Source organism: Streptomyces sp. NPDC096339 (genome assembly GCF_044762985.1).
Classification (GTDB): domain Bacteria; phylum Actinomycetota; class Actinomycetes; order Streptomycetales; family Streptomycetaceae; genus Streptomyces.
Genome location: NZ_JBIWFI010000039.1, coordinates 1 through 57671 on the forward strand (window position 1 = coordinate 1; position 57671 = coordinate 57671).

55 protein-coding genes and 2 pseudogenes (1 of these 57 running past the window's edge) are annotated in these 57671 nt (G+C 68.6%); 26 read left to right on the top strand and 31 right to left on the bottom strand.

Translation table 11 applies throughout. The annotated features are described in order from the left end of the window. Window positions 1–148: 148 nt before the first annotated feature. Entirely contained in the window at window positions 149–655 is a 507-nt protein-coding gene (locus tag ACIQ5Y_RS33305) for a hypothetical protein (protein WP_403889083.1), read from the bottom strand. Between the two features lie 512 nt (window positions 656–1167). Here ACIQ5Y_RS33305 and ACIQ5Y_RS33310 point away from each other — a divergent pair. The 10 genes from ACIQ5Y_RS33310 to ACIQ5Y_RS33355 all read left to right on the top strand — a co-directional run bounded on the left by ACIQ5Y_RS33310 (window position 1168) and on the right by ACIQ5Y_RS33355 (window position 10838). Further along, complete coding sequence (locus tag ACIQ5Y_RS33310) at window positions 1168–2271, top strand: tyrosine-type recombinase/integrase (protein WP_403889086.1); 1104 nt, start codon at window positions 1168–1170, stop codon at window positions 2269–2271. Between the two features lie 16 nt (window positions 2272–2287). Beyond that, window positions 2288–2638 (top strand): helix-turn-helix domain-containing protein, encoded by a 351-nt coding sequence (locus ACIQ5Y_RS33315; protein WP_403889089.1) that lies wholly within the window; start codon window positions 2288–2290, stop codon window positions 2636–2638. Then, window positions 2635–5058: a site-specific integrase gene (locus tag ACIQ5Y_RS33320; protein ID WP_403889093.1), complete on the top strand. Its 2424-nt coding sequence runs from the start codon at window positions 2635–2637 to the stop codon at window positions 5056–5058. Before ACIQ5Y_RS33315 ends, ACIQ5Y_RS33320 begins: the two co-directional genes overlap by 4 nt. Before the next feature lie 23 nt (window positions 5059–5081). Beyond that, on the top strand, window positions 5082–5447 hold the full coding sequence (locus tag ACIQ5Y_RS33325) for a hypothetical protein (protein ID WP_403889096.1): 366 nt from the start codon (window positions 5082–5084) through the stop codon (window positions 5445–5447). Then, the gene (locus ACIQ5Y_RS33330) at window positions 5378–6040 is read left to right on the top strand and encodes a hypothetical protein (protein ID WP_403889099.1); all 663 of its coding nucleotides are present in this window, start codon (window positions 5378–5380) and stop codon (window positions 6038–6040) included. The genes ACIQ5Y_RS33325 and ACIQ5Y_RS33330 overlap by 70 nt, the downstream gene beginning before the upstream one ends. Continuing rightward, the gene (locus ACIQ5Y_RS33335; protein ID WP_403889101.1) at window positions 6037–6558 is read left to right on the top strand and encodes a hypothetical protein; all 522 of its coding nucleotides are present in this window, start codon (window positions 6037–6039) and stop codon (window positions 6556–6558) included. The genes ACIQ5Y_RS33330 and ACIQ5Y_RS33335 overlap by 4 nt, the downstream gene beginning before the upstream one ends. Before the next feature lie 185 nt (window positions 6559–6743). Further along, complete coding sequence (locus ACIQ5Y_RS33340; RefSeq protein WP_403889104.1) at window positions 6744–8168, top strand: hypothetical protein; 1425 nt, start codon at window positions 6744–6746, stop codon at window positions 8166–8168. Window positions 8169–8728: 560 nt separating this feature from the next. Continuing rightward, window positions 8729–9445 carry a hypothetical protein gene (locus ACIQ5Y_RS33345; RefSeq protein WP_403889106.1) on the top strand — a complete coding sequence of 239 codons (717 nt, stop codon included), beginning with the start codon at window positions 8729–8731 and terminating at the stop codon, window positions 9443–9445. Window positions 9446–9608: 163 nt separating this feature from the next. Next, window positions 9609–9878: a DUF6233 domain-containing protein gene (locus ACIQ5Y_RS33350; protein ID WP_403889109.1), complete on the top strand. Its 270-nt coding sequence runs from the start codon at window positions 9609–9611 to the stop codon at window positions 9876–9878. Between the two features lie 510 nt (window positions 9879–10388). Then, window positions 10389–10838: a hypothetical protein gene (locus tag ACIQ5Y_RS33355; RefSeq protein ID WP_403889112.1), complete on the top strand. Its 450-nt coding sequence runs from the start codon at window positions 10389–10391 to the stop codon at window positions 10836–10838. Between the two features lie 148 nt (window positions 10839–10986). Here the strand turns inward: ACIQ5Y_RS33355 and ACIQ5Y_RS33360 are convergent, their stop codons facing one another. The 6 genes from ACIQ5Y_RS33360 to ACIQ5Y_RS33385 form a co-directional block, all read right to left on the bottom strand. Next, entirely contained in the window at window positions 10987–12114 is a 1128-nt protein-coding gene (locus ACIQ5Y_RS33360) for a PQQ-binding-like beta-propeller repeat protein (RefSeq protein WP_403889116.1), read from the bottom strand. 343 nt (window positions 12115–12457) lie between these two features. Continuing rightward, window positions 12458–12739, bottom strand: a complete 282-nt coding sequence (locus ACIQ5Y_RS33365) for an NAD(P)H-dependent glycerol-3-phosphate dehydrogenase (RefSeq protein WP_403889119.1) — start codon at window positions 12737–12739, stop codon at window positions 12458–12460. A gap of 543 nt (window positions 12740–13282) precedes the next feature. Then, window positions 13283–13501 (bottom strand): hypothetical protein, encoded by a 219-nt coding sequence (locus ACIQ5Y_RS33370; protein ID WP_403889122.1) that lies wholly within the window; start codon window positions 13499–13501, stop codon window positions 13283–13285. Next, complete coding sequence (locus tag ACIQ5Y_RS33375; RefSeq protein WP_403889125.1) at window positions 13498–13686, bottom strand: hypothetical protein; 189 nt, start codon at window positions 13684–13686, stop codon at window positions 13498–13500. Before ACIQ5Y_RS33375 ends, ACIQ5Y_RS33370 begins: the two co-directional genes overlap by 4 nt. Window positions 13687–13758: 72 nt before the next feature. Continuing rightward, complete coding sequence (locus ACIQ5Y_RS33380) at window positions 13759–13995, bottom strand: hypothetical protein (protein ID WP_403889128.1); 237 nt, start codon at window positions 13993–13995, stop codon at window positions 13759–13761. 241 nt (window positions 13996–14236) lie between these two features. Beyond that, the gene (locus ACIQ5Y_RS33385) at window positions 14237–14599 is read right to left on the bottom strand and encodes a hypothetical protein (protein ID WP_403889131.1); all 363 of its coding nucleotides are present in this window, start codon (window positions 14597–14599) and stop codon (window positions 14237–14239) included. Between the two features lie 287 nt (window positions 14600–14886). On the opposite strand from ACIQ5Y_RS33385, the gene ACIQ5Y_RS33390 reads away from it, so the two are divergent. After that, a complete protein-coding gene (locus ACIQ5Y_RS33390) occupies window positions 14887–15192 on the top strand; it encodes a hypothetical protein (RefSeq protein WP_403889134.1) in 306 nt (101 codons plus the stop codon). Next, window positions 15189–15500 (top strand): hypothetical protein, encoded by a 312-nt coding sequence (locus ACIQ5Y_RS33395; RefSeq protein WP_403889137.1) that lies wholly within the window; start codon window positions 15189–15191, stop codon window positions 15498–15500. The genes ACIQ5Y_RS33390 and ACIQ5Y_RS33395 overlap by 4 nt, the downstream gene beginning before the upstream one ends. Window positions 15501–15927: 427 nt before the next feature. Here ACIQ5Y_RS33395 and ACIQ5Y_RS33400 read toward each other — a convergent pair whose 3' ends face one another. The 4 genes and pseudogenes from ACIQ5Y_RS33400 to ACIQ5Y_RS33415 all read right to left on the bottom strand — a co-directional run. After that, window positions 15928–16305: a DUF6009 family protein gene (locus tag ACIQ5Y_RS33400; protein WP_403889139.1), complete on the bottom strand. Its 378-nt coding sequence runs from the start codon at window positions 16303–16305 to the stop codon at window positions 15928–15930. A gap of 180 nt (window positions 16306–16485) precedes the next feature. Beyond that, window positions 16486–18093: a phage/plasmid primase, P4 family gene (locus ACIQ5Y_RS33405; RefSeq protein WP_403889142.1), complete on the bottom strand. Its 1608-nt coding sequence runs from the start codon at window positions 18091–18093 to the stop codon at window positions 16486–16488. Then, window positions 18090–19103 carry a bifunctional DNA primase/polymerase gene (locus ACIQ5Y_RS33410; protein ID WP_403889298.1) on the bottom strand — a complete coding sequence of 338 codons (1014 nt, stop codon included), beginning with the start codon at window positions 19101–19103 and terminating at the stop codon, window positions 18090–18092. Before ACIQ5Y_RS33410 ends, ACIQ5Y_RS33405 begins: the two co-directional genes overlap by 4 nt. 1011 nt (window positions 19104–20114) lie before the next feature. Next, window positions 20115–20366, bottom strand: a pseudogene (locus tag ACIQ5Y_RS33415) (helix-turn-helix domain-containing protein); the annotation flags it as partial. 105 nt (window positions 20367–20471) lie between these two features. On the opposite strand from ACIQ5Y_RS33415, the gene ACIQ5Y_RS33420 reads away from it, so the two are divergent. After that, window positions 20472–22253, top strand: coding sequence for a zeta toxin family protein (locus tag ACIQ5Y_RS33420; RefSeq protein ID WP_403889145.1), 1782 nt, complete (start codon window positions 20472–20474; stop codon window positions 22251–22253). Here ACIQ5Y_RS33420 and ACIQ5Y_RS33425 read toward each other — a convergent pair. Further along, window positions 22240–22527 carry a hypothetical protein gene (locus tag ACIQ5Y_RS33425; RefSeq protein ID WP_403889148.1) on the bottom strand — a complete coding sequence of 96 codons (288 nt, stop codon included), beginning with the start codon at window positions 22525–22527 and terminating at the stop codon, window positions 22240–22242. The genes ACIQ5Y_RS33420 and ACIQ5Y_RS33425 overlap by 14 nt on opposite strands. Before the next feature lie 117 nt (window positions 22528–22644). Here ACIQ5Y_RS33425 and ACIQ5Y_RS33430 point away from each other — a divergent pair, with 117 nt between their 5' ends. Beyond that, the gene (locus ACIQ5Y_RS33430) at window positions 22645–25311 is read left to right on the top strand and encodes an ATP/GTP-binding protein (protein ID WP_403889151.1); all 2667 of its coding nucleotides are present in this window, start codon (window positions 22645–22647) and stop codon (window positions 25309–25311) included. Between the two features lie 129 nt (window positions 25312–25440). On the opposite strand, the gene ACIQ5Y_RS33435 is transcribed toward ACIQ5Y_RS33430, so the two are convergent. From ACIQ5Y_RS33435 to ACIQ5Y_RS33460, 6 genes and pseudogenes are all read right to left on the bottom strand, one after another. After that, entirely contained in the window at window positions 25441–28155 is a 2715-nt protein-coding gene (locus ACIQ5Y_RS33435) for a phosphotransferase (protein ID WP_403889154.1), read from the bottom strand. 879 nt (window positions 28156–29034) lie between these two features. Beyond that, complete coding sequence (locus tag ACIQ5Y_RS33440; protein WP_403889156.1) at window positions 29035–29475, bottom strand: hypothetical protein; 441 nt, start codon at window positions 29473–29475, stop codon at window positions 29035–29037. Beyond that, window positions 29472–30407: a helix-turn-helix domain-containing protein gene (locus ACIQ5Y_RS33445; RefSeq protein WP_403889159.1), complete on the bottom strand. Its 936-nt coding sequence runs from the start codon at window positions 30405–30407 to the stop codon at window positions 29472–29474. The genes ACIQ5Y_RS33440 and ACIQ5Y_RS33445 overlap by 4 nt, the downstream gene beginning before the upstream one ends. Window positions 30408–31883: 1476 nt before the next feature. Continuing rightward, window positions 31884–32627, bottom strand: a pseudogene (locus tag ACIQ5Y_RS33450) (IclR family transcriptional regulator C-terminal domain-containing protein); the annotation flags it as partial. 653 nt (window positions 32628–33280) lie between these two features. Further along, a complete protein-coding gene (locus ACIQ5Y_RS33455; protein ID WP_403889162.1) occupies window positions 33281–33877 on the bottom strand; it encodes an RNA polymerase sigma factor in 597 nt (198 codons plus the stop codon). Between the two features lie 572 nt (window positions 33878–34449). Beyond that, window positions 34450–35073: a hypothetical protein gene (locus tag ACIQ5Y_RS33460; RefSeq protein WP_403889165.1), complete on the bottom strand. Its 624-nt coding sequence runs from the start codon at window positions 35071–35073 to the stop codon at window positions 34450–34452. A 285-nt stretch (window positions 35074–35358) separates the two neighbouring features. On the opposite strand from ACIQ5Y_RS33460, the gene ACIQ5Y_RS33465 reads away from it, so the two are divergent. Next, a complete protein-coding gene (locus ACIQ5Y_RS33465) occupies window positions 35359–36357 on the top strand; it encodes a phosphotransferase enzyme family protein (RefSeq protein WP_403889168.1) in 999 nt (332 codons plus the stop codon). 74 nt (window positions 36358–36431) lie between these two features. On the opposite strand, the gene ACIQ5Y_RS33470 is transcribed toward ACIQ5Y_RS33465, so the two are convergent. The 13 genes from ACIQ5Y_RS33470 to ACIQ5Y_RS33530 all read right to left on the bottom strand — a co-directional run bounded on the left by ACIQ5Y_RS33470 (window position 36432) and on the right by ACIQ5Y_RS33530 (window position 48039). Then, window positions 36432–37439: a Ku protein gene (locus ACIQ5Y_RS33470; protein ID WP_403889171.1), complete on the bottom strand. Its 1008-nt coding sequence runs from the start codon at window positions 37437–37439 to the stop codon at window positions 36432–36434. Window positions 37440–37522: 83 nt separating this feature from the next. Next, window positions 37523–37882: a DUF6233 domain-containing protein gene (locus tag ACIQ5Y_RS33475; protein ID WP_403889174.1), complete on the bottom strand. Its 360-nt coding sequence runs from the start codon at window positions 37880–37882 to the stop codon at window positions 37523–37525. A gap of 3 nt (window positions 37883–37885) precedes the next feature. Next, a complete protein-coding gene (locus ACIQ5Y_RS33480; RefSeq protein ID WP_403889177.1) occupies window positions 37886–38068 on the bottom strand; it encodes a hypothetical protein in 183 nt (60 codons plus the stop codon). Window positions 38069–38133: 65 nt separating this feature from the next. Further along, a complete protein-coding gene (locus tag ACIQ5Y_RS33485; RefSeq protein ID WP_403889180.1) occupies window positions 38134–38805 on the bottom strand; it encodes a hypothetical protein in 672 nt (223 codons plus the stop codon). A gap of 94 nt (window positions 38806–38899) precedes the next feature. Beyond that, window positions 38900–40243, bottom strand: coding sequence for a replicative DNA helicase (gene dnaB / locus ACIQ5Y_RS33490; RefSeq protein WP_403889183.1), 1344 nt, complete (start codon window positions 40241–40243; stop codon window positions 38900–38902). Window positions 40244–40345: 102 nt separating this feature from the next. After that, window positions 40346–41113, bottom strand: coding sequence for a DciA family protein (locus tag ACIQ5Y_RS33495; protein ID WP_403889186.1), 768 nt, complete (start codon window positions 41111–41113; stop codon window positions 40346–40348). A 10-nt stretch (window positions 41114–41123) separates the two neighbouring features. Beyond that, entirely contained in the window at window positions 41124–41960 is an 837-nt protein-coding gene (locus tag ACIQ5Y_RS33500) for a DUF721 domain-containing protein (protein WP_403889189.1), read from the bottom strand. Between the two features lie 13 nt (window positions 41961–41973). After that, window positions 41974–43443 (bottom strand): transcriptional regulator, encoded by a 1470-nt coding sequence (locus tag ACIQ5Y_RS33505; RefSeq protein ID WP_403889192.1) that lies wholly within the window; start codon window positions 43441–43443, stop codon window positions 41974–41976. A gap of 878 nt (window positions 43444–44321) precedes the next feature. After that, window positions 44322–44594, bottom strand: coding sequence for a helix-turn-helix transcriptional regulator (locus ACIQ5Y_RS33510; RefSeq protein ID WP_403889300.1), 273 nt, complete (start codon window positions 44592–44594; stop codon window positions 44322–44324). A gap of 238 nt (window positions 44595–44832) precedes the next feature. Next, the gene (locus tag ACIQ5Y_RS33515) at window positions 44833–45744 is read right to left on the bottom strand and encodes an FAD-dependent oxidoreductase (protein ID WP_403889194.1); all 912 of its coding nucleotides are present in this window, start codon (window positions 45742–45744) and stop codon (window positions 44833–44835) included. After that, entirely contained in the window at window positions 45741–46325 is a 585-nt protein-coding gene (locus ACIQ5Y_RS33520; RefSeq protein WP_403889197.1) for an isochorismatase family cysteine hydrolase, read from the bottom strand. Before ACIQ5Y_RS33520 ends, ACIQ5Y_RS33515 begins: the two co-directional genes overlap by 4 nt. Further along, entirely contained in the window at window positions 46325–47491 is a 1167-nt protein-coding gene (locus ACIQ5Y_RS33525; protein WP_403889200.1) for an XRE family transcriptional regulator, read from the bottom strand. Before ACIQ5Y_RS33525 ends, ACIQ5Y_RS33520 begins: the two co-directional genes overlap by 1 nt. A gap of 200 nt (window positions 47492–47691) precedes the next feature. Further along, window positions 47692–48039 carry a GntR family transcriptional regulator gene (locus tag ACIQ5Y_RS33530; protein ID WP_403889202.1) on the bottom strand — a complete coding sequence of 116 codons (348 nt, stop codon included), beginning with the start codon at window positions 48037–48039 and terminating at the stop codon, window positions 47692–47694. A gap of 358 nt (window positions 48040–48397) precedes the next feature. Between ACIQ5Y_RS33530 and ACIQ5Y_RS33535 the strand changes: the two genes are divergently transcribed. The 11 genes from ACIQ5Y_RS33535 to ACIQ5Y_RS33585 form a co-directional block, all read left to right on the top strand. Then, window positions 48398–49207 (top strand): hypothetical protein, encoded by an 810-nt coding sequence (locus tag ACIQ5Y_RS33535; RefSeq protein ID WP_403889205.1) that lies wholly within the window; start codon window positions 48398–48400, stop codon window positions 49205–49207. A gap of 106 nt (window positions 49208–49313) precedes the next feature. Further along, on the top strand, window positions 49314–49544 hold the full coding sequence (locus ACIQ5Y_RS33540) for a hypothetical protein (protein WP_403889208.1): 231 nt from the start codon (window positions 49314–49316) through the stop codon (window positions 49542–49544). Between the two features lie 156 nt (window positions 49545–49700). Further along, window positions 49701–50234: a WhiB family transcriptional regulator gene (locus ACIQ5Y_RS33545; RefSeq protein WP_403889211.1), complete on the top strand. Its 534-nt coding sequence runs from the start codon at window positions 49701–49703 to the stop codon at window positions 50232–50234. Further along, complete coding sequence (locus ACIQ5Y_RS33550; protein ID WP_403889214.1) at window positions 50231–50575, top strand: hypothetical protein; 345 nt, start codon at window positions 50231–50233, stop codon at window positions 50573–50575. Before ACIQ5Y_RS33545 ends, ACIQ5Y_RS33550 begins: the two co-directional genes overlap by 4 nt. Before the next feature lie 137 nt (window positions 50576–50712). After that, entirely contained in the window at window positions 50713–50898 is a 186-nt protein-coding gene (locus ACIQ5Y_RS33555; protein WP_403889217.1) for a hypothetical protein, read from the top strand. Window positions 50899–51117: 219 nt separating this feature from the next. Further along, entirely contained in the window at window positions 51118–51309 is a 192-nt protein-coding gene (locus ACIQ5Y_RS33560; RefSeq protein WP_403889303.1) for a DUF5999 family protein, read from the top strand. Window positions 51310–51625: 316 nt separating this feature from the next. Continuing rightward, the gene (locus ACIQ5Y_RS33565) at window positions 51626–53308 is read left to right on the top strand and encodes a DUF2637 domain-containing protein (RefSeq protein ID WP_403889220.1); all 1683 of its coding nucleotides are present in this window, start codon (window positions 51626–51628) and stop codon (window positions 53306–53308) included. Between the two features lie 203 nt (window positions 53309–53511). Next, window positions 53512–54069: a hypothetical protein gene (locus ACIQ5Y_RS33570; RefSeq protein ID WP_403889223.1), complete on the top strand. Its 558-nt coding sequence runs from the start codon at window positions 53512–53514 to the stop codon at window positions 54067–54069. Window positions 54070–54452: 383 nt separating this feature from the next. Next, a complete protein-coding gene (locus ACIQ5Y_RS33575; protein WP_403889226.1) occupies window positions 54453–55961 on the top strand; it encodes a hypothetical protein in 1509 nt (502 codons plus the stop codon). Window positions 55962–55972: 11 nt separating this feature from the next. Next, window positions 55973–56344, top strand: coding sequence for a hypothetical protein (locus tag ACIQ5Y_RS33580; RefSeq protein WP_403889229.1), 372 nt, complete (start codon window positions 55973–55975; stop codon window positions 56342–56344). Between the two features lie 6 nt (window positions 56345–56350). Beyond that, on the top strand, window positions 56351–57671 hold the 5' portion of the coding sequence (locus tag ACIQ5Y_RS33585; protein ID WP_403889231.1) for a hypothetical protein. It continues 887 nt past the right edge of the window; only the first 1321 of its 2208 coding nucleotides appear in the window; the start codon lies at window positions 56351–56353; its stop codon lies beyond the right edge, outside the window.

Sequence of the window (57671 nt, forward strand, 5' to 3'; positions counted from 1 at the left end):
CGTCCGCGGGGGGGTTCTACCGCGCTGTTAAAAACACCCACCTAAAATAAACCCCCCCCCGTTACATCTGCTTCTCGGCCTCCCCCCGCCGGGCGGGGGGGGGGGGGGCGGGCCCCCCCCCCCCCCCCACACCCCCACAGCAGTACCGCTAAGCGACGGCGGCCGTGCGCCATATCTGGATCAGAATGTGCTGATCAATCTCGGTGTCCATCACCGATTCCTCGAAGCCCGCCGACTTGGGCAGCAGTTCGGTTACGTCTGCCACGGGCGAGGTGAACGGTCCGCGCTCCGGGTTGAATATCCAGTGCCATCGCATCCGGAACACACCAGCCCAAGGCAGAACAAGGGAGACAGGCCACTGCCCTGAATCGATGGTGAACAGTGCCAGCTCGCCCTCGGGAAGCTCCACTTCCACCTCCTCGGACCCGGACCACGAGGCATCACTCACCGGAGCACGCGTCGTCCAGCTCTCCAAACGCACCGACGCCCGGACCACCTCGGACGGCACTTGCAAATACACCATGCCGGGCGCGGAAAGCAGCCACTTTCCGGGCTCCGCGTCCAGCAAGCACGTGTCGACACTCGTATCGACCAGTCCCAGCAAGCGATAACTCGGGGAAACCCTGGTCTCGCATACATCCAGCAACCTGCTCAAGGAGCACCTCACATGCCATCGATCGAGTCGCGCGTATAAGTATGACCTCGAACAAACGGACGACCTCATGGCGTCATGCAACAGCCGCGCACAGCCCATCCCAACGTTGCCTCCGGACAGACACGGCCACCAGCACCGGGATACGGCGCACAGCAGGAGGGCCCCGACCGGAGCGCCACTGCTGCCTACAACGGGCGTGCCGCCGCAAACAGGAGGTGAGGGCACGTGTCCGTCAGCGTGGTGATCGCAAGCCACTTGCGGTCGGAGGAAGCCGGTCCGCGCGAACTCGAACGATGCTCACACCTGGCCCGGGTATTCGGAGAGTTGCGATATCCGACTGCACCATAGAACCCTCGGGAGTTGCATCAGACGGGCGAGAAGGTGCAGGTCGCCAGGTCATGTCGAGGGCTTGAAGGACTTCAAGGCTGCTACGAACTAGCTTCCTGACCAGGCCTGTTGCGGAGGTGATCCCGTCTGATGCATGATCTGCCCTCCAGAAGGGATGGTCTGGAGTGGTGCATCAGCGCAAGGTGACCCTGGCCGGGTCAGCTCACTTGGAGCTCGTCTCGGGGGTGGTTCAGCTTCGTCCCGAGGACGCCATGTTCGATGCCATGCTGCGGGGCTGGCGTGCTCAGCAGAAGTCGAGGGGTCTGAAGGACGAGACGGTCGAGGACCGGGAACGGCTCGTTCGCCGGTTCATGGAGTTTGCGAACGAGTACCCGTGGCAGTGGGTACCGGCCCACGTGGACGAGTGGTCGCTCTCCCTGACGGGCGAGAAGCATCTGGCGCCGTCCACGATCCGCAGCTACCAGTGCACTGTGCGGCTGTTCAGCGAGTTCCTCATCGACGGCCGCTACGGCTGGGGGCCGGCCTGCGAGGAGGCCTTCGGCACCTTCCCGGTGGCGGTCTGCCACGAGTGGAACACCATCGCCCACCTCAACGACTACGAGGGCAGCCCGGAGGCGAAGCCGTTCACCCGGGAACAGCTGCAGCTCTTCCTCGACTACGCCGACGACCAGGTCGAGCGGGCGGTGCGGGCCAAGCGCAAGGGCGCCCTGGCGGCCTACCGGGACGCCACCCTCTTCAAGGTCATCTACGGATGGGGTCTGCGGCGGACCGAGACCTCCAAACTCGACCTGGTCGACTTCGGACGCAACCCGCAGGCCCGCCAGTTCGGCCGGTACGGCACGCTCAACGTCCGCTACGGCAAGGCGAAGAAGGGCCAGCCGCCGCGCCGGAGGAACGTGCTGTCGGTGATGGACTGGGCGGTCGATGCGGTTGCGGACTACGTCGAGAACGTCCGCCCGCGCTTCGGGTTCCCCGACCACCCGGCTCTGTGGATCACCGAGCGCGGAGGGCGGCTTCAGCCCGGCTCGATCAACGACCGGTTCGAGGCCTATCGCGACGCGCTCGGGTTGCCGAAGGAGCTGGTCCCGCACTCGCTGCGGCATTCGTACGTCACGCACCTGACCGAGGACGGGGTGGACCGGCGCTTCATCCAGCAGCAGGTCGGCCACGAGTGCGACAGCTCCCTGGCCATCTATACGCACGTCAGCGATGACTTCATGAACACTTCCCTGCACAAGGCACTGGCGCCGGCGTTCGCCGGGGCCTGACAGGAGGGATCCGGCGATGGCCGCCAAGCTCGACTACCAGTGGCACCTGCGCAAGGTCATGGCGGACCGCGGGATGTTCTCCACCACCGACCTCCTGCCGCCGCTCGCCGAACGCGGAATCACCCTGTCGTCGAGCCAGGTCTACCGGCTCGTCGTCGAGCGGCCGGAGCGACTGAGCCTGAAGATCCTCATGGCCCTGCTCGACATCCTGGACTGCACGATGGACGACCTGATCGAGCCCATTGCCGTGGCTGGGGCCGTGAAGAAGCCGAAGAAGGCCGCCGCCAGCGGCGGCGGGGAACCCGCGGAAGGGCTCGGCGGACTGCGGCCGAAGCGGGCCAGGATCAGGGGTGTTGACCGGCCGTGACCACCGCTGACCATCACGGCCGCGCCGTCACCGACCCGATCGGCCTGATGACCGATCTGATCACTGACATCGAGAAGGGACTCGGGCCCGCCGTCATCGCGGCCGTGGTCACCGCGGTCGCGGGCGGCCGTGCGAAGTCACGTCGCCTCGCGCAGGCCCTGGCGATGCGGCCCGCCGTCCTCACGGACGGCCGATCCCCGGCACCGCGGGCCATCGGCGACCTGCTCATCGAACTCCGCAATGCCGGCGCGTCGGCGATCTCGCCACCGGTCTGCGCCGAGTGCGGCAAGAACCTGCGGACCCTCCAGCGCCAGGGCCAGGACTGGTACTGCTCCGTCTGCGGCCAGGAGACCGCGGAATGCGCCGCCTGCGGCAACACCCGGCGCCTGGCCTTCCGGGACCGCAAGGGCCTGCCCCGCTGTTCGATGTGTCCCGACCCCGACGACCGCAATCCCGTTGACGTCGTCCACAAAGTGATCACCGCGATCGCGCCGGACGCCGACCGTGACGTGATTGCCGAGGCCCTCCACCGGTCAGTGCCCACCCGCCCCGGCTACCGGCGGAGGCTGGTCTGGGCTCTGGAGGACAACCCCCGTCTGCTGACCGGCGAGGGCTATCTCGCGCCGCACCGGGCCATCCTGCAGTTCATCGACCTGCTGCACGAGGCGGGCGTCCCCGGGATCGTCCGGCCGGCCTGTCCCCGGTGTCACCGGGTCGTCCGCATCGACAAGCCGCTGGACGGGAAGCGGGTCTGCCGCAACTGCATCGCCAAGTCCCGTGTCGAGGAATGCGCACGCTGCGGTGCCCGGCGCGAACCGGCGACTCGCGACGAGCGCGGGCGTCCGCTGTGTCCGAACTGCCTGGTCACCGACCCCACGAACACCGAGGTCTGCATCAGCTGCGGCGAGCGACGGCGAGTGCAGACCCGCACGGCCGACGGTCCCCTCTGCCCCAACTGCTGTCCGCTGCCCGTTCTGGCCTGTTCGATCTGCGGCCGCACCGCACCCTGCACGCTCTCCAAGCTGACCGGCCTTCCCCGGTGCGGCGGCTGCGACCGGCGCAAGGCCCGCTGCAGCGTCTGCGGACGGCTCCGCGGCATCCACTCCGGCACCGCCGACGTCCCCGTCTGCGGTCCCTGCACCACACCGGACGCCGAACTCTGGCGCCCCTGTCCCACCTGCGGGGAAGCCGAGCGGCTACGAGCTTCCGGGCCCTGCCCTCGCTGCACCCTCAAGCAGCGGCTGCACGATCTCCTGGCCGATGACGCGGGCGCCATCCCGCCGAAGCTGCAGGCCCTCCACGACGCCCTGGCCGGCAGCGAACGCGCGGGCACCGCGATGCGTTGGCTCTCCAAGGGCATCGTCTCCACCGTCCTTTCGGATCTTGCCTCCGGGCGCCGGCCCCTGACCCACGAGGCCCTGGACGAACTCCCGGAAGGCAAGGTCGTCGAGCACATCCGCAGCGTGCTCGTGGCCACCGAGGCCCTTCCACAGCGGGACGAGCAGATGGTCCGCCTCGAACGACTTGTGAAGGATCTCGTCACCTCCCACGCAACCGTCGAGGGGCGCAAGGTCCTGCACCGATACGCGACCTGGCATCTGCTGCGACGCCTTCGCCGCCGCAGCCGCGGCAGGGACATCACGCACACCCAGCTCACCGTCGTCCGCCAGCACCTGCGGGCCGCCGTCCACCTCCTCAACTGGCTCGACGACCAGAACCTGACTCTCGCCACCTGCCGCCAGATCGACCTCGAACGCTGGATGACCAGCGACGACGTCCGCCACTGCCGGGAAGCAGGCAACTTCGTGCGCTGGGCTCTCTCCCAGAAGATCGCCCGAGACCTCAGCTTCCCAGCAGTGAGATGGAACGGCCCCTCCCGGTCGATGGACGACGAGGCCCGCTGGACCACAGCCCGCCGTCTCCTGCACGACGACACCATCCGGACCGAAGACCGCCTCGCCGGCCTGCTGTTGCTCCTCTATGCCCAGTGGCCCGCAGCGATCTCCCGTCTGACCGTCGACGACATCGAGCAGGCTGACGGAGCGGTCCGCATCCGACTCGGCGATGTCCCTGTCGAACTGCCTGAACTCGTCGCCGAGTTGGCTGTTCGGCAGGTCTCGGTTCGACGCAGTCACGCCGTCCTCGCGCGCACGGATTCGCCCTGGCTGTTCCCCGGCGGCCAGCCCGGCCGCCCGATCAGCGTCTGGGCCATGGGCGAACGTCTCCGCAAACTCGGCATCCGACTCGCCGAGACCCGCTCGACCGCCCTGTTCCAGCTCGCCACCGAGCTGCCCGCCGCGGTCCTCGCCCGGACCCTCGGCATCGACATCACCGTCGCCGTCAAATGGCAGCGAGCCGCAGCCGGCGACTGGGGAACCTACGCGGCCGACGTCAGCCGACGGCTCTCACACCAGGACTGACAACGACAGAAAGGACATACAAGATGGGCGTTTACGTGTCGATCAGAGGATGGCTGGAGTGCGACGAGAAACAACTCGCCAGCATCCAGGAGATCATCTCGTCCCACGCCGACGATCACTACTCCGGCGGATGGAGCACGCCGCGACAGCAGATCAACTGGACCCACTACATCTTCTACGGCGCCGACATCCGCGCATCGGCCCTGGACTGGTTTACGAGCCAGCTCCAAGAGATCGCCCGGGTCCCAGCCTCCGACGACGACGGAGATCTCATCCGGGGCCTGTTCCTTGCCAGCCATGAAGTCGACGGGACGACTGAGTGGCAGGTCCGCGAAGGCCAGCTCGTCATCTCGCCCGCCGACACCAGACACCAGTACCTCGACGAATAGCCCACCCATTCCGAGGGTTCCAATACCCGACTCCACCATTACGCGTCGGCGCAGAACGGCGCCGCGAAGCCGTCGACCGGGTCACCGCCCTCCAGTTCGACCGGCACGGCAACCGGGTCTGGCGGACCGCACAGAGCCTGCTGGACTCCGAGCACGTCCGCCGCGCCATCGGCGAAGTCGCCACCCCCTACGGCGTCTGCCGCGAACCGTCCAACGTCGCCGCCGGCGGACACGCCTGCCCGCTGCGCTTCCGCTGCCTGGGCTGCGAACACTTCTCCACCGACGTCTCCTACCTCCCCGACCTCCAAGCCCACCTCGCCGACCTGCTGCGCAGCCGGGAACGGCTGATGTCCGCGTTCGAAGCCGACGAGTGGGCCCGCACCCAGGCCATGCCCAGCAACGAGGAGATCGGCCGGGTGCGCCGACTCATCGACCGTGTCACCACCGACCTCGACCAGCTCACCGCCGAAGACCGCGCACAGATCGAACAGGCCGTCACCCTCGTGCGCCGATCCCGCACCGTCCACCTCGGCATGCCCCGCGTCGGCCAACCCCTGCCCGACGTCCGACCCTCAAGGACCCACCAGTCATGACCACGGCCACCCACGATGGCCGCCAGGCCGCCACCGAACGCCGCCGCGCCCGCGTGCAGGTAGCCATCACTGCCGCCCGACACGCGGGTACACCACTGACCGCCTCGGCCATCGCCCGCACCGCCCGAGTCGACCGCACCTTCCTCTACCGCCACCGCGACCTTCTCGACTCCCTCCACACCACCTCCGCCAGGCTGGCCGAACCGACAATGAGCGGCCCGGCTGTCACACAGGCATCTCTGCAAGCGGATCTGGCCAACGCAAACGCCCGCAGCGCCCGCCTAGCCGCCCGCGTCCATCAGCTTGAACAACGTCTGTCGAGAGCACTCGGCGAAGAAGTCTGGAAGGCATCCGGACTCGGGGCGCAGTCCGATGTCGCTGAGCTGAACAGCCAGGTCACCCGGCTCGAACAGCGCAACGTCGAACTGACCCGGGTACTGGAGGAACGTGATGCCGAACTCGACGCCGCACGAGCCGCCAACCGCGAGCTCACACGCGCTCTAAACCAACGCGGATGACCGTCACCGAGTACGGAATTTGTTCACGAACGGATCTACGCGGAGGCCAGCCGATGGCTTGAAAGCGACCGGAACTGCTGCTCAACGAAGTGGGGGGTCAGCGAACGGGGAAGTGCATGCTCGTTGGCCTTCTGCGGTGTGGGGGAGATGCAAGCACTGCTCGTATCGGGTGGAACACTGCGACCGTGATCGACGAGACATCCGCAGACCGCCCAGACGCTTCAGCCAGTTCCCTGCCGCCCACAGCACAAGCAGAACTCGCCAGCACCGCCTGGGAGGAGCTGCCACACTGCTGTACGGGTCGGCACGGTGTGCCTGACACCCCGGACATCCTCGGGGCTGTGCTCGCCGCCGACCCCGCGCTCCGCGTGCGGGCAGTGGGGGATCTGTACCGGCTGCTCCTCAATCAGGAGCAGGTGTTCCCGGCGAGCGCCCCGGCGGCCTTGGTCCTCGCTCGTCTTCTTCATGATCCGCGCACCCTTGCCGAGACCGTGTGGGAGCACCGGGCGGGCCAGCGATCGCTGCGTGCCGAACTGCTGAACTGGCTCGCTTCGTTCGCCGACATCGCCCGTCTAGCCGGCGAGGACGGCGTAGGCACAGCGCAGGCTCTGGCAGCCGCCCGTGCAGCCCGGCCGGTGCTACACGTGCGCATCGCGGATTTCTGCGACGACGACGATCTGCGCGTGCGCGAGGCCGCGCTCGCGACCACCGCCCTGCTCCTGGCCGACCCCGCCCTCGCCCCGTCCATCCCCAGGTACGCGCCCGCTGTGCGCAAGATCCTCGCCGTGAGCGTGGATTCGTACTACAGGTGGATCGCCCGGGAGCGTCTGGCGGCCTGGGGCGAGGACGTCACCGGTCTCGTCGCTGCGGAGAGGGACCGCCGCGAGGCTCTCGATCGGGCTTGGGCTCTGGCAGAAGACCCGTGGGGGGAGGGCCAGGAGCAGGTGATCCGCTGGTTGAAGGAGCAACCCGAAGACACTGCGGCCGCGGAGCGAATGGGCCGTCAGCGTGAAAAGTGGACCGGACCCATACCGGCAGCCCCATACGAGCCGGCACCCGAGCCGCCCGTGGCCGCCCCGGGGAGCGAGGCGGGGTACTGCGGCCCGTGGCGGATCGCCCGGGAAGAGGAGCGCGCCGAGTGGACGTTCACGCCCTACGTCGGAGTCGGCCCCGTGCACTTCGGAATGACCTGGGAAGAGATCACCAGTGTTCTCGGCGAACGACCGGCCTTCTCATCCTACTCCGATCACGGCGAAGACCGGCAGCTCAACTACGCTGACTTCGCCGAAAACGGGATCAGGGCCTTGTTTCGTGACGGCCGCCTGGGGTGTGTCGCCGTGAACGCCCTCACCGGCCCCCAGGTGAGACTGGACGCAGTCCCGCTTACTGGCTGCGCGCCCGCCCGTGTGGAGGACTGGCTCGTCCACCGCACGGTCCGACCCAGCAGCCTGAGGTACAGCGTCGCTGGCGATCCGGTCTTCGCCGACCTGGGCCTAGCGATCCGGTCCCAGCGGGCTGGCGACACCGCCCTGACTCGACCGCTTTTTCTGCTCCACAGCTGGCTTGACCTGTGGCATTCGCTGCCCAGCGGCGAATGGGACTTCGTCTGAGACGCCGTTCACCGTCGACCTCGCACGCAGGCGAGGTCGACGGGAACGACACACCATCCGCTGGGAACTGGGTCCATGTGTCGCTAACGGGGCAGGGAATCAACGCGAGCAACTCTGAGGCCCGCCCAGCAGACGGTGACCCCTCTCCAAAAGCCCCATATGCGCAAGGTCACCCGTATCAGCGATAGCGCCACACCTGTTGCACTGGCTAGCGTTCAGCACACTACCGCTGAGCTGCATAAACTCTCCGTCTTCTGCCTCGCGCCACACATGTAGCCCCAGAGAACCCCTTGTGCACATCGTGCAGGCAGGCCCGGCAGGAACAGTCGGCCCGCCCCTGACCGTGCACGATCCCGAACCACCACCCGCCCCGATCACTCTCCTGCTCCCAGACGGGCAGGAAATCGAGCGGGTCAGACTCTACGAGCGCCAGCAGCTCGACACCGGGCTGTGGATGTTCCGCATCGGCGTCCCCCTGTGGCGCACAGCCGAGAGCAGGCGCGTGCCAGCTGGCAGGAACACGTCTTGTCCCGGGGTGGTGCGCCGGTGAAGATCCGGGCATGGATACGACGGCCATCTTGGGGTTGGTAGGGGCATTGGTTGCAGCGATCATCGGAGCCGTGGGCACCGCCGTGGTTTCGCGTGGGTCCGCTCGACGAGCCGCCGAAGCAGCAGAGATGCTGCGGGCGGAGGCCGCACGAGAAGCCCGACGGGAAAGGGAGGAAGGCGAGACACGTCGACTGGTCGAAGTGATCGCGGATGGCCTCTCCCGAGGGGTGCAGTTGGACAGGCAGGCGTCCTTCCTCCTGCAGGACGTCGAGGCCGGGCGTTCGATGGACGTCGACCGCTTCAACGAAATACAGGAGGGAGTCGATCAGCTGATCTCCATCGTTCGCAACGTGGTGGCCATCGGCGACGTACCGCTCACCCCCGCCCCTCCCCCCGCGATCGAGCCATCAGCGCCCCTCACGGATCTGACCTCCAGCGCCATCGCTCTGAGACAGGCGCTGATCGACGTGACAGCTGGAACGGTTCCGCCTCAACGCCTCCGTGAGGAAGTCGCTGTCTTTCAGTCTGCGGTCTTAACGATCACGGGCCACCTTTCACGGTTCCAGAGTCGCCTCGTCAGGGTCACGTTCACCATCGGCTTCATGACCAGGCCGCCTAGCGCGCCGTTCGCACGGCGGCTGGCGCTCCTTGGATGGCCAATGGCGATCTTCCTGCTCATCGCCGCTGCCTTCCTTGGTCTCGTGCTCTACCTCCTCTGGCCTCACTAGCAAAACCCATGGTCAGAGAACGCCTGCACGTCACGCCGAGACACCGCTACGGAGGAAATTGCGCAGGTTCGGAATGCTGCCTCTCCACCAGTGAGGCGGCGGCGCCGAGCCGGCCGAGTACAGCACGTGGGTCACCGCCGCGCAGCTGCGCCCGATCCCCGGCGTGAGTCTCGACGACGTGCCCACGCACCCCCGGGAAGCGGTCGCCGAGGCGCCGTCCCCATGGTCCTGGGTCCTTGACGGCCGCACCGGCGGCCGGGCCGCAAGCGTCCACGCCGCCGGGTGCCGGCTCGCCGGGAGCCACGCGCACCCGCTGCGCACCATGCAGGCCCTTGACGCACTCGCCCGGCCCGGAACGATCGCGTGCACCGGGTGCGACGCCGCCGAGGCACTGCTCCCGATCATCGCCCACGGCCAGGACGACACGGGCTAATCCGCCTTCCTGCCCCGCCGGCTCGGGAGTGGTCAGACGGTGGGTGAGGCCGTGTATTCGTGGCGCCCAAATCCGCGGCATCGCCGTGCGCTGGGCTCTGCACCGGGACTGCCGGCGGTCGGGCATTGTCCGGTCCCCTGAACACTGTGCCCGCTGGCTGCGCCGTTTGGGGCAGATTGCGGCCGTGGTCCCGGCGCCAAGGCGGGCGGGGAGGCAGCGTGGTGACCGGAGTCCGCCCGGGAGCCCTTCGCACGTCGACCGGGCGGACCGCCCTATTCCTGTCCATCGCGCAACAGGTGCGGCCTCCTCGCCGCCACGCCGGTCTCGTCCCAGCCACCCCTCGGCCATGCCCGGCGCGCAGCCGCTTGGGGGCTCCACCAGGACAGGGACACTTCCGTCTCCCAGGCATCCTGCGGGACCGTGCTCCAGCCGGTTCGCTGGTTGCGCTCTGGAGGGTGGTGGTCCCCGGTTTGGCCTACGCGGCGGGCGGCAGGCCGCCATGCTGTGGACATGGACGACACGCTCCTTGACCGGCTGGAGGCAGCACTGAACCAGCTCAACGGCACCGCCCCGGAGCGACAGCGCTTCGCTGGGGTCGACGAGGACGTCCTCCAAGTGCTCGTCGGCGCCGCTGAACGGGCAGCCAGGGCGCAGGCTCAGGTGTGGGCGCTGGTGGACGCGGCCGTGGACATGGAGCCGTCGTTGGTGCGGTGGGGTGCACGCCTTTTCCACGACCTGTCCGCCACGGGTGAGGAAGCCGCAAGGACCGATGCCGCAATGCGTGACCGTGCCGCGGCGGCGGCCGACAACCAGGCCCAGTGGCGGCGTGAGGCGCTGGACAAGGTGAGCCGGCTCGTGGATGAGAGCCGTGAACGGTTGGCCAGGCAGGTACAGCAGGCCGCGGCCGAGATCGCCGCTGGCCCACCCCCGCGCCCCAAGCGAGGCTTCGGAATCCCGTAGCCAGTGCCTCTCCCCCGTCCGATCGCCCTTCCCTGCGCGGCGGTACTTGGGGGGGTGACCGACCACCATGCCCCGCAACGCCAGCAGACATACGGGGGCGTCAGGCCCGGCCCCGACGCTCGCCTGCCGGGGCTGGCTTCAGGTGATGTCAGCTGGCGCTTTGGTAGGCCGTCACGTCGTCGCCGGACTTGGAGATCGCGATGCCGGTATAGGCGTTGACGAGGTCCGGGGCGATGACTGGTGGTGTGGGAAGGTCTGCACCGGTGCGAGAGTCCAGGGCTACCGTGCCGCCGGCGGTCTTGGCGTAGACCCTGCCGTGCCACACCGTGGTCACCTGGGGGGCGATGCGGCCGGCTTTCTCGTCGGGTAGTTGCCACAGGATGGCTCCGGTCGTGGCGTCGAATCCGCGGACCCGGTCGGGGCCCCAGCAGACGACTGCGCTCGCGCCGTCGTGTCGGCACCGGGCGGGGACCGGCACGGCGTTCTGTCGGACCTCGCCGGTTCGCACGTCGAGGAACTGCTCGTAGACGATGCGGTAGTCCCCCTTGTCACGGGCGTACAGGTGGAGGAGGTTCGGACCTGCGGGGCGCAGCTGCATGTTGATGTGTTCCTGGCCCTGCCACCGGACGGCACCCGTGGTCAGGTCGTAGCCGACAGCGGTGCTGTAGTCGTCGGTGGCGGTCTTCTTCTTCTGGCCGACCAGGATGCCGTCCACGACGGTAGCGGCCCAAAACGTCTCTTGGCTCCACAGCACCTGGCGGCCGGTGAGGTCGATCGCATAGGTGGTGGACGCGTTGGTGTACGCCGTTCCCTGGTGGGCCAGGGTGACGATGGCGATGTTCCCGGCGGTTCCGACGACCTCGGCCGTGAGCGGTTCCGGGGCGTCCTTCGTCCATGCCGGGAGGGGCAGCGACAGTCGCCAGGCCGCCTTGCCTGTTTTCGTGTCCGTCGCGACGAGTTCTGCCGAGGAGCGAGCGGCCTGTGTGCCGACTCCGGCCTGCTGGATGAGGAACGGTGCCAGGACGAGTGGGGTGTCGCCTTCGGTGATCACGGGTGGAGCCGCCCTGTTGCGTTCGTTCTCTTTGAGGGTCGTGATCGGTTCGCCGCCCTCGGGGCGGATCGTCGCCCTGGTCACCTGGTTGGTGGTGTCGAAGACCAGGAGGCGGTCGGTGGTGGCGACGTAGGCCGTCTCCCCGTGGAGGGCGACGGGGAGTTCGGCCTCGTACATCCACGTGCCCGCGATGTTCAGAAGACCGGAGTACGCCTCCCAGGGCATGAGGACACCCGTCGGCCGGAATGTCGTCGGCGGATCATGAGCGACCCGGGGCGGCACCACCGGCTGACTCGGCGCCCCCGGCGGAGCCCCGTCGACACGATCGGGCGCCGACGAGCATCCTGTTGCCGCCACCGCCAACACCAGCATCGCGCCGGCCACCAGGCATCGGTGTAAATACATCGCCTTCAAACTGGGCCTCATCCCCTAGGAAAATGATCACCTTAGAGGAGACAAACGCCACGTCGAGTTCCCCATCCGGCATACGGTCCGGACTCGGGTTGCCTGTGCGGCCTCGCCTCCCACGGTTCGGCATGGGCCGACAACGAGTGGCTGCGAGGGCGTCCTACGGAATGTCAGGAGCGTAGCGTTCGGCTTTCGGTGCCCGTTCCATGAGCTGGGCTGCGGCCTGGATGGTGGTGATCCGGCCGTGCAGGACGTTGACGACCACCTCGGTGATGGGCATCTCGACTCCGTGTCGACGGGCGAGTTGGACCACTGATTCCGCGGACTTGACGCCTTCGGCCGCCTGGCGGCTGGCGGCGGTGGCCTGGGCGAGAGTGAGGCCGCGGCCGAGGTGTTCGCTGAAGGTGCGGTTGAGGGGGAGAGGTGGGGTGCAGGTCGCCATGAGGTCTCCGCCGTCCCCGCCGGACAGCCACGTCCTTTCCAGGGTGTGGCGTACTGATGGCGGTCTTTAAACCTCCCCAGGTGCCGCTCTGTGGGTGGCCAAACCTGCTCAGGTGATCTCCCCACTCTTTGCGTGATTCTTCTCGGCGTGTCGAACTGGTGTCGGCGTGTCGTGGAGAGCCTGCGTGAGCACGAGTTCGGCCTGTTCGAGGGGCCTGAATGCTCACCTGGGAGGAAGACGTGGATGCTCACGCGCTGCGTCGTCAGGGCTGGTCGATCTCGGCGATCGCCCGGCACCTGGGGCACGACCGCGCCCGCTGGGCACCATGCAGGCGCTCGACGCGCTCGCCCGGCCCGGCCCGGCACGAGCGCGTGCACCGGGTGCGACGCAGCCGAGGCGCTGCTCCCGATCCTCGGACACGGCCAGGACGACGAGCCCGGATCCGGTGTCTGACGGAGGCATGGGTGAGCCCCTGCCGGGTCGGCTGCCGGCAGGGGCTCGGGGATGCCTGCGCCCCGGGGAGGGGATGGGGCGCGAGGCGGTCTATGCGGGTCGCTCGATGTCGAGTTCGGCCCCGGCGCTCACCCGCAGGGCGCCGCCCTCGGCGAACTTGATCAAGAGTGTCAGGGTCCCTATGGGGGTGGTGGCGGGGGTGGGGGTGGTCGCGACCGTGCGGACGGTGCCGTCCGCGAGGCGGAGGATGTCGCCCGCGCGGACCGTCGCGGCGACGCGCGGCAGGCCGGCCACGGCAGCGGCCGTCACGGGGCCGGGGTCCGCAGGGCGGGAACGGCGTCCGCGGCTGCGTTGACGACCTCGGCCAGCCGGGTGGCGGTGCCGGCGTTGCAGCCGCCGAGCTCCACCCGGCCATGCCCGGCCACCGGCATGCCGCCGCCCAGGGACGGAATCACGATGCCGACGCGGGCCAGGGCCTCGCGCAGCCCCGCCACGGCCGCGGCCCCGGCGCGCAGCGCGTCCGTGTCCCTGGTGTTGCGTTCGGTGCGTTCCTTGGGGGGTCATGGTCATGTCTCCGCCTCCGCCGTCTCGTACAGGCTGCCCAACTCGACTTCCCACTCTCGGCCGCCACCGGTCCCGACGCCCTGCAGGAGGGCCACCCGGCCGGTCTCATGCCCGGTCTCCCGGTCGTGGTGGACGACCAGCGCGGCCACCCGCCACCGTCGCGCCCGGCCGCCCGGCAAGACCGTGGTCTTCAGGTGGGTGGGCAGCTCCTCGGCGCCGATGTGCACCAGCTGCGGCACGCCTCGACCGTAAAGGTGCCTGACACAGCTTCGGGGCCTCTCCACCCAGCGCCGGGCGCACCGGCGAGGCTGAAACCGCAGACACGGGTGCGGACGGGCGGAGCTCGTCCCGGGGCAGCCGCTCTGCAGCGGTCCGCCAGGGCACTGTTGGCCGCTCCTGGTCGGTCCGTGCTGGAGCGGGCGTCGCGTGGTCTTATCACCGAACCTACGGCGTAGGCTACGACCCGTCCGAGAAGGGCGGCTACATCGGGCGAGCGTCAGGGGTCGCGTAAGTGATGCCGACGTCTCCGGCGGAGGTCGCGGCGAGCGCTACGACCTTCCAGATCGCGCCGGGAATGCCAGCCCTGGGACCGTTGCATGCCTCGTTGAGCAGATCAACAGTCACCCCCACGGACTTACCGTCCAACCCCTTGGCCGAGAACTTGACCTTCTCCACTGTCCACGGTTCCTTATGGACAGCAACGAACTCCACCAGAGCGTGGTACACCTCGAAGTCCTGGCCGTTCTGGGTGAGGGTGAGACTGCCCGGCTGAAGATCGATACCGACGTCAACCTTGGTCTCGTCCTGCACGATGACGGGTTCGCCGTTGGCGCTCAGGTCCACAGTGCTCTCCAGGGAAGGGTTGGGGTTCAGCTGCTCAGCATGGCAGCTGACTAACCATGGAAAGAGGGGCATCCAGCAACCGACCGGTTCAAGCACACATCGGCGATACACCGGGCATCCCACCCAGTACACGAAACCTGAAGCACTCGAAGCCTGATCACCCTGTGGTGCCGCCGGACCGGGCATCACCGCGCACGTACAGCGGCCGGCGCACTATCGTGGGGCGTGCCAACCCTGGAGGGACCGCCGTGACGACCGCTCCGGGACACCCCTACGGTGTCCCCCCGATGCCCGAGCGCAGCATCCCCGCCCTGCGTGCCGCGATCGCCGCGCACGCTCCCGACCTCCTGCCGGACTTCGAGGCCGGATGGCGGGCCAAGGTCGCCGATACCTACGACATCAGTGCAGCTCCGGCGTTCCTGGCACGATGGTGGGCCGAGTACGCCCTGGCACGTGACCCCGAGCTCGACCGGCACGTCCGTGACCTGGAAGAGCGTGCTGCCCACTCTGCGGACCCGGACAAGGCCAAAGCCCTCCTCGAGGAAGCCGCCGCAATCCACCAGCACGCCAGCCTGCTCGGACCCGGCGAGTGAGCGAAGAGCTCACCGGACCGCCCTGGGCCGTCGATTGGACCAAGACCGCTTCCGAGTACCGCGACAGCCTGCCCGTACCCGTCAGAGACCTGGTCATCGACGCGGTCGTCGAGCTGCTCTCGTCCCACCACCCCTACCGCGACCACGGCCTGGACACCACCAAGGTCAGCATCGAGCCCGCCCGTTCCACCCAGCCCCGCGGCCCCCACATCCTGAACTTCGACCACAACCGCGGCTGGCTGCGCTACACCTTCATCCACCGCGCGGCCGAACCCCAGATCATCATCGAAACCCTCTTCTGGCAGTAGCCCCAGCAGACACGCGTCACGCCCCACCGGTGCTGCCCGCCCGACCGGTGGCGCGGGCAGTCCAAGCATGAAGGTGCGGCATCGCGTCGTCGGACTTCCGGACTGCGGCAAGCCTGCAGACCGCTGCCGAGACCGGCTTCGGCGATGTCCGCTGGCGATGTTCGAAGGGGACGCTGCTTCAGCGGAAAACGGACGCTCGCTCAGCAAACATGGAGCGGCACGTTGCGAGGGACTCAAAGAGGCGCCAAGTTCGACCACGACGGCGGCTGACAGTGTCGTGCGAATGCTGTGCTGGCCTGTGCGCTGTTGCGCGGCTGACTCGCCCCGACCCGCATGCCCAGCTCAGGGCCCGGAGGGACCGAAGGGACTGAAATTCGCTACTCCGCAAGTCTCCAGTTGACCGCCGGCAGGGACTGAAGGGACTGATTCAAGCAACCGTCGGCGTGGAGAGCCCTCGCTGTGAGCGAACGGTCTTCTTGCCGACCTGCCTGGGCTCGATCGTCCTGGGGTCGACGGCTTCACCGGGCGCGCCCTCGCGGTAAAGGCCGTGGGGCTCGGCATCACGGTCGTGCGGCAGCAGGTAGAAGACGCGCCGTTTCTGCAGGCCGCTGTCGGGGTCAGCTTCGGCGGTGTCGCCAAGTTCGGTGAAGCCGATCATGCGTCCGTCGCGGTGGTAGCGCGGCTTTCCTCGGCGTCGGGGGGTCTTGTCCAGAGCCTGGCGCACGTAATCGAGTTCTTCCGGGTCCTCCAGCCACACCACTTTGTCCTCGTGGGTGAGATCGCTTGATGTCAGTAGCGAGCTCATGGCCTGGATCCTTCCTCGTTCACGTTGGCCCTTTCAGGCCCCTGATTCTTCCGCGCCGCGAGCGGCGGCGATGCCGGTATGTGGCGGGCCTGTGCAAGCCGCCGTCGGCTGGTGGGTCTGTTCATCTTCCTTGTCCATCGTAGGCGTGCCCGCCCCTGGGTGGTGTCACACGTCAGGCGGTTATGCCGAGCTTGCCCTGTTCGCCTCGCGTGGCTCCTGGGGTTCGTCTGCCAGAAGGGCTAGGCCTGGGTAGAACTTCTGGCCGTTTGAGCGGAGCATCTCGCTGGGCGAGGCGACGCCGACCTCGGCGCGGATACGTGTGGCGAAGGCGCGGGTTGTGGCGGGGCGCAGGCCCTCGCCGTCGAGGCACCAGGCACTGTACGCGCGGTAGAGGGCTCCCTGCTCCACCTTCAGGTCACGGGTTTCGGGCAGATCCGCGCCTGTGGTGCAGCACTCAAGCAGGAACCGTCCGATGTGGTCTTCGGTGGTGGCGTAGGCCTGCGTGGCGGTACGGACCACGCTGGGTCCGGTCAGCGGCGGCTTGGTGGCGAGGTAGGCCTTGGCTCCCTGGATCATCCAGTGGAGGATGCCGGGCCCCTCCTCTTGTACGAGGATCTCCGCGAGGTTGTCGATCTTGCGATGGTCGGGGACGACCTTCTCGAAGGGGATCAGCCGGATCCGTCGCCAGAAGGCGTGGCCGCCGGTGCCGACCTCCGGACGGTGATTGCCCAGGAGCCATAGCTTGTGGGTTGGCTCGAAGCTGAAGAAGTCTTGCCTCATTCGGCGGGCCTTGAGGCGGTCTCCGCCGGTGAGAAGCTTGACGCGGGCCTCGTCGAACTTGTCGTGTGGCTTGAGCTCGCTGCAGACGAACAGGCGCCGGCCGTGGAGTTCTGTCAGCTCGGTGGAGTGTTCGTTGAACTTGCCTCGTTCCATGAGGAAGCCGGGCGGGGCGACATCTGCGTAGTCACCGAGGATCTTGATGACGACGTCGAGGAGGGCCGACTTGCCGTTGGCGCCGACACCGTAGAGGAAGGGCAGAACCTGGCCGCCGACGTCCCCGGTGATGGAGTAGCCCAGCAGGAGATGAAGAAAGTTGATCATCTCCTTGCCCTTGTCGTCATCACCGAAGGTCTGCTGCAGGAAGGTGTGGAACCGGGGCGTGGGCGTGGCCTCGGGGGCGAGGTAGGTGGCACGCGAGTGCAGGTCCCGGGTCGGGTCGGGCTTGTGCAGGTGGCCGGTGCGCAGGTCCACGACGCCAGCTGGGGTGCAGAGTGCGTACTTGTCGCCGTCCAGGGTGTCTGGGTCCAGGGCGAGTTCAGGCGATGCCTTGGCCTGGGTGAGCATGGCCTTCACGCCCGAGGTCGACATGGCGCGCTTGCGGTGCTGCGACAGTTCCCGGTCTGTGAAGATACCCCGCGGGTCGTGGGCGGGCAGTTCCTCGGCCATGTCTCCGGCGGCCCAGATCGCGGCTTTCTCTCCGCCGGTGCGCTTCCACCTGTACTCGTCCCAGACGTACCAGCCCAGTCCCTCCACGTGCCGGAACCGGTTGTGGTGCAGGTGTGCGAACAGCTTGGCGTTGCCGCGGTCACTGAGGTTCTGCAGCAGGCCTGCCGAGATGAAGTCGGCGGAGGCGCCGGTGCCAGCCGCCACTGGGGTTCCGCTTTGCTGGGCGGGCAGGCGGCGACTCGGCTTCGGGGCGGCGCCCGTGTCCGTGGTCTCTGTGGCGAACGCAGCTAGCTGCTCCGCCGCTGCCTGGGCGTTGAACCCCGTGCTTCCGGCGCTGCTCATGGGCGTTCCTTGGGGTGGATCGGTCGGTCATTGCCGGCGCGGAGCCCCGCTTCGACGATGAGGACGTTGCGGCGCGGCTGGTGGGGTCGTGCATGCTCTGCGGCTTCGAGGAGCTGCCGGCGACACTCGTCTGCGGCAAGGTGGCCTGCGGCGGCCAGTCCTCCGGCGGTGTAGGCCGCTCGGTTCAGCTTCTCGCTGAAGGCCGTCCCTGTGGGGCTGGCGGCGCAGGCGCGCACCTCGTCGAGCAGCGAGGTCAGCAGGTACTGTCGTGGCTTGCCACCCGTCGGAAGCACTGCCGGGCTCGTTGTGGGCACCACCGGGGCTGTCTCCATGTTGTGGCCTGTGCGTGTGAGTTCGGCGGTCAGCCACATCGGTAGAGGCCTGGGCAGGCGTGCTCCGGGCAGCGTTTCGTAGGCGCCCGCGGCTGTGCGGGTCGTGGGTGCCACGATGTAGCCGCCGGTGGCTCGTACGTCGACCTGCCAGGCGAGGGCGACCTTGGAGCTTGATCCGGTGGAGCACCGGAAGCGCGGTCCGCTTAGGGGTGCCCGGTACCAGATGTGCATCCCGCCCGAAGGTGTGCGGACTCGGAGAGTCTTGGTGTCCTCACAAGGGTTGGGCCGTGAGCGGTACGCGGCCAGGAGCGCCAGGGTGTCGTATCCGTTCTGCAGTCCTGTCAGGTCGACCCGCTCGTCTATCGGGATGCCGGGCAGCAGCCGTTGCCGGCTGGGGAGGGGGTCTGCGTGGGCGTCGACGTCGATGACTACCAGCCCAGCTGGTCCGCAGGAGACCCCGATTCCGAAGTCGGGCTCGGACTGCCACCACTGTCGGACGGTACGCAGGTCCGTGGTGGCGGCGTGGAATCCGTGGCACCAGCGTCCTACGGCATGGCAGGGGCACTCTTTCGGAGAGTGCTGGCCGCTTCGGCAGTCGATGCAGTTAGGTGCGGGTGTCTTGGTCCCCTGGGTAAGGGGGTGCACTGGGTAGCCTCGCAGGGCCAGCCAGGTTGCCACGTCCAGTGCCGCCCCGCCGCTCATACGTTCAGGCGGGTTCTCGGAATAGGCGGGCACTGGCTCTTCCTTGACGGACGGTTGGGGAGGTCTCCTCATGACCGCAGCTGCTCGCTCAGGGACCAGAGGGACTGAACTTTCACTATCGCGGAGCGTACCGCAGGCCTCACCCAGTCTCGGCTTCCAGCAATCGCTCTATCGAGAGTTCAGTCCCTTCAGTCCCTCAGTCACTTGAGTTCTACCCCAGTTCGTCCTGGAAAGAGATCAGATCCAACTGGCTACGCACCCGGGCGTGTCGCGGGCGCGCACGGGTGCCACCACTCCCCGGGCCCAAGAAGCCGCCAACCTCCTGAGGCTAGCGGCCCATCGAGGTCTTGATGGGTCCCGTCCCTACGAGGGACGGAACCAGGGACCGCGCAGTTGAGTCCCTCATCCTTCAGTCACTCAACAAACATGCAGGTCAAAGCCTTAAGATTGGAGCTTCAGGGACTGAAGGGACTCACATCTGCCACTTCCTGCCTTTACCTGCGTGCGCATATGCGCACGAGCAAGCAGAAGCAGTAGTGCATATCTAGTTCATAACTGCGAAGTTGAGTCCCTTCAGTCCCTGGTAGAAGCGGAGAGCACCCCCTGACCTGCAGGTTTCTGTAGTGACCGAAGGATGAGGGACCGAAGGGTACGAACTGATCCTCAGCCCCTGGCTGGGGAGGGAGCACCGAGGGAGGGGAAAAATAGGCAAGACACAAGGGATGGCTCGGCTTCCTTTGTACCGCTGCCTCACCACAGAGCAGACTCATCCTGGTCTGGTGCTGCCGGTGACCAATCGCGGCACGAACAGACTGACCTCGGTCAGTATCTGGTGTTACCTGAGCAGCACTCTTGATGGGCCTGGGCCGATCTTTGGAATGTCATCGCTCTCTGGCTCTGGCGCCATGCAAATGCTGCGCTGCCACCCAGCCCCCGAACCGTCAGCAGCCCAACGCAGAGTGGTGGGCCTGATCACGGCGTCTTGGGGGGAGGCCCATACTTCGCAGCCCAGCCGTCCAGCAGGCGCTGGTACGCCTGGCGACGCGGGGGCCGCGGTTCACTGCGGCCCGCCTCCCAGTTCTTGACGGACTGCGTCGTGGTCTGCAGAGCCTGCGCGAGCCGGGCCTGGGTGATCCCGGACGCCTCGCGCAGGCGGGCCCGTTCCGCCGGCGGCGGCATCTCGGGCTCTCCCGCGAGCAGCGCGTCCACGGCCTCGAACAGCTCTTCTTCGGTTGGCATATGTCACCTCCACCACCCATCCTACCAGTCTTTATCTATAGATTTGGCGTTTGATTAGCCTTGGATTTAACCTCGGTTTGAACCTGGTGGCTGGGGAGGGGCGAGGTGGCAGAGCAGCATGTGGTGCCGACGGGGCTTTCCGAGACAGAGATCCGCCAAGTCCTGACCGGCGTCCTGCTGCCGACGTGGACCGCTGGGGCCGTCCCGCAGGATCGTCCGGTCGTCGTGGTCGTCGCCGGTCCACCGGGGAGCGGCAAGTCCACCGCTGCCGACGTTATCCACGCCGTGCTGAACCGCCGGGGAGGCGCGGTCCGGATCGGCAGCGACCTCTACAAGGCCGCGCACCGGGAGTACGAGACGCTGCTGAAGCAGGACATACGGACGGCAGGGGCCGGGGTGCGGCCGGTGACCCGCTCGTGGCAGGCGGAGATCGAGGCGTACGCGCGCGCCGCCGGGCTGGACGTGGTGCTGGAGCTCGCACTCGCGGATCCCGCCGAGGCCCGGGCCGTGTCGGCACTGTACCGGGCGGCGGGCTACCGGATCGAGCTGGTGGTTCTGGCGGTGGCCGAGGCCGACAGCCAGCTCGGCGTCCTGGAGCGGTTCTTCGGCCCCGAGGGCCGGTACGTTGCCTGGGAGAACCAGGACCGCTGCGCCGACGGACTGCTCGATTCGCTCGAGGTGATCGAGGCAGAGCACCTGGTGCACCGGGTCACCGCAGTCCGACGGGGGCTGGAGCCGCTGTACGACAACGAGCTCACCGACGCCGGGACCTGGGGCCGGCCAGCGGCCGCGGCCGCGACGGTGCGCGCGGAGCGTTTACGTCCCTGGAGTGGGCCACGCACCCGCGTCTTCCGCCAGAGCCTGGTGCGCGCCGAGGTCCTGGTCCACGACGAGCGCCTGCCCGCCGACCGCCGCCTGGCTGTCTCCCGTGATGCCGAGCGGGCGGCAGCGGCCGCCGAGCCGGTACGCCGCATCGCGCACCCGCTGCCAGGGCCGCCGGGCACCGGCTACCACCGCCTCAGCCCGGACCAGCACCGCTGGACCTTCGACGAGCTGATCGCCCCGACCTTCCTGCGCAAGGCCACCTTCCGCCCGGACCCGCTGGTCGTCTACCTGGTCGGCGAGCCGGGCGCACGGCAGCTGGAGGCGCGGCGGATGCTGCGCCGGGCGATGCGGCCGCGCACCGTCGTGCTGGATCCCGATGTGCTGCGCGGCCACCACCCGGACCACTTCCAGCTGGTCAACGACACTCCCCGGATCGCCGACGACCTGGTGCGGCCGGATGCCGAGGACTGGCAGGCCGAGGCCGAGGCATACGTACGCGAACGACGTGGCGACCTGCTCATCGAGGCCGACTTCACCAGCGCCGCCGACTTCACGCTCAGCGCGGGCCGGTTCGCCCGGGCCGACTACCGGATCGAGGTCGTGGCCCTGGCCGGCCGGGCCGCCGACAGCCGACAGCGCACCCTCGTCAACCACGCCCGCGCCCTGGAGCTCGACGTCGTCACCGCGCTCCCCACCCCAGCCGCACACGCGCGGGCCTGCCGGGTGGCGGCCGACATCGTGGCCGCTGCGGCCGCCGACCCCGCCGTCAGAGCAGTCCGGGTGATCGACGGCGACCACAGGATGCTGGGCCGGGACCGGTGGTCCGCCTGGGCCCTGGCTGCGGCCCGGCGCCGCCCCTACACCGCAGGGGAGGCCGCCCGCTTCCACTCCGTCCAGCGGGCGCTGCATCATGTGCTGCCCCGGTGGCGGAAGGAGATCGCCGACATCACGGCCCAGGCGCAGCCACTGATGCCCGCCGCGTGGCAGGCCCGCCCGGTCGGGCACCATCGCAGTCCGGACCGCCTACCGCTGCCCGCGGCCGACTGGCTCAGCTGCCGGTGAGCTCCCTGAGTCGGGCGGCGTAGGCCACGGCGATCTGCACCGTGGTGTCCTCGTCGGCGTCCTCGAGCCGGTCCAGGTCGTCCACGGCTTGGTCCCGCCCTGCCCGCAGCCCTTCGATGGTCTCCGAGTCCAGGGCTCCGTCGCGGGCCTCGGTGAGGCGGGCGTTGTACCAGCGGATCACCTCCTTCACCGTGCGCTCGGCCTGCTCTGCGTCTCCGCCGGCCTGGTGGAGCGGCTGGGATGTGGGGTCTTCGGGGGTGAGGGGGCCGGTCACGGCGTACCACCTTGGTCGTGCTGACGTACTTGACCAGCCAATTCTTGCTGACGCACCTTCACTGCGCGCTGGGCGGGCATAGGTTGAGGAGCAAGGAGACGATCACCAGGGGGAGCGATGGCAGGGCGGGATCTGCGGGCGTTGTTCAGCACCAACGACCGGAACGTGTCGGCGACGGAGGCGTTCACGAACCGGCAGGGGCAGTGGCAGATCGTCCAGGCCGCTCTCGGTGAACACCTGGCCCGCATTGCCGCCCCCGGTTTCACCGTGGAGGACCTGGAAGCCCCTCGGAACAACATCCTGGTCATGCACGGAGTCGGGGGGATCGGGAAGACCACGCTGTCGCGGACCCTGGAGGCTGCGATCGCCGGCGCCGAGAGCCGCCCGGCCCGATGGGGTGAGCCCGTCTGGCCCGCCCGACCGACCCTGCTGCCGGTCCGGATCGACCTTGCCCGGTCCGCCGGCGTGGACTTCGAGCGCGTCGTCCTCACCATCCGTCTCGCCCTCGCCGCCCACCTCAACCGGCCGTTGCCCGCCTTTGACATCGCGCTGCGCCGCTACTGGGAGCACCAGCACCCCGGCGAATCACTGGAGGAGTATCTGCGCCGCGGCGGTCTTGCCGCGCGGTTCGGCAAAAACCTGCCGCAGCAGATGCAGTCCGCACTCAGCGATGTTGCCCAGGCTCTGCTCCTGCCCGGCACGGTCGGTAGCGCGATCGGCCAGCTGACCGGCGCCCTGACCACCGCGATCCGCGAGCGCCGTCAGACGGTCCGGGCTTTGGCCGGCTGCGCCCGCCTGGCCGACCTCCTGGACGTCGAGCCCGACGTTGACGCGCTCTCGTACTACCCGCACCTGCTGGCCTGGGAGCTCGCCCAGCTTCCCGCCGACCAGGCCGTGGCCCCGGTCATCCTGCTGGACACGTTCGAGGAAACCGGCACCCGCACGCACCGCGACCTCGAACGGCTCCTGCAGCGCCTGGTGTGGCTGATGCCCGGAGCGTTCTTCATCGTCACCGGCCGCGGCCGACTGCAGTGGGCCGATGCGGCCCTGGAGGGCCAGCTCGACTGGACCGGCCCCACCGCCTGGCCCGGGCTCGTCGGGCAGGCCGTACCCGGCCCCCGAACCGCCGGCATCCCGATCGAGAGCGGCCGCCAGGTCCTCATCGGCGACTTCTCCCCGGAGGACTGCTCCGACTACCTCGCCCGGCGCCTGACTCGCGAGGGCCGGCCCCTCATCGACGCCGACTTGCGCACGGTGATCGCCGAGCGCTCCCACGGCCTGCCCCTCTACCTCGACCTCGCCGTCCTGCGCTTCCTGGAGCTCCGCCGAGCCGGCCGCACCCCCGGGCCCGCGGACTTCGGGACCGACTTCCCCGCGCTGCTCACCCGTACCCTGGCCGACCTCACCCCGGACGAACGCCACCTCCTGCGCGCGGTCAGCCTGGTGGACGCCTTCGACCTTCCCCTGGCTACCGCAGCCGCGGGCCTGTCCCACCTGTCCGCGGCCGCCCGGCTGGTGGAGCGGCCATTTGTCCGGCACGACGCGTTCGCGCTGTGGCCCTACCACCTGCACGCCCTGATCCGCTCCACCCTGCGCACCGCGGACGACGCCACCGACGACTGCTGGACCGACACCGACTGGCGGCAGGCGGCCGCCCGCGCGCTGGCCGTGCTCGGCGCGCAGTGGCAGACCAGCAGCGGCCCGGACCGGCGCCTGCTGGTCGGCTGCCTACGCCAGGGCCTCGCCTTGGCCCGCGACCACCGGCTCGAGCTGGGTTGGCTCGCCGACGCCGCCTGGGCCTACACCGACGACTACGTGTGGGAACCCCTCCCGCTCCCGGCACGCGAGAGCGGGGACGGCGAGCTCACGACCGCCGCGGACGCGTTGGCCGAGCTCCTGGCCGCGTTGGCCCGGCGCCAGCACGAGCACCGGTCCGTGACCGCCTCCCGGCTCACCCGCGTCATCGACGCCGACGTCCTGCCCGCCGAACTCACCGAGATGGCCGTCTACTACCGGGCCAAGGCATATCGCGACCTCGGTCAGAACGACGCCTCCCACGACGGCATGCGCCTGGTCGCCGACGGCGGCGGCCGGCTCGCCCTCGACGCGGCCCGCGGACTCGCCCACCTCGCCCGCGCCACCGGCGACTTCCCCACTGCACTGTCCACCGCCCGCACTCTCGGCTGGCGCGGACGCGGGAACCGGGTGCTCGGCGACATCCACTTCGCCCACGGCGACATGAACCAGGCCGCCACCGCCTTCGCCACCGCCCGCACCGAAGCTGAACAGCATGGCAACACCGGGGAGCAAGCGATCGCCCAGTCCCACCTTTCCCTGGCGTACGCCTTCACCGATCCCGACCGGGCCGACGACGAAATCGCTCTCGCCGAGCAGCTCCTGGCCGGACTCGACCAGCGCGCAACCGCTCTCACCCTCAAGGTCGCCGCCCTCGCCCGCGAAGCCGGCACCCTCACCGACCTCGAGGGCGCCCGCGCGCTGCGCGCCGAGATCCACGCGGCAGGTATCACCCCGGTCGAAGCCATTTTTGAACTCACCCTCGCCCTACACCATGTCGTCCTCGGCGAACAAGACAAGGCCCGTACTCACGTCGACCGGCTATACGAGCTCGCCCAGCGGGGTGACTACGCCTACTACGCGGACATCGCCCACTACATGGCCGGCCTTTCCCTGCCCAGCCCCTCCCCCACCACCTGGCTCGACGGCCCGGATGCCGTCCGAGCCCGCTGGCAGCAGCTCGTCCAGGACCGACGCGCCCGGCTCTGAGCTGCCGAACGCGCCGGTCGTCGGGGAATCGAGAACCCGCGCGCCGTGAGATGTGCGGGTCAAAAAGAGAGGGGCAGTGGCCAGTGACTGGGGAGTGCCTGCCCCTTTGCGTAGGTGCCGCCTCACGGGTCAGCTTGTCGGACGGGTTCCTCGGCAGGTTTCTTCTGGCGTGCTCGCATGTCGCCAGCCGTCGAGGAGTGCTGAACACACGACGGTGCTCAGCGTGAGCGCGAATTGTCGTTGTTCACGTTGTGCGGCGGAGCGGATCATGGGGATGAGAGCTCCTGCGAGGGCCAGTTGGTACTCATGCATTGGTATGGGCCAGTGCCCCTGGCCGCAGCCGAATGCCACCTTCCGGATGCGGCGGACCGCAGTGAGCACCCGTTCTTCTTTGGCAGACAGATGAGGCAGGGCAGCCTTCAGAGGGGGTGGGACCAGCCTGGTCCCTGTGGCCACGTACGCAGCGATACGTCCTGCTTGTGCAGCGTCCCATTCGTACACGTGGGTCAGAATGCACGCCTCCAGGCGTGCGAGGTCCTTGCACACGTGCCCGTAGTGCGCGGTCTCAAAGTCAATAAGGAAGGGCTGGGGCAGGGCGCTACTCGCTGACGTGCACAGCACGTTGTCCATATGCAGGTCGCCATGCGATAGCACGAGGAGAGCGTCATAGGCCCTCAGGTCAACACGCTTCGGGTCGATAAGGTTGTCCAGCCTGTCGCTGGGTTCGAGGCCATCAAGTTCCGCGACTGCCGCCGCGAACCACAGGGGATTGACCCACTCCAGGCTGTTCATCTGGCCGATCGCCTGCTCGAGCCCAAGACATCCTCTGAGGCTGTCGGCTGGCCTGTCCTTGATTTTAGGCAGAGACAGCCCGAGCCCCTCCGACACCGCACTGTCGGTGAGTTTTGCCAGCTCGCCCGCGGCCGAGGACGTCGGAGACTGCTTGTCAGGGGCGGCATACGGCCGAAACACCGGATACTCAGCGCGCAGATCCACCCGGTCTCGTCGTACGTCCGCGATCCAGGGGCGCATCGTAGTGAGCAGAAGCTGCTCAATCACGACGGCGGGATCCTGAGCCTGGGCGCCATGGAACCAGGTTCTCAGGGTGCTCGGCTGCTCGCCCTCTTCGAAGGCGTATGAGGTCACGATCGCGCGCAGCGGCTCTCCCCCTTCTCCCAGGTACATCTCCATGTCGTGTGCTTGGCACCGACTGGGTCGGTACTTGTCGTGCAGGCGCTTCTCCGCATACTTCTCGAAGTTTGTGACCTCCCGAGCCACTCTGTCCGCGTGGTCGACCTTCAGGATGGAGATAGGTCTGTACTTGTTGCTGAGCAGATATGTGGGCATCCTGCGGCCGTCGAAGCGGTCGCCGCGCACTTTGATGAAGTCGTCGGTTTCCAAGCCCTGGGCCACTACAGCCTTCAGGACGGGATCTGGAATCTGCAGCCGCCCGGTCTTGTCGCTGGTGATCGTGCTGCTCTGGGTGTAATCGGATGGTTCGGGCTTCCAGGGATTGTCTTCCACGGTGACCCTCTCCGCAGCAGCCATGAACGCGTCCACTGCGTTCTGCCAGGCCAGCAACTGCTGCTGGGACGCCGGGTCACGTGGCGCCGCGAAGAGCTGCCCAAGGAGCCAGCCAGCGCGTAGGCGATCCCACCCCGCGGCTGAGGCCAGGGCGAACGAGGCTTCCTTGATGTCGCGGCTGCTCCGCCACTGCCGCAGTAGATGAGTTGCCCAGAGCGGTTTCGGCACTGGCTGTCGGGGGACCTTGCGGCCGAACGCGTCACCTTGGTGGTTGTCAGCCTCAGCGACGCTCTGCGGGAAGTAGACCCGTTCGTCGTAGGCCATCTCGTGCGCCATGGCCGGGCTGGGGCCGGTAAGGAGAAGATACGTGCCCACGGCCTCACACAGCAGGTCCTCCTGCTGCTGGATCTCCTGCAACGCCATCGCTGGCATGCCGTGCGCCACTGCGATCTGTGCCTCGACACTGCCGAGGATCAGATCCCGAGAGCACTTCTGTACGCCTTCATTGAAGGCAGCACTGGTGTAGCGCATGAGGTCCACGTGCAGTTGTGGCTTGTTCGAGCGCAGGCCGTCTTGCTTAGTCCACAAGTGATGGTTGACGAGTGCGGTGAGCAGTATCACGACTCGGGGTTCCGCGTCCCTCGACACGCTCCGGCGCACCCAACGGGCCTGGTCGACGAGTGCCCTCTGATCGGACGGCAGACGGTCGGGCAGCCTGTCGCAGGCCGCCGCCATGTCCTCACTCCACATCTTGCCAAACGACCTGCGGGCCAAGTGGGAGTGCTCTGTGAGTTCCTCGAGGTATTTGCTGAGAGCATCACCCATACCGGCAGAGTCAACGGACTCCCCACTCCCGCTGGCAAGACTGGCGAAGAGCTGCCCTTCAGTCGGTTCCGCCTCCTGCAAGAGGCTGGACAGACTCATGATGGGGCTATCGAAGAACGGCGGAAGCTCGTCGCTCTCGGCTACTTCCAGGATGTTGAGGCTTGCGCGGCAACGCTCCATCACGCCGCCGACGTTCCTGCCAGCAGCGAACAAGGGAGCGAACGTCTGAAGGGCGACCTGGAACGTGGCGGCTGCCTCCTGGTTCCTGCCCTCACCCATCAGCGTTGTGGCCAGGGTGCTCAGACCGAAGCCGAAGTCCAAGATCCCCGACGGCATGAGCTTGCCGTTCCTGTGGTACCGATACGCCAACGCAACCTGGGCGGCTGCCTGCGCAGGTGTATTCAGCTGCTGGTCACGGCGGAGGTAAGGGATCCATGCTCCCCCTGGGTGGGGGTACATCTTCTGTGCCCATTCGATCATCAGTGAGACATCCAAGCGAGGCTCCCTACGTATGACGGACGTGTCCACAGATGGAGCCGCACCCTAATTGCAGCGCTGACCGGGGGGTTGAGATTTGGCCACCGGGCCCGCACTACCGAAGGGGGCCCAGCCGGAACTCCGGGACGGCCAGGGCTGGCACCGTGGGCTGAGACGAGCGGTACGAACGCCTCCCGGGCGGTGCGGCACAGTTTCCCGGGTGGGGCAACGGACTCCTTTTCGCACTTGCCGACGGGGCTGGCCGAGTCACACTGTGGACGGTGTTCTCACCCAGCAGCTCGGAGTACTGAACGACGGCCTGTCTACCGCAGCCGGGAAACCCGCGCCTGTTACCGCGCTCGCGTTCTCCCACGACGGCACTACTCTCGCGGCCGGCGACGAACTGGGTCGGATACGCATGTGGGACGTGGCATCCCGAAAGGCCCTCGGCAGCGCCCTGCTCGGCCCCGGGACGAAGTCACGCGCCTGACCTTCGGGCCGGACGACCGTACGCTGCGATCCCAGGGCCGCTACCCGCCGCCACTGGAACGCTCCGTAGCTCCCGAGGACGTGGCGGCGGCCCTGTGCTCCCGCCTCGGCAGCGGCCTGGGCCGCAGCCAGTGGCATGACCAGATCCGCGATGTGCCATACCGGGAGACCTGCCCGCGAACGGCCCACGATGCACGGTAGTCCAGCATGGCCCCTCGCGACACACATGACACCGCTCGCGGAGATGTGGTCACCTAGCGGCCATTTTTCCGTCACCCCCGCCTCGCCGGCACTCGAGCCCGCGCCGAACAAACTGCCGCCATGCCCGTTTGGCTGCTGCGGGTACCTCACCCCGTCGATTAAGCAGGCGAGCCGCCCGGGTGCAGGGCGGCAACGCCGTGAGTCTGCTCAGCCGCGGAAGGCCGGTGCCGTGAGACCCGTAAGGTACCGGACCTTGGAAATGTCGAGGCCTGTTGCCTGAGCAATGGCTTCCGCGCTGTGATTGCCCAGCTGGTGAAGGATGGCGGTGTCGTACTGTGGCGCCGATTCGGCTGGTACGGGGAGGGGATGTTCTCTGCTGCCTGTGCACTTGATGAGTTCGCCCCAGGCCTCCCGGGCCGGGTGAGGCTGGGAGACGACGTGATCCCAGCGCTCAAGGATGACGCGAAACGCAGCCTGAACGGTGGCCTGCGCCGCGGCCTCTTCCAGCAGGTGGGCTTTCGCATACGACAGGTACAGGCGCTGGTGCAGCGCCCGGAACGCCTCGTAAGCCAGTGGTACGCGCGGCCCGGACGGGTGTTGGGCTGCGACGGTCTGTCTTGCGGGGAGCGGGAACTTCAAGGTGGTCATCCAAAAGCCGATGCTGGGATGGTGGGATGAGGTTTCCGCTCCGCCTGAGCGTCGTCCCAGAGTGTTCTGAAGTACGTGGTGTCGCCTCCGAGTACGTGGAGCAGATTGGTCAGTGCCGGCCAGCTGGTCAGGTGTCCGTCGAGCATGTCGGCAACGGTGTCGACGGAGAGCCGCCATCTGCTGGCGCGGACGATGTCCTGGGCCGTGGGCTGTCCGACTCTGACGTGCAGGGTCCTGAGGGCTGCGAGGAGGCGGGTTCCGGCCCGCAGTGGCGTGTCCTCATGGTCGTCGTCGACGAGGGGAGCGACGGCGCCCTGTTCGCGGAGTCGCTCGTTGGCCCACAGGGCATGCACGATGGCGGGGTCGGCTCCACAGGCTCGTGTGAGCCTTTCGGTGAGGCGCCATGTTGGCACCCGTTCTCCGTTGAGGACTCGGGAGAGGTAGGAGGGGGAGCAGCCGGTCTTCTTCGCGATGTCCTTCAGGGGGAGGCGTGAGCCGCGTGCCAGCATGGACAGCATGGACGCCAGTCGGTTGAAGGCGTGTCCGCCGGGGTCGCGGGGCGGTGGTGTGGGCTCAAGCCTGCGAGGTTGGGCTTCTGTGGTCCTGGCGGTGGGAGCGACAGGGATATCGGTGTAGAGGGCACTCAGTGACAGGGGTGCCGCAGGGCGTGTGAAGCGGTCGAGGCGTCGGCGGATGTGGGCGTCGGTGTAGCGGTGGCGTGCGGTGTCCTCGCTGATGCACAGGAGACGGGCCAGTTTGGCCCAGGAGACCCGGCCATGCCGGGCACGGCCGACCAGGCCGGCCGTGAGAGCCTCGAGTTGAGCCTGCATGTGCATCACCCGACTCAGGGGCTCCTGCGGGTCGGATTCCGGCAGCAGGCGTTGAAGTTGCCGGAGTTCCTCGAGGAGATCGCCGATGAGCTCGGTGAGCATTTCCTCATCCTCGATGGGGCCGTGTGCGGGAACGGCTTGTGATGCGCTTCGGGGGAGTTCGGCACGGGGCGCAGTCGTCTTCGCGGTTGGGAGCGGGGCCTTGTCTGTACTGAGGGGTGCGGCGTTCTTGCGGGCGCGGTGTGCCGCTTGCCGACAGGCGGTGTTGCAGAACTTTTGTGGCCGGCCCTGTCGGGGCTCGCGAGGGTCCTCGAATTGCGTTCCGCAGTGGGCGCAGCGGTCGCTGGTCATGGTCCGTCCGTGTCACGAAAAGGGTTCAGGAAGGGGATTTCGTAGCGGATCTGGAGCGGGTCTCAGGATTTCGTCGCCGGGTTGTCCCCGGCAGTCCCGCCGTCGGTCAGGTCCGTGTGGTCCCGGGAGGCCGTGTGGCCGGGCTTGGGGCTGGCGACGCCGCTTGGTGGGCGTCGCCAGCCCCGAGCTCTCTCTACCTGCGGCGACGTACTGCCTGGGTGCTGGTGAGTACGACGCCTGTGGCCGCTGTCCCAGCCCACAGCAGTGGGTCGGTCGTGATGTTGACGTGGATCGTGGGCTCTGAGATGAGCACGATGCCGAGGACGGGCAGACTCAGGAACGCGAGAGCAATCGCCTTGCCCAATCGGTTCCCTCGGCCGGAAGTTTCGTTACGGTTGCTAGGCTCGCTGGAGCGGGCCGGACGATCTGAGCGTTGTTTGGCGCGTCGACGCCGCGGGGTATGTCCCATGAGGGACTCCATTCGTGAGTTGTCGATTGACCGCGTGCGAGGTCTTGGATGAGTTGCGAGCCCGTTTAAGACCTCGCACGCGCCGTTGGGTGACGATAACGACACTGTGTGCTAAAGGCGAATCCCCTCAACTTCCTCGATTTCGGACGTTTCTGGCATCCCTGCAGGAGAACTGCGGGTTTCGTGACGGTGCCCTGCTAAATGTTTCAGCAAGGCACTGAAAGTCCCCATTCGATTCCCCTGCATCTGGTAAAGCCTCATTTCGCGCATGCGGTAGCCCTCATTTCGTCGATTTCCAGCCACGATGAGGCCGAAGCCCACACAGCTTCACGAGCCCACACACGCCTGAGCGCACTTCCTTGTTGGGCCACAGGTCAGCTCGCATACACCAGCACCCTCCGCTCCTCACAAGAAGGCAGGAGATCCTCCGGTGGGGCGGGCGCGAACTCGTCGACGTCCGTGACGACTCCCCCTCCCGGCTGCGGCAGCACCAACGCCGGGCCGGCTTCCTCCTCTCTCTGCTCCGGTACCAGGGCGAAGTCGAAGACGTAGAGTTCCTTTGACACCGTGTCCCTGGCCCAATAGACGCTGGGCACCTCCGCCATCCGGTTCGGTGCCCGCAAGCGAGCCTCGCTCACGGACGAGGGCAGCAGCAGCCGGTCCGCCATGGCGAACCGCCGCTCGGCACCCGGCATGGGACGGGGCGCCTGGGCGACGGGCTCGGAAACCACTTCCCGCGCCGGCGCAATCCCCCCAGCCAGCATCAGCGTCAACAGCACTGTCCCGGCCTGGCTCGCCAGGATCGCGGCAGCGTCGTTCAGACGCGACGCTTGCGACAGCGGCATCGACAACGCCACGCAGGCCGTGGTCGTACCGAACGACACAGGTACCGCGGCGCACACGGTGCCCGGCGAGTACTCCTGTACATCCAGCACCGGATCTGAGAGCCGATGGCTTTCCAGACGGGAGAAAAGGATCTTCTCCGTGACGATCGTCCGGGAGGTCAGCCGTGCGAACTTGTGACGCGACATGTGGTCCCGGCGACCATCCGGACCGAGAAGCGCCAGGAGGCACTTGCCCACCGCGCTCGCATGGGCCGCAGACCGGAAGTCCACCCACTCGACCACTTTGGGCATCCCCGGCCCGTCCGCAGCCTCCGCGATCCGCACCTCGCCGTCCTCATAGGAACTGATATAGACCGCCGCACCCACCGCATCCCGAAGGAGCGCCAGCGTGTGCTGCAGCGACCGCTTGGCCAGGGCCGGATTTGTCGACTGCAACGCCGGAAGCAGCGGACCCTCCGTGAACCCACCGCCGGGAAGCCGCTTCGCCAGCCCCTGACGTCCCAGCCAAACCAGCGTCTGGCGAACCACCGGCACGGGAAGACGAGCATCCTGCGCGATAAGGCGTGGCGACGCGCCACCAGTTCTCCGGCTCAGCGCCTCCAGAACCCTCAGACCCCACGTCGCGTCCTGTGCCCCCGGCGAGGAGGTGAGCCCCACCCCACCTCCGGCAGCGGCGACCTGCGAACACTCGTCGCCGCCACCCAGCCGCCGTCTCGCCGACCTCACCCCCGTCCTCAGTGCGGTGCCCGGAACCAGGTCTGGCCCGGAGTGCGGGATCCGCGTTGGGGCGGCGTCCTCGTGAAGCGCCGATGCCAGCTCCGATGCCAGGTCCGCGTCATCGACACCCGCATCCCCCTCCCCCTCCGCGCTCTTCCCCGGGCCGGACCTGCCCAGCGCACGGCGGGCCCCGCTGTGTCCCCACAGCGCCGCCTGGCTGAGCAACGACACGATCGCCGCCTGGATCTCGGCGCGCCCACCCTCCTCCCTCCGCGCCCCTCGCCGGTGAACAGCCACAGCCAACCGGAATGCCGCCCCGGGATGGTCCTGGGCGTAGGCGCTGCGCAGCCACAGTTCCGCAAGCTCCAGATCCCCCCGCAACAGTGCTTTCGACCCCAGCCGATAGCACGAATTTGCCTCTCGCCGGGCCGCCGCCTCCTCCTCGGCCAGCCCGGACACCCCCTGTCCCCAGTCGCCTTCGGGCCTGTCCCACGCATCCGCCGACCCCCGCGATCCCGCCAGCAGAACCTCCAGCCCGTCCGTGATCGCGGTGCGCCCGATCCCCCAGCCCATCTCGTCGAAGTCCACGTCACTCACCTGTCCCCTTCTCCGCGGGGCTGATCGGGCATGGAGACATCCCGGATGCGGTTCCGGACGATGTCCATCGTCTTCAGCTCTTTCACCCCGAGATGCCGCTGCACATGAACCTGCTCCACGGACACCCCTATTGCACTCGCGATCACGCTGTCGGCGTCACCGCGTAACTGCCTGCCGATCACTACCCGACGCTGCGTGCGTTTCATACGGCTGATCGCGTCATGGAGTACCTCTTCGATCTCGTCGTCCTCCTCCTCGGGCCACGTCTCCCCCTCTCGGTAGATGTGGAGGCGCTCGTCCTCCATGGGGTCCTCCGGTACCTTCAGCACCTTCAAAGCGAGGTTGCGGGCGACAACGCACATGTAGCCGAGCGGGTCCCGGTCCGGATCAAGCCTCCCCGCCTCCCAGGAACGCACCGTCTCCATGTACGCCTCCTGAGCGATGTCCTCGAAGTACCCCTTCAGCTTGGGCGTCTTGTAGAACTTGGTGGCCAGGTAACGGACGACGCTCTTGCACAGCTCGTGTGCACGGGAACGCAACGTGTTCCCCATCTCGCCCTCGAAACGCCAGGCCTCCTCATGCGGCTCGGTCACCACAGCCCGAACTCCTCCCGCCCAGGGCGGGGCACCAGCAGCTGCCGCCCCAGCGCCGACTGCGCCACGACCCCCCACTTGGATATCCGACGGCCAGTCACTCCCAGATCCCGGGTGTGCCGACGGCACACCCGATGCTCATGCCGTCCTGTCCTCACACGCCCTGCTTGACCGGTGACCGCCCCGCCAGGACGACGGGCGCCCCGGGAAGGGCGCCGGCGCACGCCCAGCGCGCCGATGCCAGCCGGATCAGCACCGGCGGACTCCCAGGAAGTCATGTAGCTCCTCATGCATGTGAAGTGGTCGAGAAATCCGCCCCTCGGAACACATGGGAATCCCGGGCCCTCATCCTTAAAGGCCGATCGAAAGAGATCGAAGAATGACAAGTGTGATCGTCTGATGCCAGGACCTGCGCTGATGTCCTATGCCAAAGACCTATGCGCCCCCGCGCATCCCCGCGCGCCCGCGTACATCACACCAACACCGGACCAAGCCCTCGCCGGAACAGCGCCGATCCAGCGGCATGACGTATGCAACTGCGCGGACACTGCGCGAGACGGCGCAGGATCGGGTCAGGGACGGTAGCTGCTGAGGTAGCTGTGGGCAGCAGCCTCACTCGTGCCGAGCGCGGTCGCCACCTCCTCGAGCGGTACTTCCCTCGTGGCAACCTCATTCGCAGCGTCCTGGCCGGTTTGGGCGATGACGTACCTGAGATCGGCCAGGGCCTTCAACGCAACCAGCGGCTCCTCGGCGGCCAGGCCGTCGAGTCGGTGGACGAGTTCAGTGAGGAGCACCGTGAGGTCCTCGGGCAGTTGGACGGCCGCACCCCGGATCACCGATAGATGCGCCTCGTAGTCCGCGACCGGCCCGGACAGGTCGATGTCCGCCGCGTACAGAGGCTTGTCCTTCGCGAGGGTCGTCCAGTCGAGCGGGTACTCGGCCATCCCCCGCCAGCCACACGAGCAGCTGCCCCGCAAGACCGCCGCCCGGGGACGGCCGAACCGGCCGTCGTACACGTGCCACTCCGTTGACGACGGCACATACGACCCGCTGCCCACATCGAAATAGACCGGGCCCGGCTCGCTGCCGTCGGCCAGGAGCACCCCCACCGACCCCTCGTGCGCGGCCCCCAACACCTGAAGCACCCTGTCCACGACGACCAGCCCCTCCCCGCAGCACACGATCAAGCCAGCCACTGGCCGGACCCGCGACCTCCAGGCTGCCCCGACATGCCGTCCCACGCACCGGGATCGATCGAACGAGGTACAGGCGACGTCTTCCTGGGCGGGGTCGGCCGACCCAGCTGGCGGCCACGACAGGTCAGCGGCGCGACATGGGACTGGGCCGGAGGGCCGCTGGGGTACTGACATCCTGACCAGGAGACGGTCTGGCCTTCTGGCCGGCCTTGCACGGGCACCTGCGGCACGGCCAGCAGGCCCCGGCCAAGACACCGCGCTGGGCGTTAGGAAAGGCGAACGGGAGTGTCATCCGCCGACAGCACCAGCGAGCAGCTGCTCAAGGACGCCCTGGCTCGTGTGAGCGGGACGTGGCACGCTGCGGACTACCGGTTCGAGCCGGTAGCCGACGGCACCATGGCCGCCGTCTGGCGTGGCGTCTCCCCGTCCTCCCAGGCACCGGAGGTGGCCGTGCGACTGACGCCCAAGCCAGCCGCTCTGATCAGCCGGATCGCCGGGTTGGTCGACGGCGTCGACGCTGTGGAGTGTCCGCAGACGCTGGCCGTGGGCACCGTGGAGACCAAGGCCGGTCCGCAGACCGTTCACGTGTGCACCTGGATCGGCAAGGGGAGCGCCGACCGGAGCGACCCGTACGGCCTGGGCCAGGATCTGGCCCGCCTCCACTCGGGGCTGGCCCGGCCGGATGCGGGCGACTTCACCGATCGCCGTCTGACCTTCGAACGCGCCCCGGTGCCTTCCCCGGACCAGGAGCTGCCGCACTGGTACGTGGCCCGGCACCTGTGGCGGGACCGGATCCTGCCCCGCCTGGCCCAGGACCTGGCGTCCCTGCGGCCCCAGCCCATCCACGGGGACCTGCACTGGGACAACGTCGTGGCCGGCAACGGTGATGGCGGGTTCGGGTTCATCGACTTCGACAAGGTCATGCACGCCCCACCGGTCTTCGACCTCGCCAAGCTCCTTGCCACCGGGTTCTTCGTCCTCCAGGGCGAGCGGGCCCGCTACCAGCAGTCCCGGGCCTCGGACCTCCTGGCCGGCTACCGCAGCATCCGGCCATTGGAGGAGGCCGAGGTAGCCGCGCTCGAGGGCTTCGTCGTGATCCTCAACGGTGAGATCGCCCGTCTCGGGTACGTGTACGACGTCCCCGCCTACCAGGCTCAGGCGAACGCGGTCGGAGCCTGGTGGACGAACCGTCGCCGCCAGCGCCCCCAGGACCCGCTCGGCCTACGCGAGCGGAATAACCCGCCTGCGGCCCAACAGCTTCGCCTTCCTGACGAGGACAGCTAGGCCCTCCCGCACCTGCGGCACACCCACTCTGGTCTTCGGCGCCAAGCGTTGAGCCTCTCCGCGGAGCGCGGGTATCAGGACCGCTGCCGCCCGCCTCGTGAGCTGGCAAGGGCGTCCACGAGCTCGTCGTGCGTCATGGACGAGCGGCCGGGAACGTGCGCGGCGGTGGCCTTCTTGTAGAGCTCGGACTTCGTCATTGACTGCAAGGACTCGGCTTTGGAGGAGAGGCGCTTCCTCGCGGGCGCAGCCTTCTTCTTCTGCGCACCCGTCTTCGTGGTGGTGGCCTTCTCGCGGGTGTCCTTGGGGCTGCGGGCCCGCTCGACGCTGGCGCGTAGGGCTTCCATGAGGTCGACGGCGCCGGTGGCCTGCGCGGCGGGTTCGGCCTTCTCCACGCTCTCGCCGGCCTTCTTGGCGTCGACCAGGGCGGCGACCTTCTCCTGGAACGTGTCGTGGTACTGCTCGGGATCCCACGTCATGCTCAGGGCCTCGATCAGCTGCTCAGCCATCTTCAGTTCCTTGTCCGAGGCCTTCGCCTTGCCCGGCAGGGTGTCGATCTCCTTCTTGGGATCCCGGATTTCGTCCGCCCAGTGAAGGGTGTGCAGGGTCAGGATGCCGTCCTCGGCCTTCACCGCGACGAGGTACTCGTGCTGGCGCATTACGAAGGTGGCGATCCCGGCCTTGCCCGCCTTGGCGAGGGCCTGCTCCAGGAGGCTGTAGACCTTCGCGTACTCAGCGCCCCGCGGCCCGAGGTAGTACGTCTTGTCGAAGAAGATCGGCTCCACGTCGTCCAGTTCCACGAACCCGGCGACCTCCAGGGAACGGGAGCGGCCCGGGGCGATGTCGTCGAGCTCCTTCGGCTCCACCAACACGTACTCGCCGCCGGTGTCGTAGCCCTTGACGATGTCACCCAGGTCCACCTCGTCGCCGGTGCGCTCGTTCACCCGGCGGTTGCGGATCCGGTCGGAGGTACCGCGCTGCAACTGGTGGAAGCGGATGGTGTGGCTGTCGGTCGCGGTGTAGAGGCCGACCGGCAGGCTGACCAGTCCGAATGTCAGATTTCCGGCCCATACGGGTCTCGCCATCACCAACACCTCCAGCGCTGACTCCCCCGCCCTTCCAGCTCAGACCCACCGGCCCGTGATCGCACCCGAGGCGCCCGGAATGTTCAGACGTCGAGGAGGCCGAGGGCGGAGTCGGCGCGGCAGATTCCGCAGGCGCGCGCTGGGGTGTTCTGCAGGGTTTCGACGGCCTGGGCGCGGGTGGCGGGCCGGGAGCGGCCGGAGGTCATGCTGCAGTCACCGGTGTGCACGAGCTCGGGCCGGTGCTGGACGCCGATGCCGTACTCGATGATCCACTCCACGAGAGGAGCCTCGTGGCGGGCGGCGTCCGAGCGGACGCGCGCGGCCTGCTCCAGCACGGCGATCCGCTCACGGGTCTGGGTGAGGAGCATGGACAGGAGGGTCTCCACGGTCCGCAGTCGTTCCAGGTCCGGCGGAAGCCATGCCGGCCCGCCACCGGCGTCCACGGCCTACGCCTCCCCGTTCGCCGGGACCCGCTTGAGGGCCATCCGCGCCGCCACGACGTCGCCGCGCTCGACCGTCGACCAGAACGGGTGATCGCCCACCACGGAAGTCAGCTGGCGCAGCCGCCGCTCGAAGGTGGCCTTCTGCCGGTGCTGCTCATCGGTGTGGCCGGGGCTCTCCGCCCGCATCGCGTCGGCTTAATCGGGTAGGGCCCTGCCACCGCAGCTGGACAGCGCCACCGACCCGTTCTGGGTCAGGCGCGGTCGGGCCGTTCCGGTTGGCAGTTCCCGCAGAGCTTGAAGCGCTCGCCGCCCTTGGGGCCGGTGCGTTCCGCGATCCAGGAGGCGGCCTCGTGCCGGGCGAGCACCGTGCGTCCCTCGCCGGGGATGCTCTCGAACTCGTCGTGTGTGAACCAGTGGAGATGCTGGTCGTACTCGTCGGGGTTGATCTCGCCCGACTCCGTGAACAGGAAGCCGCAGGAGTTGCTCAGGGCTTCCATTTCCCGGCAGTCGATCCGATGGAGAGCGGACCGGGTGGCAGCCCAGGGGTGGGCTTTGGGGTCGCGGTACCGCTCGCGCTGTACGAGCACTTGGTGGAGGCGGCGGTCGAACTCTGGTTTCCGGGCGGCGCACTCGTCGCAGTCCCCGTAGCAGCGGGCGGCCGCGCGCTTGACGGGGTCGGCTTCCTCCGGGTCGCATGCGAGGACGACTTTCTCGGCCAGTCCACCGAGGAGGGCACGGGCCTTTTCCACGGTGAGCTCGCCGGCGATGACCTTGTCCAGGAGGGCAAGGACCGCGGGTACCTCTACAGCGGTACCCCAGCCTTCGAGGTGACGCCGCTCCTTGGGGTAGTCGCCGCCCCAGGTGAAGCGGATGTCTTTGATCGGCTCATCGCCGATGGTGAGGGCTGCGTGCCTCGTCTGCACAGTCTTTGCCTTCGTGGTCGGGAGGTCTTGTCGAGCGTGGCCCGGATCAGCGTCGGCGGGTGCCGGGGATGCGCCTTGCTGCCGGTCGCTCCGGCTACGCCTTGGCGAACCCGACGAAGCGCCCGTAGTGGCCCTGGTGGGCGACGGTGAGGGTGGCTGTGGGTCCGTAGCGGTGTTTGGCGACGATGAGGTCGGCTTCTCCGGCGCGGGGAGAGTCCTTCTCGTAGGCGTCCTCGCGGTGAATGAGGATGACGAGGTCGGCGTTGTCCTCGAGGGCGCCGGAGTCCCGCAGGTCGCTCAGGTAAGGCTTCTTGTCGGTGCGCTGTTCGGGGCTGCGGTTGAGGGTGGAGACGGCGATGACGGGGATCTGGAGTTCCTTGGCCAGGTGCTTGAGGGCGCGGGCGATCTCGGAGACCTCTTCGTAGCGGGAGGCCAGGGGCCTGGTGCCGTAGTTGAGCAGCTGTATGTCATCCACGGCGATGAGCTTGAGGCCGTGCTGGTGGTGCAGGCGCCGGCAATGGGCGCGCAGCTCGGTGAAGTTGGCGTAGGGGTCGTCCTGGAGGAAGAGCGGTGCCTGGGAGACGTCGGGCATCCGCTTGGACAGGCGGGTCCAGTCGTCGTCGGTCATGCTGCCGGAGCGCATGTGGGTCAGGGCGACGCGGGCCTCGGCGGCCAGGAGGCGAAGGGTGACGTCGGTGCGGCGGGACTCGAGCGCGAAGAGGGCGGTGGGCAGGTTCTGCTGGATGCTTGCTGCGCGCAGGAGGTCCAAGGTGAGGGTGGAGGTGCCCATGGAGGGACGGCTGGCGATGACGATGAGCTGGCCGGGGTGGAGGCCGCCGGTGAGGATGTCGAGGTCGTGGAAGCCGGTGGAGATGCCGGCGATGCCGGGGCTGCTGCCGATGGCTTCGATCTCGTCGAGGGCGCCTTCCATGACGTCTGCCAGGGGGTGGGCGGATGGGAACCAGGATCGGTTGCGTGTGGTGGCGGCGAGGATCTCGGCCTGGGCGGTGTCGATGATTCGCTCGACGGTCTCCGCGGTGCCGTCGGCAGCGAGGTTGTCGATGTGGGTGGTGGCTGATTGGAGGCGGCGCAGGACGGCCATGGCCTGGACGGTGTCGGCGGCCCTGGTCCAGGACTGCCGGCCGGTGGCTGTCTCGGCGAGGGTGTGGAGGTAGAGGTGACCTCGTGCCTTGGCCAGTTGGTCGTTCTTGGCGAGCTCGGCGCCGACGGTGAGCGGGTTGGGGGTCTCGTCGCGGGCGTAGACGGCGAGAATGGCCGTGTAGATGGTCTCGTGCGCGGGGCGGAAGAAGTCCTCCCCTTGGAGCATCTCCACGATGTCGGCGACCGCTTCGGTGGAGCGCAGCATTGCGCGCAGCACCGTCTGCTCCGCAACAAGATCATGCGGGGGCTGCGCCGCCTGGGCGTCGTCCTCGGCCACCTGTCTCCTTCACATCGGCACGGGCCGGTGTCGGGCCCGTGAACGGCGGGCTCAGCGTAGCGAGCGGTGGACCGGCGGCCGGAGGGTTCAGGACAGGTGCCCTCATTCGGCATGAGCCCGGGCGATGGCGCGGGTCCGTACTGCCTCGGCGCTCTGTTGGTGGGCGGCTTGTTGGTCCTTGTTCTCGGCGCCGAGTGGGTCAGTGCCACGGGGTGCCTGTGCTGTCTGGCGCTGGGCAGCGGCGAAAAGTTGCCGGTCTCGCTGAGGCTGAGCTTGTGCCGCAAACGCTGGGGGTACGGGAGTCAGGGAAAGCGGGGGCGCTGCCCCTGATAGGGGCGCGGGGCCGGGCGGCAAGATTGCGATCGCTCGTACGGTCTGGCCGCCGAGGGCTTCGTTGACCCTCTCGGCGAGCCCGGAGGCCAAGAGGCGGCCCTGGGTCGTCCAAGCCCGAGAGGTCGCGCGCAGGTGCAGGGTGCTTGAGGCCGGATCGAAGCTGACCGCGATCAGGTTGGCGGAGACTTCACCAACGAGCGCAGGCCACTGCCTGAGGAGGTTCGCCTCCTTATTCGCGGGCCACCCGTAGCGCTCGGCTGTCTCCAACAGTGCTACCGCCAACGACACAGGACGCGAACCTTCCGGCGCGCGCCGCGGCCTTCGCCGACGGACGGCCGCTTCGGCCGGCTTACGCCGGGCGGCGCGAATCGCCTCGCGCAGAGCGATCCTCGCCATATCGTCCTCGCCCCGCCCGACTCCGTGCCCCGCGTGCTCAACCACGGTCCCTCCTCCGCTGGATACCCCGCTGCAAGTCTGGCGTCCGGGCCGTTGCACAGCAGCCGCCCGGCTGAAGATTCCCAACCGGGCGGCCGGCATCGGTGCGCAGTCACGCCGTGAGGTTCAGCCGTTGAGGCCCTGACGGCATCGGCAGCGGGGTGAGTCCGGCTTTCTCAGCGCGGGCCCGGGCCACGGCGAGAGCGTGGGACGAGCTGCGCGTGCGCTCACGGTCTGCCTGCTCCCGCAGGCGGGTCATCTCGGCCTGCCCGTCCGCGAAGAGGGTCTCGGGCTCACGTACGGCTTCCCGGTTCTGCCTCTCGACGGCGGTCTGAATCGCCGGGTTCGTCGTCCTGGTCATCCTGGCCTGGCGGTGCGCCGCAATGGCCTCCTGGTAGCCCGCGGGCGTCCGATAGAGCTGGTCTGGTGCGGTCTCGGGCTTGGGCGGGGTCTTGGCGGCTTCGACGGCCGAAGGCGAGATGGCGGGGGTGGCTCTGTGCGGGAGGATCCTGATGGTGCGAATGGCTGTGGCGGATCCCGTGACTCGGTTGGCGGCGTCGATGAGCTGGCGGGTGCGCAGTCGGACGGCGGTCGCGTACGGGGCGGAGACGGGGCGTACCGCGAGTTCGCCGGTTGCCGGGTCGTATCCGGCGACGGCGACGTGTCCGGCGAGGTCAGTGGCGATCGCGGGCCACTCGTCCACCAGGGAGCCGCCGGCTGCCGGGAGTTCCCAGGCGCGGTCGGTGATGAGGTTGGCCAGGAGTTGCTGGAAGCCGATGGGCTCGCGGCAGTCTGGCTGCCTCGAGGCGCGGGTGCGGTGGGCCTTGCGGGATCCGCTGGGACGCTCGCCCTGCTGCCGGGCTGCGGCGCGGGCCGCGGCCAGGGCTTGGCGGGCGAGGTCGACACCGGATTCCGGGGCTTGCGGGACGCTGACCGAGTCGTTGATCACAAGAGGCTCCCTACTATCGGTGCGCGATGGTCGTCGGACGGGTCGGGCGGGGGATGTTGAGGGCCCGGTGCACGAGCTCGGTGCCGAAGATCAGCTCGGCGGCGGGCCGGCCGGAGCTAGTGACGATCGAGCTGACCAGGCTGTTCTGGCCGTGCCGGTACTCGGTCCAGCCCAGGTCGCGCATGTCCGCAACCTCCTGGGCGCTCAGCCCCAGGTCGACGTGCTGGTCGACCACCGTGCCCGCGGTCTTGTCGTAGTCAGCGGCCAGGGCCTGGCGGGCGGTGAGGTAGGGCAGCCATTCATCCTGCGCAGCCTGGCTGCGGGGGCCTTGGGGGATGGCTTCGAGCTCCTGATGGCGTCGGGCAGCCGCGATCCGGGAGTCGCGCCAGTCCGAAACCATCGCGGCTCGCGCTTCCGGTGTCCGGACGACCTGCTCGGCGCCGTGCAGCAAGGTCGCCAGGAGCCCCGAGGCCCGGTGGACGGTGTCGGCCTCGCCCCGGACGTGCAGCCACGCCTGAACCTCGGACGTGCTCCAGCCCGCATCAGCGACGTGCCGGATCACCCAGGCGATCCGAGGCGTTGACGCTCGGCCAAGCCAGGGGATTTCCCGGATCAGTTCGGCGGCCAGTTGGAAACGGCGGCCGACGCCCTTGACGTTTCTGCGGCCGCGCTTGCCCTTCTTCGGGGTGGAGGAATCGCTCTGCCCGCTGGCGAGCTTGCTCTCAGGGGGAGGCGAAGTAGTACCGGCAGAAGAAGAGCTAGAGGTACCCACCTGCATTGGGGTGCAACGGGCCTCACCGGAAACAGCCGCCACAACCCCCTGATCAGCACCCTCACGGGCGCCCCTCCCCGGGGCCTTCGATGGCCTCTTCGCCTGCGGCTTGCGCACCTTCCGGGACGCCTTCTTCGCCAGCTTCGCCATCAGCTCCCGGCCGCACTCCGCGATCCCGGACACCGCCCGCGTGTACGCCGGAGCGCTCTCGTCCCGCTGCACCGTCCGGATGCCCAGCGCGACGTCGAACTCCACCGGGATCATTCGCGCGAACTCCGATGCCTGGCCGCCGTCGCCGGCTACCCGGGTGCCCTTGACGATCCACGCGAGCAGGCCGGTCTCCCGCAGGATGCGCAGGTGGTCCTGCACCGCCCGCTCCGACAGGCCGACGCGGCGCATCAGGTACTTGATGCCCGGACGGCACGGCGACAGGGCCGCGAGCTCCTGGGCGACCCGCACGGTCGTCGGACCGAAGGAACGCGGGCCATGGGACCGGTGGCGCCGCGGCTGATACAGCCCGGACCCGGCCACCCAGTGGACCGCCTGCATCCAGCTGTAGCCCTCGCCCGCGATCCGGCCGGACGAGGTCGACAGCCATTGCGACGCCTCGGCCACGAACAGCTCGGGCATCACGGCGACCGCGTCGGTGTCGTCGACGGCACGGCGCGGAGCGGGCAGCATCACGGCGGCCGGCGCCGCCACGGCGCTCACCGGCCCGCCTGAAGATACGAGATGGAGATCATCTCGGCAGCCTTGCGCAGGCAGCCTGTGGACAGAGCCCGCGAAGTAGCGAGACCCCCGGTTCCTCCCGCCCGGCGGGCAGAAACTTCGGACACCGTCCCGTCACACGGGACGCGGCCCCTGAGAACACCGTCGACGGAGTTGTTGAGGACCTCCGTGAGCGGGTGCATGAGCGAGGTGGCCGACACCGCGACCCCGCGCAGCGACCCCGCCCCGAAACCACTGCTCTTGTAGCTTCCTACCGGAAATCCCTCTTCCGGCATGAACCGCTTAAAAGCGCATGAACCGGACGGCGATCCCGTGACACGGGACGCGTGTCGAGCCTGAACCGGTGGAAAACGGACAAGGTCAAGCTGACAAGGGGACACCACGTCGTGCACTATGAGAAACGACCTGCTCTCCATATAGCTGGACGACCGCGCCCCTCGGGGCTGGACGGCCAGATGTGCGGATGTGATGGGTGAGCCCCCCTTCGTGAGAAGCGGGGCAGGCACCGATCGGGCGGGGGAGATTTCTCCTCTCTCCTGGTTTTGCTGAACCGCGAAGCCCCCGTGGTGGGGGCCTGTGGTGACGCGACTGGTTCTGCTGCTGTGGCTGTGGTGGCTGTGGTGGCCGTGGTTAGTGGCCGGTGGTGCGGTGGCCCTGGTTAGGGGCCAGAGGAAAACGAGCGGCTCGGTGAGCCGCAGCTCAGGACCAGCGCAAACTGGGACCTGAGCGAGACGGGCCGCGCGAGGCCAGCGGGTGGTTAATCCGCTCTCGGCGCGCGCGGCCGATGGCCGTTAGGTCATCCCGACCCCCTCGTTACCGAAGGTGGCGTCGGCGACCCCGAAACGGCCCGGACCATGAGGTCACTGCTCATTAGGCACCCTCTCGATGGCAGCATCCGGGTGCTTCGACGCGAGCTGGCGGAGAAAGTCGGCGTACTTCAGGCGATTGCCACGGTGAGGCTGGGTCTGTCCTGCCTCCCACCGTGCGACGGCGAGGCGCTGAACGCCGATGGCGTCGGCGACCTCGGCCTGGGTGAGACCCGCAGCGACGCGTAGCTGCTGCCGAACGCGAGGCGTGGGGAGGGTGTCAGCATCCACATCCACCAGGGCACCAAGTCGCCTCTGATTCGACATCACAACCCCCACCCTAGAAATCGTTTCCCGAAAAGATACACACCCTCGACGATCTTCGGTACCGAGAGCAAGCGTGTTGCCGTGCGAGACACTGACCAACCGCACCCGGCTTCCCGTCCTTCCCCGGCAACCTTTCCGCTCTTGACGTAAGAAGGCTCAGGTAGAGCCCGAGGTGCCAGGGATTCTGAGGCCGCCTGCCTGGAAGCTCGCCTTCTGCTCCGTCACGTCAACTCCTCCGTCAGACGTGCTGCATCGCGGTGGAGTAGTAGTACGCGAGCGCTGCTTCGGCCCCTGAGCCCTGCGCAGTGGTGATGCGCTGGTACCGACCCGATCGCAGGTCACCAGCGATGAAGATCCGAGGGTGCTGCATGTCCGGGGGGCAGTATCCGGTCTCGTCCAGCGAGAGGCCCTCGAGAGCCGCCGGCCTGTTGCCGAGGTTGCTCAGCACGGCTGTTGCTACGTAGACCTTGTGCTCCCCCTGACGGCCCTCCACCTCCACGACGAAACCGTCGCCGTACTCCGGTCGTGAAATGGCGACGCTGGAGACCGGAACGACCCGGACCCTGTCGTCTCCTGATACCTCGACCAGCTTGTAGTCGTCCGTCGGTGGGGCGAGGACGTGAAGGGTGACGGAGGACTCGGGATGGGCCCGCAGCCAGGTGCCGAGCGGTCGGTCGCCCCCAAGGACGTACGTCCGCTGCCCGATCTGTTCCGGCGTTGCACGCCAGATCGGAGGTGTGGGCAGCGAGGGCGCGATCCTGACCCAGTCGGTATCGGAGGGAGCCATCGTGGCAACGCCCGTACTAACCACGATCGCTCTTGCGGTGAGCACTCGATCATCCGCAAGAAGCAGCTCTGCGCGGTCGAAATAGCCCCGCACTCCCACAGCTCGGGAGCGGATCATTCTGCATCGACCCGCCTGTTGAAGCCGGGCGAGGTCTGCGGCCAGCGCCTCGGCCAACTGGGGGCCGGTTGTCCAGTTGCCGGAGACGTTCTCCAGCGCACCGATAGTTTGGAGCTTGCCGCCGACGCTGTCGGCCTCCACGACGAGCACCTTCATGTTGAGGCTGGTGGCCATCAGTGCGGCCGCCATGCCAGCGGGGCCGGCCCCGACGACCAGGACGTCGGCGTCGAGCGAAGGTGTACTCACTGGATCCCCGCAGTTCCGCTGATTCGAGACAGAGCGATGTCGCTGGTGACGAGCTGACCGGCGCCCAGGTTCCGGGCCGCGAGTAGCAGAGCGGCCTCGTGGTACTGGGAGCCGCCGCTGGAGGCGCACCCGTCGGTGACGATCCACGGCCGGTAGCCCCGCTGGTAGGCAGCTGTGGCGGAGTCGTACACACATGCGTCGGTGTCGATGCCGCACAGCACCAGGTCACTCCAGCCGGAGTCTCGGATGAGCTGCGATCCTTCGAGCGTGAAGACTGACGCCTGAGCTTTGTCGATGACCAGGGCCGAGTCGTCGATGAAGGGAGCCAGGTTCTCCACGAACGCCTGCTCCTCGGCGGTGCGGAGCCGCTTCCAACCGGAAATCGTTTCGTAGGGCGAGCCTGGCGCGTTGTGAAACCGGGTGAAGGCCACCGGAGCGCCGGCTGCTCGCCAGCCGTCCACCAGCCGTACGACCGTCGGGACAACATGGCGGCTGTGCTGGTTGACGAAGCCCTGCTGTACGTCGATAACCAGCAGCGCTGTCGTTCGCGGGTCCAACCCGTCCACCTTTCCCATGGCCATCAAGGGTTGCTGTCTCGGAGGGCGTCCTGAGCGGCGCGAAGCCGATCGGGGAGTTCGCTTGTGGTCAAGATTGCTTCGCGCATCACGCGGTGCTGAGCCGTCTCGGTGGGACGCGCAGTTGTGAGCCGGTAGTACGCACTCCGCAGAAATCGCCAGCCGTACTCGGGAGGCATCACCGGGTCGTGGCCGTCCTCGACGGTGTGCAGGATGTGGGAGGACAGAGCCCACAATGCCTGGACATCCAGCTCTAGAGCGACGATCTGACTTGTCGTGAGGGCGCGCTCATCCGGCTGCGGGTGGTAAGAGACTCCGGACCATCCGGCGACACCCGGCGAGACGCCGCCGCCGAAGGGGACAGCCTCGGCGTGCGACCAGCCTTCGCGGAACTTGGCAGCTTCGACGTCCGGCCCCAGAGAGACGACGTTCTCGGGGTCCTGGCGGTTGACCAGCACGGAGGGTGTGGCCAGGAGCTGCAGCGCGGTGTCCAGACCCGCGCCCGTCCAGGAGTTCTCGCGGAGTTCGTAGACCGACAGAACGTACTGCGGCGCGGGCACCTCGTAAGTGGGCGCTCCTGCCGCATGGAGCTTCATGAGCTGCGTGATCTGCTTGCCTGCCCAGGCGCGTTCCTGCAGATACGTGCGGTATCGCCACACCGCCAAATCGGTCAGCGATTCGACACGGTGATGCTCTTCCAGGTGCACTACGGCGACGCCGCACCCGTAGGCGTGGACCGCCGACGACTGGGCTAAGCGGTGTCCGGCCGGAAGCGTCCGTCGCTCTAAGCCTGCCGGGCCAGAAGGCGCGGGCGCGCCAACGGCGTACAGGGGGGCGATCCGCTCGCCTACGTAGGACGGCAGGAACTTGTGGGAGACGACGGTGCAAGGCGTCGGCTGCGGACTATCGGCGCCCGCGGCTGCGACGGCGGGGCCGTGGAGCGCTGCCAGGCGCAGGCGGAACGCCTCCTGCTCCTCGGGGGTGCACTGGTTGAGCGCCGTATCGAGGATCTGCGCCATCTGCGGACGACACACACCGGTCCTGTTCTGCTGCCAGTGCGAAACCGTCCGCGGGCTGATCCCGAGATGAGCGGCGAACCCCCGCACCGACGCGCGCATTACCGATCGCAACAGCAGTGCCTCCTCGCCTGTCCACTGCTCAACTGCGATCACTACACACCCCCATGACGGCCTGTTGCCAGGCAGGAAGAGCCCTGCTGCGACGCTATTGCGACACCCCTTCTACGCCGGGACATCCCCCCGAGATGCCCGCGACCCCGAAGCTGATCACCGTCGAAGTGATGCCGATGACGAACGGGGGCGCCGTGCTTGCCACGACAGGAGAACGAGGCGGTACAGCGTCATGGTCGGGCTCAGGGCTGGGCCGACCCGCTGCTCTGGTTCTGCTCGACACGTTCGAGTCGTGCACTCAGATCGGCGACCTGCTCTTCGAGACGCCTGATGGCCTGCGCAGTCGGGTCAGCAAGCGCATCGAGGGCGTTCTCGCGAATAAAGCTCCCGCGTCCCGTGTGGGAGTAGATGACTCCGTCCCGTCGAAGTTCGGCGAAGGCGCGCTGCACCGTTCCGGGCGCGACGGCGTACTTGCTCGCCAGCTCCCTTGTGCTCGGCAGCTTGTCGCTGGGCTTGAGTTGCCCAAGCCGAATCTGATCGCGTACATCCTGCGCGATGCGCTCGAAGGGTTGCATGGCCTCGTCCGTCATGAGCCACATCCTAGAGCCACCTCGCTCGAATAGATAGCCTGCCCAACCTGGTTGACACGGTAGCTAGTGTACTGGTTAGGTTATCCACGTCGACACGATTGGTGGCCGGTTAGGCGCCGACCGCGAAGACGTAGGACCGCACCACCGCAAAACAGCGGGAGTCTCTGCCCTCCGGGGCGGGAGGCAGTGGGGTGAGCCGAGCTCCCCCGGCCGAGACGCCTGTACCGAATAGCTCCACCTGATCCACCTCGAACGGCGCTGCTGCGCTGTCTGTCCGCCAGGACCAACCCGCCGAAAGGCCGGCCTGGCGCGGCAGAGAAGGCAGCACCCGCACCCGATCCCACATCAGGAGGACTCGATGCCCCGCAAGCGTCCCGGCCGCGTCCGGACCAAGCACACCAACCGCCGTGCGCCACTGCTGCTCAGCACTATGGCCCCCGAGGACTTCAACGTCCGCCCCGGCGAGACGAAGTCAATCGCCTGCCCCGACTGCCACACCTGGCGCCGAATCATGGGCGACACCGTCCTCAAGATCCGCGAGCACTGCATCTCTGACAAGCTCGCCGAGGGCGAGAAGCACACCCTCTGCCCCGGCACCGACCAGGTCCTGGTCATCGACATCGACGTGCAGCGCTGGCAGGCCCGGCAGAACCGTCTGCTGCGCGACGCGATGCCGCAGGAAAACCGGCGCGCCGCCCAGCAGTTCTACAAGCCGCTCCCGGCCCCGGCTGCTCCGGTCTCCCGGATCAACGCGGAGAATACGCTGGAGACGGCCCGTCAGTCCTACCTGGCCCACCGCAAGGGCTGCACGGTGTGCTTCAAGGGCCAGCACTGCACGGACGGCGGCATCCTCGGCCGCCGCTACGTCCTCGCGCTCAACCAGGAGCCCGCCCGCCGCGAGGCCAGCGAGGAGCAGGAGCGCCGGGAACGCCGCACCGTGCGGAAGCAGACGGCGCCGGCCGTCCGCAAGGCGCAATGGGCCAAGCACGGCGGCACGGCGGTCGAGACGGCGAACAACCGCTGCGCGGAACACATCGCGGATTCGGTCTCCGAGTTCCGCGGCCCCCAGCTCCCGCTGGCACCGCACGACGTCGCGGCGCACGACCGGCGCCAGGCCGAACTGGGCAAGCAGTACGGGCGGAAGGCTTCAGTGACGTCGGCCGCCTGACCCGCGCATCGCGACGATCGACCACGGCCCCGGCCGCCCCGCACTCGGAGGCGGCCGGGGCCGTGGCTGCTCGTACGAACAGCTCGAACTGGATCAAGGAGTCGAGATGAACGCGTGGGACAAGCAAGTCGAGAAGGTCTTCAACGGTCTCGTGCGCCAGGCGGTCGCGTACGTGGGCAAGCAGATCGGCGGGCAGGCCAAGTCGCTCGTGCAGCAGCGGGCGGATCAGGTGATGGCCCTGGCCGCCCGTGGCGACAAGGCCGGATTGGACCGGCTGATCCGCTCATGGCCGACAGCCGAGGCCCGGCAGGTGCAGGCAGAGATCGAGCGGCGCTGACCCACACGGTCGGCCATGGTCGCCGTCACCCCGCAGCCGGGGTGACGACGGTCATGGCTGCTCGTTCGAACAGCCCAACGACGACGACCCCTGGGGGGCATCCCGGGGGTCGTCTTGCAGTCACCCTCCACGAAAGGGACGACGTACATGCACAGGATGACATCCACTCAGGCCCGCCGGATGCGGCGCCCGGTACTCCAGGCCGCGATCGAGGTCAGCGCCAAGTGCGTACAGGCCGACCCCGACCTCTTCTTCCGGGCCGACGGCGAGCCGCCGGCCACCTGGCAGGCGCAGCGCGCCGAGGCGATCCGCTTCTGCCACGGGTGCCCCGTACGAGCAGCCTGCGAAGAGCTGGCCCTGCGCGACGGCGACGGCAACCCGCGCGTTGACGACCTCGTGCGTGGTGGGAAGTCCGGCTACGAGCTGGTCGCCCTCCGCAAGCTCCAGGCCCAGCGCCTTGCCGCCGCGATCACCGCCGACGAGGCCAGCGACATGCAGTGGAACAAGCTGACCGGCCTTGTCGTGGAGCTGAAGATGGAGGCCGGAAAGACGCCGGCCAAGGGCTCCGGCGTGCCGCGCCAGGCCGAGTCGCAGGAACGGCAAAACCAGCGGATCCGCAAGCTCGTCGCCCAGATCAACGCGATCCGTACCGCCCGCCGCGCCAGCACTGGCTGGGAGGTCGCGGCGTGACCACCACCTTTACTCCTCGCGCCGGAAAGATCGACGACATCGAGCGCAAGGATGACGAGCGCGGCTACGAGCGGGACGAGACCGATTCCTTCCACCAACTCGGCACGCTGCTGCTCACGATGGCCGAGCGGGACGACGCCCGGATCCCCGTCGGGCGCCGGGCCCGCCGCACCCTTGCCGAGATGGCCCCCGGCTACGTCCGGCCCGCACTGCTTACCTTCAACCTGCCGCCCCGCGCGGCGGACGACGCCTGTGTCCTGTGCGGCTTCTGGACCTGCCGCTGCGGCCAGATCGCAGCCCTCCCGGCCCTGCCGCCGAGCGCGACCGGAACGGTCCGGTGAGTGGCTGCGGCCACCCGCCGACCCTGGTCACCGTGAACTCAGTCGGCGCGGATGGCAAGCCGTACCAGTCGATCCGGCACGAGCCCTGCACCTGCGGAGCGCAGACGCAGCCGCAGCCCGACAAGGAGTAGGACCGCTTGCACATACCGGCCGCCCGTACCGCCCAGCACCGCGCGGTACGGGCCATCGCCGCGCGCGGCCTGAACCACCCCCTCACCCAGGCGCTTCTGGCGGCCGCCGTCCTCACCGCGGCGGCCGCCTGGGAGGCCGGCCACCGCGTTACCGACATCCACCCGCCGCTCACCAGGCGCGGCAAGAGCTGATTCCCCGGTATCCCGCCTGGCGGGTCCGGAAGGCAGTTCCTCGCCCCGCAGCCCTGGCCCGCCGCGTACCGGCCGCCTGCCCCCAGGGATGCCGCCCTTTTACACGCCTTCGGTCCGGGAGAGTCTCGGGCCCGCCCCCTGCCAGGAGAGCTCATGCAGCACAGCACCCAGCTCGACACCGCGCCCACCACTGGCACGGCCCGGCGAATGCCGGAGTCCCTGTGCACGCACCGCCCGACGTGCCCGACCGCGGACAGCCCCGACCGCGAGGCCGCGCACACCATCGCCTCCCACCCCGAACAGGGCTGGTCCCTCCTCTGCAACTCCGTCCTGGTGTTCGAGGACACCGGTGAACTCCTGCCCGACGGCCAGATCATCGCCCCGCACCGCTCCCTCGCGGTCACGGCCTGACGACTGCCTGATCCGCCCGCACCGGCCGCCGAACTCCAGCGGCCTGCTCGGGCGGTGAAGGGGAGCCGGACAGGTCGGAGCTCCTTTCGAGCCCGCCTGGCGGGACCCGTCCACGGTTTCGAGCCCGCCCTGCAGCACTCCTGCAGACCGGCATCCCGCCCGCCGGCCTTTTCGTGTGCCCGGAGCGGGTAGAGCCGGTGTTGCTTCGCAATCAAACGCCCGCACCGGCCTCTGTTTCGAGAACGCGCCCACTGCGTTTCGGGAGCACCGGCCGCCGTTTCGACCCCGCCCCTGAACCACCCTCTCGGAGGCCCCCATGACGATCACCGAGGTACCGCAGAGCGCGGCGCCCGACACCACGATTTCGCGGCCGCCGATCGCCGTTTCGGACACGCCCGAGAGGCTTTCGGGCGCGGCCGGGGGCGATTCACAGACGGATAAGCGGAAGGCGATCAAGCCCACGCGCGACCGGCTGATGACCGCCTTGTCGCTCGCTGCCGCCGTCGGCGGGACGCTGGTCGGCGTCATCGGCTTCGCGATGTCCTACAGCACCTTGGCAAAGGTCGCTCTGAGCTGGGGATTCAGCAAGGAACTGGCCCCCTGGTTTCCGGTCGGCGTGGACGCGAGCATCATCGCGTTCCTCGCCCTGGACCTGTACCTGATCCGTAAGAACACCCCGTGGCCGCTGCTGCGGATGGCCGCTCACGCCATGACCGGCGCGACGATCTGGTTCAACGCCAGCTCGCAGGGCCAGATCAGCGCCGACCCGGTCAAGGCCGCCTCCCACGGCGTCATGCCGATCCTGTTCGTGATCGGCGTGGAGGCCGCCCGCCGCCTGATCATTCAAAAGGCCAGGCTGGAGGCGGGAACGGTCACCGACCGCATCCCGATGCACCGCTGGATCCTCTCGCCGTTCGCGACGCCGAAGTTCTACCGCCGGATGCGGCTGCACGGGATCACCTCGTACCCGGAGATGATCCGCCGCCAGCAAGACCTCATCGGCTACGAGCAGTGGCTCAAGCGCAAGCACGACGGCGACCTGAGCAAGGCGACCGAGGACGAGCTGCTGCCCATGAAGATGGCCGCCCACGGCTACACGGTCGCCGAGGCCCTCGCGATGCCTGAGCGGCAGGAACGTGAGGCTGAGGCCCGAGCGGAGGAAGCCGAGCGCCGGCGCCTGGACGCGGAGACGCGCCAGGAGCTCGCGCGGAAGCAGGCCGAAGCCGACCGGCTGGAGGCGGAGGGCAAACTCGAAGCCGTCCGCGCCCGCGTGGAGGGCGAGACCGGTCAGGCCCGCGCGCACGCCCGAGCCCAGGTCAGCGCCGCAGAGCGGGCCGCTGAGCTGGAGGAGGCGGCGCTGGAGGCGGCCGTCATCGCTGAGGCCCGCGCCCGCGAGGCTGAGGCGGACCGCAAGGAGGCCCAGGAGCGCGAGGCCAAGGCCGCCGCGGACCTCCTTGCGGCGGAGCTGGAGCGCCAGGCGGCGGAGAAGCGGAAGCTCGCGGCGGAGGCCGACCGGGTCGCCGCGGCGGAGGCGCAGGCGATCGAGACGGCGGAGATCGCGGAGGCCCGGCAGCGTGCTGCCGAAGCCGATCGGGTCGCTACCGAAACGGAGAAGGCCGCTGCCGAAACCCGCCGACGCGCCGCCGAAGCCGACCGGCTCACGGCGGAGGAGAACGAGCGCAAGGCGCTCGCCGACGCCAACGTCCAGGCGGCCCGGAAGCGCGAGGCCGAAACCGAGGTCGCTGCTGCCGAAGCGCGGCTCGCCGCCGCCGAAATCGAGCGGCGCGCGGTCGAAATCGAGGACGGCGCGAAGCTCAGCCCGCGCGAGAGGGCGGTCCGCAAGGTCGCCCGGATGATCCTCGCTGCTGGCGACGACACCAGCCGGCCGACGCTCGCTGACATCCAGCGCGAGCTGGCGGTGTCCTCCACGGACACCGCCTCGAAGTACCGCCAGGAGGCGGTCGACCTGCTCCGCGAGGGCTACCGCCCGGAGCAGTGACCCGCCGCCCTGGCAGCGTCCGACACCAACGGTGAAGGCCAGCCCATTCGACCTGGGCTGGCCTTCGCCGCGACTGCCGGAAGCAGCCACAGCCCACCCAGTACACCAGACCTTCTCCCCGTACATGCCCCGTCTGCGAACTGGGCCTTTTCCCCGTCCCCGGCTGCAAGAGCACAGCCTGGCCGTCCAAGGAGGAACCCCGAGTGACTCACGACCGTGAGCGCGAATACATCGACCAGCGGTTCGCCAACCTGACCTCGGGCGCGGGGTGGGAGCAGCCCGCGCCCACCCCCTACGGACCGCCCGTCAAGGCCCCGATGAGCGGGCAGGCCAAGGCCCTCATCGCCATGGCCGGACTTGTCATCGTCGGCGCCAGTGCGGTAGGCGTCTCTGCGTACAGCGCCTCCTCCGGGCAGGCCGAGGTGCGAGCCCAGGAGCTCGCCCTCCAGGCCCAGCAGCTCGAGGTGGAGCGGGCCAAGGTGAACGCCCCGGACGCGAAAGCGGAAGAGCGGCGCATCGCCGGATTCCAGGCGTGCATCGAGAAGGCCGGCATGAACAAGGACGTCTGCGCGCAGGCGTTCCCGGCACCCGGCGGCACGAACCTCGGCAGCTCCAGGGGCGCGGCCAACGTCTCCTCCGCTTCCGACACCGACCAGGGCGGCGGGATCGGCGTCAGCGGCGGTCTCGTCGTAGCCCTGGTCGCGATCGGCGGGGTCGGATACATGGTCCGCAAGGCCAACAAGGGTGGTAACGCCGCGTAGTTTCCTTCCTTCCTTCCCTCCCGCGCAGAAGGGCCCGTTCCCGCCTCCTGAGGCTGTCAACGGGCCTTTCGGCCGGAAGGGAAGGAAGGAAGGAAGTCACAGAAAGTGAGGATTTCGCAGTGACGACACCGCCCGCCCCGCCCCCGATGCCCTCTCAGCCGCCCACGGTCGGGGCCCCGCCAACCCCGCAGTCCCAGGCCCCCGCACCGCCCTCCAACCCCGCGCCGGCATCCCAGGCCGGGGGTGGGGTACTCACTCCGGTTACGCTCGCGCGGCCCACCCGAGACGCCTCCGGCGGGTCCGCCGCCTACGCCTCCCAGGAGGACAACGACGGCACGGACGGCAAGTCCGGCAAGGGCGCGAGGAACACCGCGAGCCCCGGTATGTGGAAGGGGATCGCCGCCTACATCGCGAACCGGCCCCAGCAGCAGATCAAGGTCCAGCACACGATCAGCGAGATCCGCGGATCGTCCACCGACCGCAAGATCAACCACCAGGTCGCGGAGAAGCGCGGCGCCACCTCAGACACCAAGTCGACCCGCTCGGCGACCACCGCCCACGCCAGCAAGAGCGACAAGTCCGCCAAGGACCACAACACCCGCGACGCCAAGACCTCGGCCGCCAGCACCAAGGCCGACAAGAACAGCCGCGACGCGAAGACCGCGGACACCCGCAACGCGACCGACAAGAACAGCAACACCCGAGATGCCAAGACGGCGAACACCCGGAGCTCGGCAGACAAGACCAGCCGGGACGCGAAAACAGCGGACACCCGCAGCTCGGCGGACAAGAACAACCGCGACGCGAAGACGTCCTCGGACCGCAAGGACCACAACACCCGCCAGCAGGCGGGCAAGACGTCGTCCGACACGCAGGACCGTACGGCCCGCGACGACAAGACAAGCCGCACGACCGACACCAGCGGGCGGCAGCCGCCCGAAAGCAAGCCCGCCGCCGCGAACACACCACCGAAGCCCCCGGCCCCCGGATCGGCTACGGCGCCCACCCCAGCCAAAGCCGGAGACAAGCCGACGGTGGTCAATCCGGATCCGGCAGCCACGCAGCCGGGACCCCAGCCGGCGCCCGACCCGTCCGCGCCGGTGGGCCCGGCCCCGGCCGAGCCCACCGCCCCTACGGGCAAGCAGGGCAAGGCCAAGCCGAGGAAGGGCCCGTACACCGCGCAGCCCGCCCGCGAAGCCGGCTTCAACGCCGGGGCGCAGCAGGCCGCCGTCGAAGCGGACAAAGCGGCCTGGGAGGACGGCTACGCGGATGGCCAGCAGGCCATCCGCGACAAGGCCGCCAGCGACAAGGCGCAGATGGACGCCGCCCGAAACCGCACCCGAGGAGTTCCGCCCGTGCCCGCTCAGCCCACTACCCCGTCGGCTCCGCCCGCGCCCCCCAACCCCGCTCCCACTCACGCGCCGGCCACGGGGGCGGTGCCGTTGGGGGCGCGGTTCTCCACGTTCGGTGGGGCCGCGGCTGTTCACCTCTCCAATGGCAACACGCTGACCATCGGCGAGGTCCGAACCCTGCGCCGCCTCACCCAGTTCCTGGACGGCCGAGAACAGAACACCCACCGGATCGCCGACCAGTGCAAGCAGGCCAAGGAGGTCTCCGCGAACCGCGTCAAGGAGATCCAAGACCTGATCGACCAGTGCAAGGACCCGAAGATCAAGGGCGGCAAGAACCTGATCGCCGCCCTGGAACGGCTCCACGAAGCGACCGAGGCCCAGGCGAGTGAGGCCGAGAAGATGCACGGCAACGCCGTGCGCGGCATCGAGGCGCTGCGGACCCTCAACAAGAACGCGGAGACCCGGCACGGCGGCGTCTACAAGGCCGTGGCCGACTCCGACGAGACCAGCCCCGCCGAACGCCCCTTCTACGTCCGATAGGAGAGATCCGCATGGCAGACACCACCTACCGCAAACTGCGCGCAGAGGTGCAGAGCCTGGCCCGCCTGGTTGCCAAAGACGGCGAGACGATCCGGCAGATCGGCCAGCGGGCCGATCAGAACGCCCAGGCCGTGGCCCGCGTCGCCGACAGTCTCGCGAATCTCGAGGTCGACACCCACACGACCGGCGAAGCCAAGGACACGGCGCGGATCATGCGCGGTCTCTCCCAGGCGTCCATGGCCGCCGCTTCCGCCGCCGACAACGTCGCTGGCGCCGCCCGAGCCGCCGACGCCCAGGCCCGCAAGACCCACGAGGGCATCGACGAGCAGGTGGGCGTCATGGGCGTTCCCATGGCACGAGCCGCCTTCTACACACAGGAGTAACCGAGCATGTCCGAGATCACCGTGACCCGCCGCCCGCACCTCGCCGACCAGGTCCCCGCGCTGGTCTCGGTGATCGCCCCGCCCGCCCTCGGAGCCCTTACCCCGCTCCTCGAACCGGGCCTCGCCGCCCTCACCGCCGCCGCCACGGTGTGCGGGAGCGCGGCGTTCGCCACCCACTACGTGGGCCGGATCCCCACAAGCGTCCTGAACGCCACGGGCATCGGGGACGTGCTGACCGCCCAGCGCTCCACCCTGCTGGGCTCCAGCCTCCTCACCTCCATGGCTGTCGCCCCGGGGGTGTTCCTCGGCCCCGCGTACGCGGACAGTCTGCTGGCCGGGTTCCTCGACCCGGCCAGTGTGTCCGGGCTCGTCTCCGCCGCCTGGTGGTCGATGTGGGCCGGCCTGACCGTCAAGCTCCGCCCGGCCCTGGCCGCCCGCAGAGTCCGTATCTCCGCCCCCACCCCGGACGCCGGCCCGCCCGGGCTCCCGGGCCCCGGCGGCCTCTACAAGATCTGGGCCGACCACATCTCCGGCGAGGGCGGCGCTCACCCCGGGCAGCACCTCGTCGGTGTGACCGACTCCGGTGATGCGTGGACGGGCATCATCGAGGCCCCACAAGGCAGGTCGGTGAACGTGTCCGCCGAGGCGGTCGGCTCCGCCTACCGGACCCCGGCCGAGTGGGTCAGCTTCGCCGCCGGCCACCACCCCGGCGAGCAGTACGTGACCGTGCGCCGGACCCCGCCGGCGGAGCTGGACCCGAACACCATGGAGGGGATGTGGGCCCGCCTGGTCCGGCCGAAGGTCATGCCGGGCACCCACCTCAAGGACGCCCAGGTCGACCCCGCGACCGGCGGCTGGGTCGCGTGGGTCGTCGCTGACGACGACGTCCCCGCCGTTCCCGTCCCCGACCGCAAGCTGCTGGTTGGCGCCCTGCGCTCCTCCATGACGCTGGTCGACTACCAGCCCCACGCGTCCGACCCGCGCCGGGGCAAGATCCGGCTCATGGACAAGAACCCGCTCGAAGACGGGGTTCCCTTCCCGGGCCCGCAGGCGCTGGAGCCGTCCAAGGGCGGATACATCGCCATCGGGCGCGGGGTGAGCGGACGCGTCGCCCGCCTCCAGCTCTTCGACCCGGTGCTGGGCGCGCAGCACGTGTTCATCGCCGGGGTTACCGGATCCGGCAAGGGCGGCGTCGTCCAGATCGTCGCGCTCGCCGCGCACCTCGCGGGTATGGCGATCATCTACGCCGACCCGAAGGGCAGCTCCAACCCCGACGTCGAGACGATGGCCGCGTACGCGGCGACCGGCACCGGTGCGATCAAGTCCC

Excerpts from the sequence above, each read along its gene's own strand:
- ACIQ5Y_RS33315 (WP_403889089.1), top strand. The coding sequence starts at position 2,288 with ATGGCCGCCAAGCTCGACTACCAGTGGCACCTGCGCAAGGTCATGGCG.
- ACIQ5Y_RS33325 (WP_403889096.1), top strand. The coding sequence starts at position 5,082 with ATGGGCGTTTACGTGTCGATCAGAGGATGGCTGGAGTGCGACGAGAAA.
- ACIQ5Y_RS33335 (WP_403889101.1), top strand. The coding sequence starts at position 6,037 with ATGACCACGGCCACCCACGATGGCCGCCAGGCCGCCACCGAACGCCGC.
- ACIQ5Y_RS33345 (WP_403889106.1), top strand. The coding sequence starts at position 8,729 with ATGGATACGACGGCCATCTTGGGGTTGGTAGGGGCATTGGTTGCAGCG.
- ACIQ5Y_RS33355 (WP_403889112.1), top strand. The coding sequence starts at position 10,389 with ATGGACGACACGCTCCTTGACCGGCTGGAGGCAGCACTGAACCAGCTC.
- ACIQ5Y_RS33360 (WP_403889116.1), bottom strand. The coding sequence starts at position 12,114 with ATGCCCTGGGAGGCGTACTCCGGTCTTCTGAACATCGCGGGCACGTGG.
- ACIQ5Y_RS33365 (WP_403889119.1), bottom strand. The coding sequence starts at position 12,739 with ATGGCGACCTGCACCCCACCTCTCCCCCTCAACCGCACCTTCAGCGAA.
- ACIQ5Y_RS33390 (WP_403889134.1), top strand. The coding sequence starts at position 14,887 with ATGCCCGAGCGCAGCATCCCCGCCCTGCGTGCCGCGATCGCCGCGCAC.
- ACIQ5Y_RS33400 (WP_403889139.1), bottom strand. The coding sequence starts at position 16,305 with ATGAGCTCGCTACTGACATCAAGCGATCTCACCCACGAGGACAAAGTG.
- ACIQ5Y_RS33405 (WP_403889142.1), bottom strand. The coding sequence starts at position 18,093 with ATGAGCAGCGCCGGAAGCACGGGGTTCAACGCCCAGGCAGCGGCGGAG.
- ACIQ5Y_RS33430 (WP_403889151.1), top strand. The coding sequence starts at position 22,645 with ATGGCAGGGCGGGATCTGCGGGCGTTGTTCAGCACCAACGACCGGAAC.
- ACIQ5Y_RS33440 (WP_403889156.1), bottom strand. The coding sequence starts at position 29,475 with ATGACCACCTTGAAGTTCCCGCTCCCCGCAAGACAGACCGTCGCAGCC.
- ACIQ5Y_RS33445 (WP_403889159.1), bottom strand. The coding sequence starts at position 30,407 with ATGCTCACCGAGCTCATCGGCGATCTCCTCGAGGAACTCCGGCAACTT.
- ACIQ5Y_RS33470 (WP_403889171.1), bottom strand. The coding sequence starts at position 37,439 with ATGGCGAGACCCGTATGGGCCGGAAATCTGACATTCGGACTGGTCAGC.
- ACIQ5Y_RS33480 (WP_403889177.1), bottom strand. The coding sequence starts at position 38,068 with ATGCGGGCGGAGAGCCCCGGCCACACCGATGAGCAGCACCGGCAGAAG.
- ACIQ5Y_RS33495 (WP_403889186.1), bottom strand. The coding sequence starts at position 41,113 with ATGCCGGCCGCCCGGTTGGGAATCTTCAGCCGGGCGGCTGCTGTGCAA.
- ACIQ5Y_RS33510 (WP_403889300.1), bottom strand. The coding sequence starts at position 44,594 with ATGTCGAATCAGAGGCGACTTGGTGCCCTGGTGGATGTGGATGCTGAC.
- ACIQ5Y_RS33520 (WP_403889197.1), bottom strand. The coding sequence starts at position 46,325 with ATGGCCATGGGAAAGGTGGACGGGTTGGACCCGCGAACGACAGCGCTG.
- ACIQ5Y_RS33530 (WP_403889202.1), bottom strand. The coding sequence starts at position 48,039 with ATGACGGACGAGGCCATGCAACCCTTCGAGCGCATCGCGCAGGATGTA.
- ACIQ5Y_RS33535 (WP_403889205.1), top strand. The coding sequence starts at position 48,398 with ATGCCCCGCAAGCGTCCCGGCCGCGTCCGGACCAAGCACACCAACCGC.
- ACIQ5Y_RS33540 (WP_403889208.1), top strand. The coding sequence starts at position 49,314 with ATGAACGCGTGGGACAAGCAAGTCGAGAAGGTCTTCAACGGTCTCGTG.
- ACIQ5Y_RS33545 (WP_403889211.1), top strand. The coding sequence starts at position 49,701 with ATGACATCCACTCAGGCCCGCCGGATGCGGCGCCCGGTACTCCAGGCC.
- ACIQ5Y_RS33565 (WP_403889220.1), top strand. The coding sequence starts at position 51,626 with ATGACGATCACCGAGGTACCGCAGAGCGCGGCGCCCGACACCACGATT.
- ACIQ5Y_RS33575 (WP_403889226.1), top strand. The coding sequence starts at position 54,453 with ATGTGGAAGGGGATCGCCGCCTACATCGCGAACCGGCCCCAGCAGCAG.
- ACIQ5Y_RS33580 (WP_403889229.1), top strand. The coding sequence starts at position 55,973 with ATGGCAGACACCACCTACCGCAAACTGCGCGCAGAGGTGCAGAGCCTG.